Genomic DNA, 55,840 nt, shown 5'->3' with positions numbered 1-55,840 from the left:
AGATCAAGGCCGAGGTCGGCGACCGGATCCAGATCGTCGGCGGCAACGTCGCGACCAGGGCGGGCGCCCTCGCGCTGGTCGACGCAGGCGCGGACGCGGTGAAGGTCGGCGTCGGTCCCGGCTCCATCTGCACCACCCGCGTGGTGGCCGGTGTCGGCGCGCCGCAGATCACCGCGATCCTGGAGGCCGTCGCCGCGTGCAAGCCGCACGGCGTTCCGGTGATCGCCGACGGCGGCATCCAGTTCTCCGGCGACATCGCCAAGGCGATCGCGGCGGGCGCGTCCACCGTGATGCTCGGCTCGCTGCTGGCCGGCACCGCCGAGTCGCCCGGTGAGCTGATCCTGGTGGGCGGCAAGCAGTTCAAGAGCTACCGCGGCATGGGTTCGCTCGGCGCGATGCAGGGACGCGGCCAGGCCAAGTCCTTCTCCAAGGACCGCTACTTCCAGGACGACGTGCTGGCCGAGGACAAGCTGGTGCCCGAGGGCATCGAGGGCCGGGTGCCGTTCCGTGGACCGGTCAACCAGGTCATCCATCAGCTCGTCGGCGGCCTGCGCGCGGCCATGGGCTACACCGGCTCGCAGTCCATCGCGCACCTGCAGGACGCGCAGTTCGTGCAGATCACCGCGGCGGGACTCAAGGAGAGCCACCCGCACGACATCACGATGACCGTCGAGGCCCCTAACTACACTGGTCGCGGCTAGCCGCTCGATGATCGTGTACGAGACCGCTTGGTCCGTGCATGATTGAGCGTGCCCACGGGTGTCTGGGTACGAACCGATGGTCGAGCAGAGTTGCGGGCCCCTGCGGTCCGTGCTCGGCCGCCCACAGGTAAACCACCGGAGGCGCGAGTTCTGCGAGCGCCGTTCGCGGCCCGTCGCGCGTCCGAGCTGTCGAAGCACATGCGCCGCAGGCGCGGGTCTCGACAACTCGGAGGCGCGACACCCGGGGGCCGCGAACACGCAGTGCCGCAGGCACTGCAAATTAGACAAGGAGTAGACACGTGCGCGACATGGTCGAGATCGGCATGGGCCGGACCGCCCGGCGTACCTACGAGCTGGACGATATCGACATCGTTCCCTCGCGCCGGACCCGCTCGTCGAAGCAGGTGTCGCTGTCCTGGCAGCTCGACGCCTACCGCTTCGAGATCCCGTTCCTCGCGCACCCGACCGACGCCCTGGTGTCGCCGGAGTTCGCCATCGAGCTCGGCAGGCTCGGCGGCCTCGGCGTGATCAACGGTGAGGGGCTGTGGGCCAGGCACGCCGACGTCGCCGCGAAGATCGACCAGCTGCTCGAGCTCGTCGGCAAGGGCGGCTACGAGCGCGCCGTCTCGCTGCTGCAGGAACTGCACGCCGCGCCGATGCAGCCGGAGCTGCTCGCCGCCGCCGTCGCTCAGGTCAAGGCGGCCGGGGTGACCGTCGCGGTGCGGGTCAGCCCGCAGAACGCCCGCGCGCTCACCCCCGCGCTGGTGCAGGCCGGCGTCGACCTGCTGGTCGTGCACGGCACCATCATCTCCGCCGAACACGTCGGCGACGGTGAGCCGCTGAACCTCAAGACCTTCATCGCCGAACTCGACGTGCCCGTGGTGGCCGGCGGGGTCAGCGACCACCGCACCGCGCTGCACCTGATGCGCACCGGCGCGGCCGGCGTCATCGTCGGCTACGGCTCGTTCCAGGGCGCGACCACCACCCGCGAGGTGCTCGGCATCGGCGTGCCGATGGCCACCGCGATCGCCGACGCCGCGGCCGCGCGCCGGGACTACCTCGACGAGACCGGCGGGCGCTACGTGCACGTCATCGCCGACGGCGACGTGGAGACCTCCGGCCAGCTGGCCAAGACCATCGCCTGCGGCGCGGACGCCGCGATGCTCGGCGTGCCGCTCGCCGTGGCCGCCGAGGCGCCCGGCCGCGGCTGGTACTGGCCGTCGGCCGCCGCGCACCCCTCGGTGCCGCGTGGCTCGCTGCTCGGCGTCGAATGGGAACTGGACGAGGGCAACGGCGATGTCGTGCGCCCCAGCCTCGAACAGGTCCTCTACGGCCCCTCCGACGACCCGTTCGGCTCGCTGAATCTGGTTGGCGGCCTCCGCCGTTCGATGGCCAAGGCCGGCTACTCCGACCTCAAGGAATTCCAGAAGGTCGGCCTCAGCGTCCGCGGTTGAGCCGCGGACGCCGCGTTCCGGGTCGTCACCGCAGGCCGGTGGTGGCGACCCAGAAACGTGGCAGCCGCTATTTCGGGCGGACGACTGCGCCGTAGAACCCGGCAGGATGGTTCCATCGGCCTTCACCCTGCTCGACGTGACCGCACGTGCTCTCGGAAACTATGCCGCCGACTGCGGCGGCTGTACCGTTCACCCAGCTGACGCAGGTCGGTCGGGCTGCGGTGACACAGACGTAGAGGGTGCCGCCCCCGTCCATCGGGAACGTCTGACGCGCCAGGCAGGCGTCTCCGTCCGCCTCCACCGCGGCAGCGCTACCCGCTCCGATGACGACTGCTCCGATGCTCGCCGCGGTTGCGGTGGCGACGGCTAGTGCGCGGAGTCCTCTGCGGACGATTGAACTGGTCATTCTCGGCTCCCCCCGAAATCGGGTGTGATCTGTGCGAATTCGAGGCCGGGTTCGGCACTCGAATATCTTGGACGGCACCGGCCCGAATCCGGTTCCGCGCCGGACGGATTCGGGCGCACGATGGCAGTCCCGTGCCGACTTGGCAGTGTCCGCGCGTGCCGGTGGCAGTTCGGTCAGCGCGCGGGTGAGGGTGTGATTCGTTCGCGGAGGAACTGGCGCATGGCGATGTTCACCGGTTCGGGGTGGGTCATGGTGACCGCGAGGCGGGCGCCGGGGATCTCGACGTAGCTGGCGCCGGTGATGCCCTGCGTCAGTTGCCGGGCGCGGTCGGGTGGGATGCCGCTGTCGGTGGCGTGGATCACCAAGGCGGGGCAGGTGATTTCGGGCAACCGCTCGAGTACCGAGTCCCGGCTGAGCAGGCAGCCCGCGGCGACCTCGATGCCGCGGCAGTCGCGCAGCAACCAGCGGGTGGTCCAGACGGTGCGGTGCCAGTTGTCGTCGCCGATCAGCCAGGACGCCAACTGGTTGGCCGCCTGCTGGCGCGAGCCGTCGTCGTACCACTCCTCCAGGAACTTCTGGGTGGCGTCGGATTGCTCGGCGGTCGGACCGTTCGCCTCGGTGCTGATCAGGATCAACGCCGACACCCGTTCCGGCGCGATGAGCGCGGTGCGCAGCGCGGTGAAGCCGCCCTGCGCGGTGCCGCCGACCACCGCGCGCTCGGCGCCGAGGTGATCGAGCACGGTCAAGGCGTCGCGGGCGGCGGTCCAATAGGTGAACGGCAGACCCTCGTCCCTGGTGCGGCCGTGACCGCGCGCGTCCCACGAGACGATCCGGAATTCCGGTGCCAGCGCGGCCATCTGCGCCGCGAACATCGTCCGGTCCATGAAGAATTCGTGTGCTAGCAGCACCACCGGGCCGCTCCCGCCGCTGTCCTCGTAGTGGATGTCGGCGTCGATCGCGCGGGCGAATGGCACGAGCACGAGGATAGCCAGCGGCACGGGGGCGGGTGGGGCGATTTGCTGGCTCGCCTTTTTGCTTGCTGGAGCTGGGCTCGGCGAAGGTGCTGTGCCGATGGTTCGCCTGTGTTGCCGCGTCACTAAACTGTGCGCGTGGCAGATACACAGAGACCGGTCCTCGTCGTCGACTTCGGCGCGCAATACGCACAGCTGATCGCCCGGCGGGTTCGTGAGTCGAGTGTGTTCTCGGAGGTGATTCCGCACACCACCACGGTCGAGGAGATCGCCGAGAAGCAGCCGCTCGCCGTGATCCTGTCCGGCGGCCCGTCCAGCGTGTATGCCGACGGCGCACCGCAATTGGACGCGCGGCTGTTCGATCTCGACATCCCCGTCTTCGGCATCTGCTACGGCTTCCAGGCGATGGCCCAGGCGCTCGGCGGCACCGTCACGCACACCGGCACCCGCGAGTACGGCCGCACCGAGCTCAACGTCGACGGTGGCGTGCTGCACGGCGGCCTGCCGACCATCCAGCCGGTCTGGATGAGCCACGGCGACGCGGTCACCGACGCACCCGAGGGCTTCGAGGTCACCGGCACCTCGGCCGGCGCACCGGTCGCCGCGTTCGAGCACCGGGCCCGGCGACTGGCCGGCGTGCAGTACCACCCGGAGGTCCTGCACTCGCCGCACGGGCAGCAGGTGCTCAGCCGGTTCCTGCACGAGATCGCCGGCATCCGCGCCACCTGGACCCCGGCCAATATCGCCGAGTCGCTGATCGCCGCGGTGCGCGAGCAGATCGGTGCCGGGCACGCGATCTGCGGGCTGTCCGGCGGGGTCGACTCCGCGGTCGCCGCCGCGCTGGTGCAGCGGGCCATCGGGGACAAGCTGACCTGTGTGTTCGTCGATCACGGCCTGTTGCGGGCGGGCGAGCGCGAGCAGGTGCAGCAGGACTTCGTCGCCGCGACCGGCGCCAAGCTGGTGACCGTCGACGCGGTGGACAAGTTCCTCGGCGAGCTGAAGGGCGTCACCGACCCGGAGGAGAAGCGCAAGATCATCGGCCGGGAGTTCATCCGGTCCTTCGAGGACGCGGTCTCCGAGGTCGTGATCGAGCAGGGAAACGAAGCGACGGCCGCGTCCGATGGTCGCTCCGCGGGCTCCGCTCCGAAGGTCGAGTTCCTGGTGCAGGGCACCCTGTACCCGGACGTGGTCGAATCCGGCGGCGGCAGCGGCACCGCGAACATCAAGAGCCACCACAATGTCGGCGGCCTGCCGGACGACCTGGAATTCGATCTGGTCGAGCCGCTGCGCCTGCTGTTCAAGGACGAGGTGCGCGCCGTCGGCCGCGAGCTCGGGCTGCCGGAGGAGATCGTCGGCCGCCAACCGTTCCCCGGCCCCGGCCTGGCCATCCGCATCGTCGGCGAGGTCACCGAGGACCGGCTGGTCACGCTGCGGCAGGCGGACGCCATCGCGCGCGAGGAGCTCACCGCGGCCGGGCTGGACAAGCAGATCTGGCAGTGCCCCGTGGTGCTGCTCGCGGACGTGCGCAGCGTCGGCGTGCAGGGCGACGGCCGCACCTACGGCCACCCGATCGTGCTGCGCCCGGTCTCCAGCGAGGACGCGATGACCGCGGACTGGACCCGGCTGCCCTACGAGGTGCTCGAGCGGATCTCCACCCGGATCACCAACGAGGTGACGGAGGTCAACCGGGTCGTGCTCGATGTGACCAGCAAGCCGCCGGGCACCATCGAGTGGGAGTGAATCCCCACTAGCGCAACAAGAATGGCCCCGTCCGCGGACGGGGCCATTCTTGTTCGCGAGGTCAGCGATGCCGGCGCGGGGACACCACCAGCACGATGCCGACGATGATCGCGGCCAGCACCACGATCCAGCCGATCGGGACCGCGCTGGTCGCTGGCCACGCCTCGGGGCCGACGAAGGCCCAGGCGCTCACACCGAGGGCGAGCAGTCCGATGATCAGCAGCGAGGCGGACGGGCCGCGCCGGCGCCCGGTGGTTTCGCTGGACTTGTCAGCCACGGTGCACCTCCGCGTTGCCGGCCCGGACATCGATATTCAGGTCGAGCACCGGAGCGCCGGGGGTGTTCGGTCCGGTGATTCCGTTGTCGCACTTGGCATCACCCATGGTCGCGTGGCAGTTGGCGCGCACGGTCAGGCTCGGGGGCACCAGCACCTGGAAGTCGCCCATCTGCACGTTCACATCCACGGTGCGGTTCGCGGTCAGGTTCAGCTGCCGCAGGTCCAGCTTGCCCGAACCCATCGACACCCGGTAACTCGGCTCGAGCTGACTGGCCGAGGTCGGCGTCCAGACGTGCTCACCCATCGCGCCGCGGTTGAAGTCGACCGGGCCGATCGCCGAGGCCAGCAGGACGAACCCGGCCAGCGGGGCGGTCAGCACCAGCAAGCCGTAGCCGCGCCGCAGGAACGCGCCGAGCAGCAGGCCGAGCCCGATGACCGCCAGCGCCACCGCCGCGATCCGGCCGGGCGTCATCCACTCGACGCCCGAGGCGGCCAGCGCACCCGCACCGGCGGCGGCGAGGATGGCCAGGCCGATCACCACCGGGGTCAGCCGCGAGCGCGGGCGCTTCGGCGGCGGCGCGACGACGGTGCGGACCGGGGTCGGTTCGGGCAGGTCCCAGGCCAGCGGCGCGACGCCGAGCGGATCCCAGGACGGCGGGGTCGGGCGGCCGATGGTGGCCGGGGTCGGCGGCTTCACCGCGGACGGGCCGCGCGGTGCCGGATCCTTGCTGAGCGACGGGGTGTCGACCGCGGTCGACGGACGCGGGTCGAGCACCTCGGTGGTGTTGTCGGCCTGGTCGAGCGAGACGGATTCGCTCGGTGCGTCGTCTGTGTCGTCCTTGTGCAGCTGCACGGTCGCCGCCTCGACCGGCGGCACCCGATCGGTCGATCCGGAATCCCGCTGTGCCGGTTCGGCACTCGGCGGTTCCGGCGTGTAGGTCTCCGGCAGTTTCGTGTACGGCGTGTACACGCTGGTCGGCGGCATGTACATGTCACCGGCGGGCCGCTGCGCGCCCTGCGGGAAGACCGCGCCGGGGTAGCCGGTGGCCATGATCCCGCTGTCGGCGACGAGCCCGCTGAACTCGCTCGTGGTGCCCGGCGGCGGTTCCGGATTGCGCAGGTGCAGCATCCACCAGCCCGCCAGCATCAGGACCATGCTGATCAGCCCCGAACCGCCGAGGCCGACGCCGACCGGGCCCATTGTGCTCACCGCGATGGCGAGCGCGACGATCAACACGATCGTTTTGGTCTGGGACTGGGAGCTGTGGCCCTTGCCGACCAGCGACTCGGCCGCCGACGACTCGTCACCGGCGGCGCTGAGCAGCAGCCAGGCCAGGAGATAGAGGACGACTCCGGACCCGCCGAAGATGGCCGACACCACGAAGGCCACCCGCACCAGCACCGGATCGACGTTGTAGCGCTGCGCGAACCCGGCCGCCACGCCAGCGATCGGCCCCTGCCGAGGCAACCGCGCCGGCCGTGTCCGCCAGATCTGCTGGAGCTGATCCCCGAAGCTCGTTTTCGTCATGGTTCCCATCCTGTGCTTGACCAGCACATCCGCACATCGGGGAGAACCCTGAAGATTCTCCTGATCCTTTTGGAGCCACCCGGTCAACGTAATCATCCCCCCTATGCGCAAGATCAGGGAGATTCCCGATGGCTAGCTGTCGCCGGGTCGTGCCACTATCGAGAGCATGTACCCGTCTGCGCCCTCGTTCGACACTCGAGGGTTCGATGCCACGCGGGGGTTCGAGACCGCCCGCGGCTTCGGTCCCGCGCCGGTGTTGAACCAGGAGCAGCCGCCGTACGCGCGGATGGTGCGGCGCTCGGGCGGCCGGATCGTCGGCGGGGTGGCCGGCGGGCTCGCCGACCACCTCGGGGTCGACGTATTCAAGGTGCGGATCGCGTTCGTGCTGCTGTCCGCGTTCGGGGCGGGCATCGTCACCTACGGGTTGCTGTGGATCTTCACCCCCGGCGGCACGGATGTGGCGAAGGCGTCCGGCTCCGAGCGGCGGCAGGCGATCGGGCTCGCGTTGCTCGGCATCGGCCTGGCCGTCGGGGTGTCGTGGCTGTTCAGCGGGACCGCCGCGAGCGTGATCGCCCCCATCATCGTGGTCGCCATCGGCGCGGCGCTGGTGTGGCGGGAGTACGACGCCGACGGCCCGCGGTCGCTGCTCGGCCTGCCCGCGCGCCCGTCGGTGGTGACCTGGGCGCGCATCGTCGCCGGCGGCACGCTGATCGTGGCCGGGCTGGGCGTGGTGGTGCTGGCCAGGATCGACCTGAGTTCGCTCGGCTCGGCGCTGATCGCGGTGGCGGTCACGCTGGTCGGCGCGGGACTGCTGACGGTTCCGCTGTGGTTGCGCATGATGCGGGCGCTGAACGCGGAACGTTCCGCGCGCATCCGCAACGAGGAACGCGAGGAAATCGCTTCGCACCTGCACGATTCGGTGCTGCAGACGCTGGCCCTGATCCAGCGCCAGGCCGAGGACCCGCAGGAGGTGCTGCGGCTGGCCCGCAGCCAGGAGCGCGAACTGCGCAAGTGGCTGTTCGAGGATTCCGGTCCGGCCCAGTCGAGTCTGGCCGCCGCGCTGCGCACCATCGCGGGCGAGGTGGAGGACCAGCACGGGGTGAAGGTGACCCCGGTGACCGTCGGCGACGTGTCGATGGACCTCGGCGAGACCGGGGCAGGCCTGCCGAAGGAACACTTCACCGCGCTGCTCGGGGCCAGCCGGGAGGCGCTGGTCAATGCCGCCAAGCACGCGGGTGTGCCGGAGATCGACCTGTTCGCCGAGACCGAGCCGCACCAGGTGAGCATCTTCGTGCGCGACCGCGGCGCCGGTTTCGACACCGGCGCGGTGCCGCCGGACCGGCAGGGCCTGGCGAAATCCATCCGCGGCCGGATCGAACGCCGCGGCGGTCAGGTGGAGATCCTGTCCACCCCCGGTCGCGGCACCGAGGTGCGAATCACCATGCCGCGCACCGATTCCGGTGGTCAGGACGGTGCGGAGCCGGCGGATTCCGCTGCGCCCCATGCCGCGCAGGTGCCGAGCGGCGACGAGGTTCCGGCAACGTGACCCTCCGGCAGCGTGGGGCGGCTTGTGCGGGTAGTTGATAGACCAAGCCGGGCAGCCGATTTCGTCCGGACATGGGTAACTTATGGGGTACGGGCCGCCCTGGCCCGTACATCACCGCCAGCCGCCACCGTTGCCGACGCGGCACCTAGGTCTGGCCTGAATACGCGGAGAGGCGGATGAGTGTGGCCGTGCGGGTCTTTCTGGTTGACGATCACGCAGTGTTCCGGTCGGGTGTGCGGGCGGAGTTGAGCCGGGAGACCGATATGGAGGTCGTCGGTGAGGCCGGTGGCGTGGCCGAGGCGATCGCGGGGATCAAGGCGACGAATCCCGATGTCGTGCTGCTCGACGTGCACATGCCCGATGGCGGCGGCGTCGCGGTGCTGGCCGGCATCGAGGCGGGCCCGGTGTGCCTGGCGCTGAGCGTGTCCGATGCCGCCGAGGACGTGATCGCGGTGATCCGGGCCGGGGCCAGAGGCTATGTGACCAAGACGATTTCGGGCGCCGAGCTGGCCGACGGCATTCGCCGGGTGGCCGGCGGCGACGCGGTGTTCAGCCCGCGGCTGGCCGGGTTCGTGCTCGACTCGTTCACCGGCAAGTCACCGGTGCCCGAGCCGCCGCTCGATCCGGAACTGGACTCGCTGACCCCGCGCGAACTCGAGGTGCTGCGCCTGCTCGCCCGCGGCTACACCTACCGCGAAATCGCCGAAAACCTGTTCATCTCGGTGAAAACCGTGGAGACCCACGCCTCCAACGTGCTGCGCAAGACTCAGCAGTCCAACCGCAACGCGCTCACCCGGTGGGCGCACCGCCGCCGAATCGACTGAGCCGGTTCACATCACCGCGATGATGATCGCGATGATGATGATCAGTCCGATCAGCAGGCCTACGGCGATCGCCAGCGGCGCGTTGCTCGCCTGCGGCGGCTTGCTCCGCTGCGGAGCGGGCGCCGCCGCGGCGCCCGCGGGCGCGCGCTGGGGTCGTCGAGGCAGCGGGGTCGAGTGCGGACTGCGCAGGCCGGAGGCCGAATTGCGGGCCGCCCACGCGGGAATCGTGCCGTCCTCGGTGCGCACCGGCGCGCCGAGGATGTACGGCCCGGTCCCTGGACCGAAGGCCGCGGTGAGGATTTCGTCCCTGGCCTCGGCCATGGTCGGCCGCCGCTGCGGCGCCGGCTCGAGCATGTGTAGCAGCGCCTCGGTCAGCATGCCGCTGCGGGTCGGCGGGATGATCTGCGCCATCGCCGCGCGGTGCACCAGCACGTCGCTGTCCTCGTCGAGACCGAACGGCGGCTGCCCCTCGATCGCGGTGTACAGCGTGGCGCCGAGGGAGAACACGTCGCTCGCCTTGGTCGGCTGCGCGCCGCGGGCCACCTCCGGCGGCAGGTAGGCGGGGGTGCCGGTGATCACGCCGTCGGGTTCGTCGGAGTGCTCGCCCGCGCCGCGCGAGATGCCGAAGTCGCTGAGCTTGGCCATGCCGACGATCGGACCGCGGTCGGCCACCAGGATATTGCCGGGCTTGATGTCGCGATGGGTGATGCCCGCGGCGTGCGCGGCGGCCAGCGCGTCGGCGACCTGCGCGCCGATCTGGGCCACCTCGATCGGCGGCAGCGTGTCCACCAGCGCGAGCGCCTTGGCCACGCTGCGCGAGGGCAGATGCTCCATCACCAGCCAGGGCTCGCCCGCCTCCAGCACCACGTCGTAGACGGCGATCGCGTGCTCGTGCGAGAGCTTGGCCGCGACCCGGCCCTCGTGCATGATCTGGCTGCGGATCTCGTTGGCTTCCGCCTCGTCCAGCCCGGCGGTCGAGATGACCTGCTTGATCGCGACATCGCGATCCAGCAGGCGGTCGTGCGCGAGCCACACCGCGCCCATGCCACCGCCACCCAGCTTCGACTGCAGCCGGTAGCGGCCGGCGACCAGATAGTCGGGGCCGACAATGGGACGAGCGCGTTCGGTCACGGTGCGAGGGTAGCGGAAAACAGGGTGGGCTACGGGGTTTGCTGACACGAACGGTTGCCGTTTCGGCGCGACTCTGCTCTGTCGCTCCGTCCGTTCAGCCCGCCGCGGCGGTATGCCGGACCGGTGGCGCGGTCGGTCGTGTTCGTCACTGTGACAGCGGTTGTCCTGCCTACCTGCCGGGATAACGACTGCGCACAGACCGGGCGTCGGTTTACAACGGCATCGTTTCGAAATCGCGGTGCGGGGAGTGGGCACTTGACGGAACCCGGGGGTCGGTTTCTACTGAGCAGATATCGAACGTATATTCGATACAGATCGATAGCTGAACCGGTGCTCGCCTCGGGTCCATCGTGGGAAGTAGGTGGTAGGGATGGGTTCGGATGCGGAACCGCAGGAGGGCGCACAACCGTATGCCCGGCCTCGCGAAGTAGCCCGGGAGAGCCCACCGACGCTGGCTGAGCTGCGCAGAAGAATGGCGGCCATCCCCGGTCGCGGGGAGGCCGCGGCCGAGCGCATTCCGCTGGAAGCCGAGCTGCGGTGGGAATCGCTCGCGGTGCCGCCCGCGCTCGCTGGGCTGTTGCCCAGCGGCGGGCTGGCCAAGGGTTCCGTCGTGTCCTATACGGGTGCGCGTTCGCTGCTGGCCGGCCTGCTCGCCGCGGTGACCGAGGACGGCGGGCATGCCGCGGTGGTCGGCGTGCCCCGGCTCGGCCTGCTCGCCGCGGTGGAGATGGGCGCCCAACTGGAGCGATTGGCGGTGATTCCCGATCCGGGCCCGGACCCGGTGGAAGTGGCCGCCGTGTTGCTCGACGGGCTCGACCTGGTCGTGCTCGGCCTCGGCGGCGCCGCCGTCGCGCCCGCCCGCACCCGGGTGATCGCCGCCCGCGCCCGCAACAAGGGCGCCACCCTCGTGGTCACCGACGGCCGCTGGCCCGGTGCCGCCCTGCAACTCGACGCCCGCATCGCCGGATACGCGGGGCTCGGTCACGGCCGCGGCAGGCTGCGTTCGCTCGGCCTCGAGGTCGAGGTGCGCGGCAAGGCGGGGCCGCCCCGTCGCGGGCGGTTGGACCTGCGCTCGAACGCCGGTCGCGTCGAATGGGCCCGGCCCGAGGCCGTGACCCGGACCGTCGCGCCGGTTGATGCCAGCGAGGCGGCGTCGTGACGGCGTTTGTCTTGCGCTGCGGGGAAACCGGTCTCGTTGTCGGCCACGCTGGAAGGCATGTCCCGCCCGGACGGGCCGGGCAGTGGTGGCCGCGGATAGATCGCGCGGCACCGTGATTCGGCCTGACTGTTCGAGCCGGCATGGGTGTGCGCCGCGGGGTCCGGCCGCTGCGCCGCCCAGGCCGCCGATCGGCTTGCGGCCCAGCCGGTCCGCGGCGATGTCGGAGATCGGGACTACGGTCGCTCCCGGCGGTGCCGAGATATGCGGTATGGCACCGTGATTCCGCCCGGCCGAGAGAAAGGCGCGGCGCGGGTATTGGCGCTGTGGTGCCCGGATTGGCCCGCGGTCGCGGCCGCCGCGGTGGCGCGGCTGCCCCCGACCCAGCCGGTGGCGGTGCTCTTCGCCAATCGGGTGATCGCGTGCTCGGCGATCGCGCGGGGCGACGGGGTGCGGCGCGGGTTGAAGCGGCGGGAGGCGCAGGCGCGGTGCCCGGATCTGTTTCTCGCGCAAGCGGATCCGGACCGGGACGCGCGACTGTTCGAGCCGGTGGTCGCGGCCGTCGACGCGACGGTGCCCGGAGTCGAGGTGTTGCGGCCGGGGCTGCTGGTGCTCGGGGCGCGCGGCGCCGCACGGTTTTTCGGGTCCGAGGAGGCGGCGGCCGAGCAACTGGTCGACGCGGCGGCCGCCGCCGGGGTGGAGGCGCAGATCGGTATCGCCGACGAGCTGTCCACGGCGGTCATCGCGGCCCGGCGCGGCGCGATCGTGCCCGCCGGGGCCGGCGCGAAATTTCTCGCGCCGATGCCGGTGCGCGAGCTCGCGGTCGAACCGAGCCTGGCCGCGCCGGAGCGCGCCGACCTGGTGGATCTGCTGCACCGCTTGGGTTTACGCCGGATCGGCGATTTCGCCGCGCTGACCCCGGGGGAGGTCGCCTCGCGGTTCGGCGCCGACGCCGTGCTCGCGCATCGCTGTGCGCGGGCGCAACCCGAGCGTCCGCCCTCCGCGCAGCCGCCGCCCAGAGACCTGACCGTGGAGTACCGCTGCGACCCGCCGATCGAGCGGGTGGATGCCGCCGCCTTCGCCGGTCGCATGCTCGCCGCCGAACTGCACGCCGTGCTGTCGAACGCCGGGCTGGCCTGCACCCGATTATCGATCTTCGCGGAAACCGAGGCGGGGGAGGAGCTTTCCCGGATCTGGCGGTGCGCGGAACCGCTGACCCCCGAGGACACCGCCGACCGGGTGCGCTGGCAACTGGACGGCTGGCTGACCCGGCGCGACCGGCCCACCGCGCCGGTCACCCTGCTGCGCCTGGAACCCGTGGAGGTGGTGGCGGCCGGCGCGCTACAGCTCGGACTGTGGGGCGGCGTCGGCGAGCAGGACGAACGGGCCCGGCGCGCGCTGGTCCGGGTGCAGGGCCTGCTCGGCGGTGAAGCGGTGCGGGTCGGCGTGCTCAGCGGCGGACGCGGGCCCGCCGAGCGGATCACCCTGGTCGCGCTGGGCGACGAACCCGTGCCCGCCGCCGACCCCGCCCTGCCGTGGCCGGGCCGCCTGCCCGAACCCGCGCCCGCGCTGCTGCTGCTCAGCCTTCCGCTGGTCCATCTGGAAGCGGTGGACGGCGCGCCGATCCAGGTCACCGAGCGATCCCTGTTCAGCGCCGACCCGTCGCTCCTGCGCTGGGGCAGCAGGCAGTGGCGGCTGACCGGCTGGGCCGGTCCATGGCCGGTGGACGAACGCTGGTGGGTGCCGGCGTCGGCCGAGAACGGTGACTCCCCAACCGCTTTCACCGCTCGTGCGCAGGTCCAGCTCGACGGCGAACCCGCCGACGTCCGGGTGCTGCTGCTCGTCTATCACGACGCGACCTGGCGTGCGGAAGGACTTTACGACTGAGGCCGCGACCACACCGTCGCCATCGTGAACGGTTGCCCGCGTAGCTCTTTCCACTTCGGCTTGGCGGTGAGCCAGGTGTCGTCGATGAGCGTCTCGGTGAGCTCGCTGAGCACCCAGCCCGCGTCCAGCGCCGCCGTCACGTGCTCGCTGAGCAGGTGCAGGTTCGTGCTGATCGCCACCGGCTCGCCGCCCTGCGGCGTGTAGTGCGTCGGCATTCCGGTGGTCATCATGAACTGCGGGTGGAAGCTGACCAGGACACAGCGGGCGCCGGGCGCGGCCAGCCGCCAGACCTCGGCGTAGAACGGCGCCAGCTCGGGGAGGTGCTCGTCGATCAACGACGCGATCACCAGATCGTAAGCGCCGCCGTCGAGTCCGGTGTCGCGCACGTCCGCCTGGGTGAGCGTGGTGTGTGCTCCGCGGGCCGCGGCCCTGGTCAGCATGCCCGCGCTCAGGTCGACCCCGTCGATCTGCGAAACCCCTTGTGCGCGTAGCCAAGCCCCGGTCCGCCCGGTCCCGCAGCCCAGGTCGGCGGCCCGCCGTACCCGGGTCCACTCCGGCCGCCGCAGCCGGGCCAGCAGCGCGAGATCCATCTCGTCCATGACGGTCTGCTCGTACGTCGGCGCCCATCCGTCGTATCCGGTGGCGACATCGACGGTGGGATAGTTTCGGCGGTCGTAGTCCGCGAATGACGGCATGCGCGGAGTATTTCGCGGTGTGATCGGAATCGCCAGCGGATTTCTTCCCCGGTGGGCGGTTGACCTGCGCTGTGGTGCTCGGCTCAGGTGATCCCTGCAACAAGTTCCAGGCCGGTGGCCGGCAACACCAGTATTCTCGAAGATCGTGGATCTCACGGTGACCAGACTCGACCTCGGTGACGTGCGGATCGCCTACCGGGACTCCGGGGCGACCGCGGGTTCCGGCGTGCCCGTGGTCCTGGTGCACGGCATGGGCGGGGACGGGCACACCTGGGATCGGTTCGCCCGCGAACTGGTGCAGGCCGGTCGCCGGGTCATCATCCCCGATCTGCGCGGGCACGGCCGCAGCGCGCACACCGAGTCGTATCGGTTCGACGAATTCGGCGCCGACGTGCGGAAGCTGTGCGAAAGCCTGGAACTGGCCGAGGTGGATCTGGTCGGTCATTCGCTCGGCGGCTACGCGGTCTCCTGCGTCGCGCAGGAGCGCCCGGAACTGGTCCGTCGCCTGGTCATCGAGGAGTGCCCGCTGCCGTTGCAGTCCGGCGCCGAGGAACTGCGGCTGACCCGCCGTTTCCCGACCGTGCCCGAGCTCTGGCACGCCACCAGCAGCCTGGCCAGGCATCCGCGCGCAGTGCTCGCCTTCGACCGGTCCATGACCAGGACCGCGCTGGAACAGTTCCGCAAGCCGAACCCGGAGTGGTGGGACCGGCTGCCCGATATCACCGCGCGCACGCTGGTGCTGCGCGGCGGCCCCGGTGGCATGGTCGACCCGGCCAAGCTCGAGCTCGTGCGCGCCGCCATCCCGGACTGCGCGGTCACCGCCTTCGCCAGCGGCCACAGCATCCATCGCGACCGCTATCGCGCGTTCGCGGCCGTCGTGCACCCCTTCCTCGCGGCGTGAGCGACTTCCCGCGTACGGCCGAGCCGAGCGCGCCCGCGGTTGCGTTCGACGGACTGCCCTGTTCGACCGCCGCGGCGGAGATTCCGCTGCCCGGCACCGCCACCCGGGTGACCGGCTGGCTGTGCGTCGAACACCCCGGGGCGTGGGGGCGTGACGTGCTCGGCGACGCGGTGCTCGGCCCGGAACTCACGCCCGAGCTGGCCGCCCGCACCGCCGCCGCGCACGTGCGCCCGACCCTGATCCGCCGTCCCGGTCGCAACGAATTCACCGGCACCCGAACGGTTCTGCTCGCCAGCTCGCGGCCCGAGGGCTCCTGGTGTGAACGCTTCGAGATCACCGATCTGCATCAGCTGCTCGATCTCGATCTGGACTTGCTGAACGGTCCACCGCCGGGAATCGGTGTGCCCGTACACGATCCGCTGGTGCTAGTGTGTGCCCACGGCAAACGCGACCAGTGCTGCGCCCGGCTCGGCCGCCCCATCGCCGCCGAGCTGGCCGCGAAATACCCTGGGCAAGTGTGGGAGTGCTCGCACACCGGCGGCCACCGCTTCGCCCCCGCCCTGGTCCTGCTGCCCTCCGGGCTCACCTACGGCCGCCTCGACGCCGCCACCGCCGCGGAGATGGTCGAAGCCGCCCGCCGCGGCGAGGTCTCGCTGACCGGCCTGCGCGGCCGCAGCTGCTACCCACCCCTCGAACAACTAGCGGAAGTCGCCGTCCGCGAACAGATCTCCGCCACCACCGACGCCCTCACCGTCACCCCCGACCCGGCACCCCCGGCCGACCCCACCTCCGCCGCCGCCCTCGTCACCCACCGCGACGGCCGCCGCTGGCGAGTAACCGCCCACCCCCTCACCTTCCCACCCCGCCAAGCCACCTGCGGCGCCACCCCCAAACCCACAACCGCCCTAGCCGCCCACACCATCGAACAACTACCCCCCAACTGACCCCCCCAATCGAAACCCCCACTCGCCCAACCCAACACCCCCCCATCCGCCGCCACCCACAGACGTGAGCGGAACACCACCGAGAAGCCACTCGGTCAACGCCATCGCCAGGACCCGCTCAGCAGCACCGCCGGACGCGAGTGAGACACCACTGATGGATTACTCGGCCGATGCCGCAACCTTGCCCCGTTCGATACCGAGGCAGGAGGCGAGTGGGACATCACCGAGGAGCCACTCGGTCAATGGCGCCGCCAAGTCCCGTTCGATCGCATCGATAGGCGCGAGCGGGACATCACCGAGGGATTACTCGGCTGATGCCGCAGCTTTGTCCCGGTCGATACCGAGGTGCGAGGTAAGTGGGACACCGTTGAGGAGTTGCTCGGTCGGTGGCGCTGCCGTGTCCCGTTCGGTGTCGAGGTACGCGGCGAGTGGGGCATCGCCGAGGAGTTACTCGCCAAGTCCCGTTCGGTGGCATCGGCAGGCGCGAGCGGGGCATCACTGAGGAGTTACTCGGCTGATGTCGCAGCCTTGTCCCGTTCGATACGGAGGTGCGGGGTGAGTGGGATATCACCGGGGAGCCACTCGGTCGATAGCGCAGCCATGTCCCCTTCGGCGCCGTCGGTAGACATGAGTGGGACGCCGTTGAGGAGTTATTCGGTCGGTGGCGCTGTCACGTCCCGTTTGGTGTCGAGGTACGCGGCGAGTGGGGTATCGCCGAGGAGTTGTTCGGCCGGTCCCGTTCGGTGGCATCGGCAGGTGTGAGCGGGACATCACCGAGGGGTTACTCGGCCGATGGTGCAGCTATGTCCCCTTCGGCGCCATTGGTAGACGTGAGGGGGACGCCACTGAGGAGCTACTCGGTCGATGGCGTCGCCAAGTCCCGTTCGGTGGCATCGACGGGCGCGAGTGGGTCTCTACTGAGGGATTACTCCGTCGATGCCGCAACCATGTCCCGTTCGGTACCAGGGTTCGGGGTGTGTGGGGCATCGGCGAGGACTTGTTCGGCCGATGCCACTGCCTTGTCCCGGTCCGCGCCATCGGTAGGCGTGAGCGGGACATCAACGAGGGGTTGCTTGGTGGATGGCGCGGCTGTGTCCCGTTTGGCACCGGGGTGTTTGGCGAGTGGGACATCATCGAGAGGTTGCTTGGTGGATGGCGCGGCTGTGTCCCGTTTGGCACCGGGGTGTTTGGCGAGTGGGGCACCATCGAGGGGGATTGCTCGGTTGATGGTGCAGCCTTTGCCTGTTCGGTGTCGGGGGTTGAGGCGAGTGGGGTATCGCTCGCGGGGGTGGCCGTTGTGGCGGGCTTACCAGTGGGTGCCGGGGACCCAGCGGGCTGCGCGGCGGAGGGCGGTGCCGGTGGCTCGGCGGGCGGCCGAGCGGGGGCGTGGGTTGTGTTCGGGGACAGCGGGTTCCGCGTCTTGTTCGGTGTCTTCCACCAGTTCGCCCTTGGCGGCGGGGGAGTCCGGGAGGGCGCGGTAGTAGCGGTGCAGGATGCGGTCGCGGAACTTGGGGGTGAGCAGGGCGCCGTATTCGGCGAAGGTGCCGATCGGCACGTCGATGCGCTTGGGGCGCTCGGTCAGGGCGCGCACGATCGTCGCGGCCGCCCACTCGGGGGATTCGGCGGGCTGGCCCTGGTTGCCGCTGGGGGTGATCATCGGGGTGCGCACCAGCGGCATGTGGATGGTGGTGAAGGTGACGCCGTCGGCCATGGTCTCGACCGAGGCCACCTCGGCGAACTTGTCCAGGGCCGCCTTGCTGGCCAGGTAGGCGGCGAAGCGCGGGGTCGCCACCTGCACGCCCGCGCTGCTGATGTTGACGATGTGGCCGAACTTGCGTTCGCGCATCTGCGGCAGCAAGGCCAGCGTCATGCGCAGTGCGCCGAAGTAGTTGACCGCCATGGTGCGTTCGAAGTCGTGCAGCCGGTCGGTGGAGCGGTGGATGGCGCGGCGGATGGACCGGCCCGCGTTGTTCACCAGCATGTCGACGTGGCCGTGCTCGTCCAGGATGGTCTTCACCGCGTGGTCGACCGAGTCGGAATCGGTGACGTCACACTGGTATCCGTACGCGCTGCCGCCCGCCGCCTTGATCTCCTCGACCACGGCCGCGAGCTCGTCGGCCCGGCGCGCGAGCAGGAACACGGTGGCGCCCTTGCCCGCAACGGCGATGGCCGCCGCCTTGCCGATGCCGGAGGAAGCGCCGGTGATCAGGACATGCCGCCCGGAGATGTCACGGTTGCGACGGCCGCGCCGGTTCTCGGGCAGGCCGGCGTCAGCGGATGCTGCACTCATCGCTGCTCCTTTGCAGGGGTTGGTGGGCATGAACTTACTCTGAAGTAAGTTTACCCGCCAAGTGGAATGCGTCACTTTTCGGGGCTGGGGTCGAGGTGGTGAACACGGGCCGAACAACCTCTCGAAATCCATCGAACATATGTGCGATACTCTGCGCATGGCGGACGATCGGATGGCGGAAATCTTTGCCGCGGTGCGGCTCGGTGGTGGGGACCAAGCGGCGGCGCGACAGGCGCTGGAGAAGTTGTGGGACGAGATCGGTGAGGGCGGTGATCCCTTGCACCGCTGCGTGATTGCGCATCACCTCGCCGACCTACAGGACACGCCGGCCGCCGCGCTGCTCTGGGATCGCCGCGCGCTGGCCGCGGTGTTCGGCCCCGGCATCCCGCTGGACGAGGGCCTGCGCAGCTTCCTGCCGTCGCTGTATCTCAACCTGGCCGACAGCCACCGCCGCGTCGGCGACTTCGAGGCCGCCCGCATGCAGCTGGCCATCGCCCGCGGCCACCTCGACGTCCTCGCCAACGACGCCTACGGCGCCCTGATCCGCGCGGGGCTCGACCAGGTCGACGCCGCGCTCGCCGAGGGCTCCACGGCGCCGCTGCCGACCAGCTGACCCGTCCGGAGGAGGTGACCCGCGGTGGGCTGGAGCAACGGGCCGCCTACCTGGTCGGAACTGGAGCGGGTGCTGTCCGGCCGGCCCGGCCGGACCAACCCCGAGGCCGGGTACCCCGGCGACGGCGGCGACAGCCCGGCCTGGTCCCGCAAGCGCGGGGACTATCTGGCCGAGCCCGCACCGCCCGCCGCCGGACCGACGGTGCCGTACGCGGAACTGCACGCGCACTCGGCCTACAGCTTCCTCGACGGCGCGAGCCAGCCCGAGGAGCTGGTGGAGGAGGCGGTGCGGCTCGGCCTGGAGGCGATCGCGCTCACCGATCACGACGGCTTCTACGGCACCGTGCGCTTCGCGGAGGCGGCCAGGGAGCTGGGCATGCCGACGGTCTTCGGATCCGAGCTGTCGCTGGGCACCGCGCGGGCCGGAGCGCCGGATTCCATGCCGCGCACCGGATCTCCCGATCCCGCCGGACCGCACCTGCTGGTGCTGGCCCGCGGGCAAGAGGGCTACCGCCGGCTGTCCAGGGAGATCTCGGCCGCGCACCTGGCGGCGGGGGAGAAGGGCATCCTGCGCTACGACCTCGACGTGCTCACCGCGGCCGCCGAGGGGCAGTGGCAGATCCTCACCGGCTGCCGGAAGGGTCATCTGCGGCAAGCGCTCGCGGACGATTTACAGTCGGGCAGTACCCGTCTGGTGCGCTCCGAGGCCGCGCTGCGCGACCTGACCGAACGGTTCGGCGATGACCGGGTGAGCGTGGAGCTGACCCACCACGGCATCCCGGAGGACGACGAGCGCAACGCCCAGCTCATCGCCCTGGCCGATCGCCTCGGTCTGCCCGTGATCGCCACCACCGGAGCGCATTTCGCCGCCCCGGCGCAGCGCCGCCGGGCCATGGCGCTCGCCGCGATCCGGGCCAGGCAGAGCCTGGACGAGATCGCGGGCTGGCTGGCCCCGGCCGGCGGCGCGCACCTGCGCTCCGGTGCGGAGATGGCGCGGCTGTTCGCCGACTGCCCGCAGGCGGTGCGCAACGCGGCCACGCTGGCCCGCGAATGCGCCTTCGACCTGAAACTGATCGCGCCGAACCTGCCGCCGTTCGAGGTGCCCGCCGGCCACGACGAGAAGTCCTGGCTGCGCGAACTCACCTATCGCGGCGCCGCCGTCCGTTACGGTCCGCCGGAACGAAACCCGCAGGCATACAAGCAGATCGAGCACGAACTCGCGGTGATCGACGAGCTGGACTTCCCCGGCTACTTCCTGGTGGTGCACGACATCATCACCTTCTGCAAGGACCGCGACATCCTCTGTCAGGGCCGGGGCTCGGCGGCCAACTCGGCCGTCTGTTACGCGATCGGCATCACCAACGTCGACCCGGTCACCAACAACCTGCTGTTCGAACGCTTCCTCTCGCCGGAACGCGACGGCCCGCCCGATATCGACGTCGACATCGAATCCGACCGCCGCGAGGAAGCCATCCAGCACGTCTACACCAGGTACGGCCGCGCGTACGCCGCTCAGGTCGCCAATGTGATCACCTATCGCGGCAAGTCCGCGGTCCGCGATGCCGCACGCGCACTGGGCTTTTCGCCGGGTCAGCAGGACGCGTGGAGCAAACAGGTGAGCCGGTGGAACGGCGTCGGCGGGGAGACCGGCACCGACATCCCCACCGAGGTGCTGGAGCTGGCCGCCGAAATCGAAGGACTGCCAAGGCATCTCGGCATCCACTCCGGCGGCATGGTGATCTGCGACCGCCCCATCGCCGACGTCTGCCCGGTGGAATGGGCGCGCATGCCCGGCCGCAGCGTGTTGCAGTGGGACAAGGACGATTGCGCCGCCATCGATCTGGTGAAGTTCGACCTGCTCGGCCTCGGCATGCTCTCCGCGCTGCACTACATGATCGACCTGGTGCGCGAGCACACCGGCGAGATCGTCGAGCTGCACAAGCTCGATCTGCGGGAAGCCGCCGTCTACGACATGCTCTGCCGCGCCGACTCGGTGGGCGTGTTCCAGGTGGAGTCGCGGGCGCAGATGGCCACGCTGCCCCGGCTGCGGCCGCGCGAGTTCTACGACCTGGTGGTGGAGGTGGCGCTGATCCGGCCCGGCCCGATCCAGGGCGGTTCGGTGCACCCCTACATCCGGCGGCGCAACGGCAGCGAGGAGGTGACCTACGACCATCCGGCGCTGGAGAATTCGCTGTCCCGCACGCTCGGCGTTCCGCTGTTCCAGGAGCAGCTCATGCAGATGGCCGTCGACATCGCCGGTTTCACCGCCACCGAGGCCGACCAGCTGCGCCGAGCGATGGGCTCCAAACGTTCCCCGGAACGCATGGAGGGGCTGAAAGACCGTCTCTACCAAGGCATGCGCGACCTGCACGGCATCACCGGCGAGGTCGCCGACCGCATCTACGAGAAGCTCTACGCGTTCGCGAATTTCGGCTTCCCGGAAAGCCATTCGCAGAGCTTCGCGTCGATCGTGTTCTACTCGTCGTGGTTCAAGCTGCATCATCCCGCCGCCTTCTGCGCCGGTCTGCTGCGTGCGCAACCGATGGGCTTCTACTCCCCGCAATCGCTGGTCGCCGACGCGCGCAGGCACGGGGTCCTGGTGCACGGCCCCGACATCAACGCCAGCCGCGCCGAGCCCACCCTCGAGCACGCGGGCACCCAGGTGCGCCTCGGCCTGGCCGCGATCCGGCACATCGGCACCGACCTCGCCGAAAGGATCGTCGCCGCCCGCGATCAGTGCCCGTACACCTCCTTCCTCGACCTGACCGGACGCGTGGAACTCACCGTCGCCCAAGCGGAATCGCTCGCCACCGCGGGCGCGCTCGGCGGTCTGGGCAGCACCCGCAGGGCGGCGTTGTGGGCGGCCGGCGCCGCCGCGGGCGAACGCCAGGATCGACTGCCCGGCACCGGCGCCGCCACCACCGCCCCCGTGCTGCCCGGCATGAGCGACCTCGAGCTGGCCGCCGCCGACGTCTGGGCCACCGGCGTCTCCCCGGGCAGCTATCCCACCGAGTTCCTGCGCCCGCGGCTCGACGCACTCGGCGTGATCCCGGCCGCCGGGCTGCTCGCCGTGCGCGACGGGTCGCGAGTCCTGGTGGGCGGGGCGGTGACGCACCGCCAACGCCCGGCCACGGCCGCGGGCGTCACCTTCATCAACCTCGAAGACGAGACCGGCATGGTGAACGTCGTCTGCTCGGTCGGCCTGTGGGCCCGCTTCCGCCGCCTGGCGCAGAGCGCTCCCGCCCTGCTCATCCGCGGTCGCGTGCAGAACGCCGAGGGGGCGGTCAGTGTCGTCGCCGAACATCTGCAACGGATGGATCTGCGCGTGGAGTCGAAGTCGCGCGACTTCCGCTGAGTCGCCGAACAACTCGGTTTTCACCGGACGGTTGTCATCGTACGATTGAAGGTTCTGCCCAGCGCGGGTCCGTTCGACACATCGGGGAGCTACCATGCCTGCGCCGTCAACCGCCGGCTCGCCTCAGCGTGCCCGCACCCGCTCGACCGGCTACCTGGCGGTGGGGGTGACGCTGATGCTCGCCGTGCCCACGGTATTGCTCAGTGTGGCAATCATTCTCACCCTCGGTGCGTGGGCGGGAATCTGGCTGGCGATCACCGCCGCGGTGGTGTGGGTGTTCTTCGGGATAATCCTCTTCGACATGGCCTGGTTCACCCCGAGCCGCGAGCGATTCGCCAAGACCTTCAAGTTCCGCCGCCCGATCCCGCCCGAAGACGAACGCCTCGCCGCCGCCTGGACGAAGGTCACCAGCGCGCCCGGCCTGGACGGCTGGCCGTACTCGCTCTGGGTGGAGGAATCCGCCGAGCCGAACGCCTACGCCGTGCCGAGTCGCATTGTCGCGGTGACGAGTTCGGCGCTCGCCGGGCTCAAACCGCGGCACCTCGAAGCGGTGCTCGCGCACGAACTCGGACACCACATCAACGTCGACCCCCGGGTGCGACTGCTCGACACCTGGCTGGCGCTGCCCGGCCGCGTCATGTGGGCGCTGTGCCGAAAGGCCGGGCGGATAGCCGGCCTCTTCGGTCCGCTCGCGCTGTACGTCCGCTTGGTGGTGGCGGTCGGGTCGCTGCCGGCCGTGGCCGTCGTGCTGACGCCGATCGTGGGGCTCGCCGCCGCGCTGGTGATCGTTGCCCTGCTGGTCGTGGAGCCGCTGACCAGGAGCGCACAGCAGCGGCGCGACGAATTCGCCGCCGACCGGGTCTCGGTCGACCTCGGTTACGGCCGCGCGCTGGCCGCCGCCCTGCGCCGCTGGGACGACCGGCCGCTGCCCCCGCTGATCGCGCTGCGGGTCAGTCTCTACGGGACGCATCCGCCCCTGGCCGCACGGATCCGGAAGATAAAACTCCGGCTCCGCGAATGACCTGGCCGCCCACACTTTTAGAGAAGTGTTAGAAGCCATCTAGAGAACGGTTATGTCGGGCCGTTCGCGCAGTTGGAGGGGCTACTGTGCGAAATATGCGGAAGCTTGCTGTGCTGTGCATCGGTCTGCTCGGTCTGACGTTGCTCGTCGGCTGTGGCAGCAACAACGACAATGCCAAGCGGGTCCCGCCGTCACCGGGACGGCCCGAGACCTACGCCACCGTGGAGCCCGCCCCAGCGGCGACGCCACCGGGGTTGCGTGATCAAGGGCCGGCGCGCAAGGACAACAACACCGGCAGCGGTGAAACCGTCACCGCGCGTAAGGAAGTCGTCACCGGCAGCGTCGAGATGACGGCGGGCAAGCCGATCGACGCGGCGAGCCGGATCGCCGACCGGGTGCGCGAGGCCGGCGGCCGGGTGGACAGCCGGACCGAACAGCCCGGCACCGACGACAACGATCCCAGCGCCACGCTCACCGTCCGGGTGCCCGCGGACAAGACCGACGCGTTCATCGACGGGCTCGGCGGCCTCGGCCGGATCACCCGGGTGCACACCAACCGCGACGACGTGACCATGCAGTGGGAAGACCTGGACGCCAGGATCAAGGCGCTGCAGGCCTCCGTCGACCGGCTGCGCGGGCTCATCGCCGGCGCGACCAACACCGCCGACCTGCTCAACGCCGAGCAGGCGCTGTCCAGCCGCCAGGGCGAGCTCGACAGTCTCACCGCGCAGAAGAAGCACCTCGACGATGAGGTCTCGCTGTCCACCCTCACGATCGACATCACCACCGCGACGACCAAGGCGCAGGAGGAGCGCGCCGACAACTTCTGGGAGGGCATCGTCACCGGCTGGAACTCGCTGGTGGACTGGCTGAAGGACGCGGTCGTGTTCACCGGCAAGGCGCTGCCGTGGCTCGGCTTCCTGGTGGTGCTGGCCGCCGTGATCTGGGGCGTCGTGCGCGCGGTGCTGCGGCGCGGCAAGCGTGATCGGGCAGAATCGGCACCGGCGGGTCCGCGGCCCGCACCCGCGGAAAGCGCAGCGGCCGCGCCGGTTACGGCACCCGCGGGCAGCGCGGCGACAGGAGAGCGGAGTGCCGGAGACGGTCCGGGCGATCATAAAACCGAACAGCCGTAAGGGCCCGCTCGTCGAGACCCTCGACGACGGCACCCTCCAGCTGTACGTGCGCGCCCCCGCCGTCGAAGGCAAGGCCAACCGGGCCGCCATCGAACTGCTCGCCGAACACTACGGAGTCCCGAAGAGCGCCGTCCGCCTGTCGGCCGGCGCTACTTCGCGCCACAAACGCTTCGCCATCGATCGCTGAACGACCTGTGCGGCAGGCGTTCTCACACTCCGCCGGGAAAGCCGAGCTGCCGCCATGCCTCGTAGGTCGCGACCGCCGCGGCGTTCGACAGATTCATCGACCGCCGCCCCGGCAGCATCGGAATGCGCAGCTGCGCGGTGACCTGCGGATCCTCGAGCACCGCCGCGGGCAACCCCGTCGGCTCGGTGCCGAACAGCAGCACGTCACCTTCGCGGTACTCCACCTCCGCGTAGCTCGTCGTCGCCTGCGTGGTGAACGCGAACACCCGCTCCGGCCGCACCGCCGCCCACGCCGCCGCGAGATCCTTGTGCACCGTCACCGACGCCAGGTCGTGGTAATCCAGCCCGGCCCGGCGCAGCTTCGCCTCCGAGAGATCGAACCCCAACGGCTCGACCAAGTGCAGCTCACACCCGGTCCCAGCGACCAGTCGGATCGCATTTCCGGTATTCCCGGGAATCGCGGGCTCATGAAACATCAGTCGGAACACGGCAGACAGTCAATCAGGCGCGGGCGCGCTCGCCGCGCGGGCCCATTGCTCCCCGCTGTTGCCGTCAGTTCGACGAGCGTTCGGGGAGGGCGCACATGCCGCCCTCGGCCATGCCGGTCGGGCGCACGCCGAGGCCCTGGTTGAGCCGGGCGCGTTGGTTTTCCCAGGCGATGGCCGAGGCCAGTTCGGCGAGTTGCGCTTTCGACAGGTGGGTCAGCAGGTCGGCGCGCAGATCGTCGAGACCGATGGCCGGAGTGGCGGTCATCGCCTCGGCGAAGGCGATGACCAGCTTTTCCAGTTCGGTGTAGGCGGTGCTGGTCCGGTAGCGCGGGAGGTCGGCGAGCTGCTGTTCGGTGAGACCGGAGGATTGGGCCAGAGCCGAGCCGATGTCGAGGCAGAATTCGCAGTTCACCAGACCCGCGGTCTTCAGTTCGGCCAGCTCTTTGAGCTTCGGGTCCAGCCGGTTGCTGAACAGCAGTGCGGTCTCGAACACGCCGGTGCCGACCAAGATCTGCGGCCGGCGCACCAACCAGCCGACCAGATCTGATCTGTGCCGCTTGGCTTTTCGCATCGCCGTCAGGTAGTGCCGGATTCGGGTCAAGGCTCTCATTACCCACCTCCTAGATCGGACAAATCGACTCTACCTACAAACTACGAGTTGTAGTAGGGGCGGCGGTAGGTGGCGTCTGTAAGAATCGGGGGGTGACCGAAGCCGACACGTCCACCGCGGGCCAGCGGGCAGGCGGCAACCTGGGCTCCCAGTTCCTGCGCAGCCACCTGCCGATGGTGCTCGTGACGCTGGTCATCGCGGTGGCGATCGTGTTCGTGGCGCAGGATCGATGGCGTCGCGGCGCGCTGTTCTTCGGCGGAGCCACCTTGCTGGCCGCGGCATTCCGCCTGTGCCTGCCCACCGCCCGGGTCGGCCTCCTCGCCGTCCGCAGCAAGCCCTTCGACGTCGGCGCCCTCACCCTGCTCGGCTCCGCCATCGTCTTCATCGCCGCCACCATCAACACCCTCGGCATCGGCTAGCCGCACACCTTCCGACTTCCCGCACACCGAATCGCCGGCGATTGCGTGTGCGGGAAATCAAGAGGTGTGCGGCGGTGGCGAAAGTGTCCGTGGTGGCGGGGATTTCGCGGTGGGGAGGTCAATTCGGTGAATCGTCCGGCGCACCCCTCGATGCGGCGGGCGAAGCCCGAAACTCAGGCCGGCTCGGCGACCAGTGCCGCGCGTCCGGATCGACTGCCGTGCAGGGCGCGGGCCTCGGCCGGGGTGACCGTCGTCGGCCGGGCCGGCGGCGCGGCGTTGATGTGCTCCTTCAGGATCTGCCCCGCCATCGGCGCGATGAACGGCGCGGCGACCAGCAGCCCGAACGAGTTGAACCGGCTGAAGCCCCAGACCAGCACCTTGGCGGGCAGCCGGACCGCGAGATCGATGATGCCCCAGCGATCGAACCGCCCGAGCTTGCGCATCCACTTCGGCAGGGTCGCCACCGAGGCGAGCGAAAGCAGCCTGCTGCCAACGTAATACGACAGACCCGCACCGTTGCGCGGCGAGGTCCACAGCAGATGGTGCATGCCCTCCTCGGCTCGCTCGGAGGTGCACAGGCGGGGCCGCACCCGCTCGAAGTACGCGCGCACCTCTTCGCGCGAGCGTGGCACATCCTCGGGCTTGCAGGTCTGCAACTCGGCGGCGATCGCGCACTCCTGCCAGAATCGCGTCTCCTCCGCCGGCGTCAAGCCGGGGCCGAACACCTCGTAGGCCTTGAGCACCGAATGCCAACCGGTGATGTGGATCCACAGCTGGGTGTCCGGGCTGTTCGCGCTGTAGCGGTTTCCGCTGATCGGTTCGATGCCGGTCATCGGCGCGTGGATCTGCATCAGGTGCTCGGCCGCCTGAATGGCGGTGCGCCCGTCGGCGATCGCGGCGATCAGGAAGTAGGAGAACGTGTGATCGAGGCGTTTGCGTGGATCGCTGTAGATGCCGCGCGAGTCGGCGACGGCCGCGGTGAGGAACGGGTCGAAGTGCTCGAGCACGACGGCGCGCTGGAAGCCGATGACCGCGGTCGGCGCGGTCCAGACCTTCCAGCTGGGCGAATCAGGACCGAAGAACCCGTAGTCGTCCCGGCGCAGGGTGGTCGGATCGAAGTGCATCACGTGCTCCTTTGCGGTGATCGCCCCGGCACCCGGGGGTGAATACAACGCAACCGTAGCAATTGCTCGCATTGAATACAACGGTTGCGTAGCATTTGTGTCCGGACGGATTCGGGATCGAGCCGCAATGCTGTCAGGATGGACCGCATGGAGGTGGAGGGGCAGTGACCACATCGCGCGCCGCGGCGGACCGGCCGCGCCGGCGCTATGCGCCACGCCTGCCGCCGGAGCAGCGCCGGGCCCAGCTGCTCGACGCCGCCTTCGCGGTGCTGAGCCGGGTGGAACTGCACGAGCTGAGCATGGAGGCGGTCGCGCAGGCCGCGGGCGTCGGCAAGCCGGTGCTCTACACCGTGTTCAAGACCCGCGCGGAACTCGTTGCGGCACTGCTGGAACGCGAGCGCGAGCGCGGCCTCGAGCAGGTCGCCGAGACCCTGCCGACCGACCTGATGGGCGCCGACCCGGTGGTCGCGGCCTCGGCCACGGTGGAGGCGTTCGTCGGTGTGGCACTGGAGAATCCGACCCGCTGGCGGCTGATCCTGGCCGGACCGGGCAACGCACCCGACGAATACCGGGAGGCGCTGCGCAATTCGCGCGCGGGCATCTTCGATCAGGCCGAAGCGCTGGTCCGCATCGGCACCGCGCTCGAACCCCGATGGGCCGGAGTGGATTCCGCGCTGCTCACCAACTCGCTGCTCCAGGTCGCCGAGATGCTCGGCCGGCTGGCGGTCAGCGAGCCCGACGAATACCCGCGCGAACGGCTCGAGGGCTTCGTCCACGCGATCGTCGGCCTACTGGTCGGCGCGCCACCGAAAGACGCAGGCGCATAACGTTTCCGAGCGCCCGAGCCGAATTCAGCCGTTGGGCCGACGGTGCTGCTGGGCCAGCCGCATCGTTTCGGTCAGCAGCTTCGACACCGCGGCGGCCTCGGTGAGAAACCCGTCGTGCCCGTCCCGCGAGTGCACGACCTCCAGCCCGTCGCACCCCGGCAGTCCTTCGGCGAGTTCCTGCTGCGTGCGCAGCGGATACAGCCGATCGGAGTCGACCCCGCCGACCACGCACGGCACCGGCGTGGCGGCCAGCGCCGCCCGCACCCCGCCGCGCCCACGGCCGATGTCATGCCGGTTCATCGCCTCGGTCAGCAGCACGTAGGTGCCGGGATCGAAGCGCCCGCACAGCTTGTCGGCCTGATGGTCCAGGTAGCTCTGCACCGCGTACCGGCCGCCGCGCCACGGATCCTCGGCGCCCTGCGCGCCGTTCTCGAACCGGTGATCCAGCTCGTCCTCGGTGCGGTAGGTCAGGTGCGCGATCCGCCGGGCGATGCCCATGCCGGTCATCGGCGCGCGGTCGGTGTCGTGATAGTCGCCGCCCTGCCAGTCCGGGTCGGCCTTGATCGCCGCGATCTGGGTGGTCTGGGTGCCGATCTGGTCGGCGGTGGCACGCGCGCCGACGGCCAGCACCAGCGCGGAGCCGACCCGGTCCGGCGCGCCGACCATCCACTCCAGCACCCGCATGCCGCCCATCGACCCGCCGACCACGGCGGCCAGCCGCTCGATGCCGAGCCGGTCCAGCAGGGCCGCCTCGGCCGCCACCTGGTCGCGGATGGAGATCTCCGGAAACCGCGAGCCCCAAGGCTTTCCGTCCGGCGCCAGGGTCGACGGTCCGGTGCTGCCCTGGCAGCCGCCGAGCACGTTCGTCGCGATCACACACCACTCGTCGGTGTCGAGCGGACAGCCTGGCCCGACCATCCCGTCCCACCAGCCGGGCAGCGGGTGGATGTCGTCGGGGTGGCCGACCACATGCGAGTCGCCGGTCAGCGCGTGCTCGACCAGCACCACGTTGTCCAGCGTGGGGGACAGCTCGCCCCAGCGCTGCACGGCGAGGTGCACCTGCGGGATGACCGCGCCGCTCTCCAGCTTGACGTCGCCGATGGCGATGATGCCGAGCCGCCCGTCCGGGGGTGGCAGGGCCACCCCGGACGAACGGGCGAAACTCGGTTCGGTACTGGAGGTCACGTCGCCGCCGCCGCGAAACCGGCACGCAGATCGCTCAGGATGTCCTCGATTCCCTCGATGCCCACCGCCAAGCGGACCAGACCCGGAGTGACGCCGGCGAGCAGTTGCTCTTCGGGTGTCAGCTGTGAGTGTGTGGTCGACGCGGGGTGAATCACGAGGGAGCGCACATCTCCGATGTTAGCCACATGGCTGTGCAGGGCTAATCCGTCCACGAACTTCTTGCCCGCATCGACACCGCCGCGCAGCTCGAAGGCGACGATCGCGCCCGGCCCCTTCGGCGCCAGCTGCTGCGCGCGCTCGTACCACGGCGAATCCGGCAGGCCGGCGTAGATCACCTTGGTGACGTCCGGCTGCTCGGTCAGGAATTCGGCCACCGCCTTGGCGTTGGCCACGTGCCGCTCGACCCGCAGGCTCAGCGTCTCGATGCCCTGGCTGATCAGGAACGCGTTGAACGGCGAGATGGCCGAACCGAGGTCGCGCAGCAACTGCACGCGCGCCTTGAGTGCGAAGGCGGGCGCGCCGAGATCGGCGAACACCGCGCCGTGGTAGCTCGGGTCCGGTGTGGTGAAGCCGGGGAAGCGGGGCAGGCCCTGCGCGTCGGTCACCGTCCAGTCGAAGTTGCCGCCGTCGACGATCACCCCGGCCACCGCCGAGCCGTGCCCGCCGAGGTACTTGGTCGCCGAGTGCACGACGATGTCGGCGCCGTGCGCCAGCGGCTGGATCAGGTACGGGGTGGCCACCGTGTTGTCCACGATGAGCGGCAGCCCGGCGTCGTGCGCGATCGCGGAGATGCCGGGGATGTCGAAGATCGCGCTGCTCGGGTTGGCGATGGTCTCGCCGTAGAACGCCTTGGTGTTCGGGCGGATCGCGGCCCGCCACTGATCCAGGTCGTCGGGATCGTCGACGAAGGACACCTCGATGCCGAGCTTGGGCAACGAGTAGTGGAAGAGGTTGTAGGTGCCGCCGTAGAGGTGCGGGCTGGACACGATGTGGTCGCCCGCGGACGCCAGGTTCAGGATCGCGAAGGTCTCCGCGGCCTGACCGGAGGCCAGCAGCAGGGCCGCGACACCGCCCTCGAGCGCGGCGACGCGCTGCTCGACCACGTCCTGGGTGGGGTTCATGATCCGGGTGTAGATGTTGCCCGGCTCGGCGAGCCCGAACAGCGCTGCGGCGTGGTCGGTGTCGCGGAAGGCGTACGAGGTGGTCTGGTAGATGGGCAGGGCCCGGGCGCCGGTGGCGCCGTCGGGGGCCTGCCCCGCGTGCACCTGCTTGGTCTCGAAGGACCACTGCGCGGTGGGATCGACGTCGGCCGCGGGCACGGTGGAATCACTCATGAGCTTTGCTCCAAAGAAAAGGGTTGTTCGCCAGAACTACGGGGGTTATCGGGATTTGGGCGAAGTACAACAACACATTTCGGGAACCTCCTGAAAGCGCGCTTGCTCTCGACCTTCGAGAGCCCGGTCATCACCCGGAGCACCCCACCGCTGCTGGAGGGTTGCCGTCCAGCAAGCCGGGGCTTCGCGCTGGCACTCATGACCTCAGGGAATCATAACCGGCCGCCCCGCAGCGGCCGAAACCTATCCGCGAACTCAGCCGGAAGTGCTGGTCCGCGCGCCGCCGCAGACCCGGATGAACTCGTCGTACGCCGCGCAGAACGAGTTGCGCCCCGCGGTCGCGGCATCGTGCAGATCGTCGTGGTCGAACATGCTCTCGCCGCACTCCATCGCGAGGTGACCGATGAGCTGCCAGGTGCCGAGGATCAGCCGCACCGGCAGCGCGCAGGGCGTGGTGCCGAGTCGTTCGGCGACCACCGCGGCGATGGCGATGTTCTTGTTGTCCGCGTGCTCGATGCTGCGCGCGCTGACCGCGGGGCTGCTGCGCACGATCCGCTGCATCTGCTGGAACTGCCGGAACGAGACCGGCCCGCCGCCGGGTTCGCTGACGGCTCGGTCGATCACCCGCAGGAACGCCGTACGTAGCGATTCCAGCTCGTTGCCGCCGGCCGGTAGTTCGCGCAGCGTCTGCGCCACGGCCTGGCCGAAGTCCTGCACCGGCCCGAGCACGATGTCCTCTTTGCTGTCGAAGTACCGGTTGATCGTGCGCGGCGAGACGTCCGCGGCGTTGGCGATCTGCTCGACCGTCGTCGCGTCGAAACCCTGTGTGTCGCACAGGTTCAGCCCGACCTCGATGATCCGCAACCGGGTCTGCTGCTTCTTGCGTTCGCGCAGGCCGGGATGGGCGTTCGCGGGGGTCTCCGCTGCGGCAGTCGTGCCCGTCGGCGTCGGTGACTCGAGCATGTTCCCACCTTATCGCAACCCAGAGTTTTCGTGTCTTTAACCGCCAAATGTCGTACTGCGACATTTTGCTCTTGACGCCAAATGTCGCTTACTGACAGGATAGCCACCGAGTTCGAACGAAGAGGAGATGACCGTGACCGACACTGCGCAAGCGGTAGAAGTTCCCCAGAAACAAGGCAGTTCGGCACGCTGGTTCGCCCTCGGCGTGATCGCATTGGCCCAGCTCATGGTGGTGCTGGACGCCACCATCGTGACCATCTCGCTGCCCTTCGCGCAGCAGGACCTCGGCATCAGCGACGGCAACAAGCAGTGGATGCTGACCGCTTACACGCTGATCTTCGGCGGCCTGCTGCTGCTCGGCGGCCGGCTGGCCGACTACCTCGGCCGACGGCGGATGTTCATCGTCGGCTTGGTCGGTTTCGCCGCCGCGTCGGCACTTGCCGGGCTCGCGCAGAACGGCGCGGAGATGTTCGCCGGACGCGCGCTGCAGGGTGCGTTCGCGGCCCTGCTCGCCCCCGCGGCGTTGTCGCTGTTGTCGGTGACCTTCACCGAGGCGCGCGAACGAGCCACCGCGTTCGGCGTGTTCGCCGGCATCTCCGCCGGTGGCGCCGCGCTCGGCCTGATCGCCGGCGGCGCGCTCACCGAGTACGCCTCCTGGCGCTGGTGCCTGCTGGTGAACACCCCGATCGCGCTGCTCGCCCTGGTCGGCGCGCTGGCCTGGGTGGTCAGGGACGTGCCTGCCCCGCGCACCGGCGGCTACGACGTGCCCGGCGCGGTCACCGTGACGCTCGGCCTGATCTCGATCGTCTACGGCTTCAGCCGCGCGGCCGAGGACGGCTGGCTGGCCGGCAGCACCCTGGGCCTGCTCATCGCCGGTGCCGCGCTGCTGATCGCCTTCGTGATGATCGAACGGCGCTCGGCCAATCCGCTGCTGCCGCTGCACATTCCGGGTGAGATCAACCGTGGCGGCGCGTTCCTCGCGGCGTTGCTCGTGCCGATCGCCATGTTCGCGATGTTCCTGTTCCTGAGCTACTACTTCCAGATCACCCTCGGCTACTCCTCGCTCAAGGCCGGCTTCGCGTTCCTGCCCTTCCCGGCCGGCATCGCGATCTCCGCGGGTATCACCAGCGCGCTGCTGCCGAAGCTCGGCCCGCGTCCGCTGATGGTGGCCGGCGCCGTGCTCGGCGTGCTCGGCCTGCTGTGGCTGGCCCAGCTCGGCTTCGGCGACAGCTACGCCACCAGCGTGCTGCCCGCGCAGGTGCTGATCGCGCTCGGCATGGGTCCGCTGTTCGTCGGCATGCAGACCGTCGCACTGCACCAGGTCGAGGAGGCGGACTCCGGCGTGGCCAGCGCGCTGCTGAACGCGGCGCAACAGGTCGGCGGCGCGGTCGGCACGGCCCTGCTGACCACCATCTCGGTGCAGACCGCCAAGTCCTACGCGGAGAGCCACGCGACGATCGACAACCTGATCGCCCGCGCCTCGATCCACAGTTACGACGTGGCGTTCTACGTCGGCGCCGGATTCTTCCTCGCCGCCGTTCCGGTCATCGCGTTCATGATCCGGGACCGGCCGGAGAACCTGATCGAAGGTTCCGAGGACGGGGCGCGCCCGGTCCACGTCGGCGTCTGAGAATTTCCCGCACCATCCCTCGGTCCGCGTATCGCCAGCTCGGCGATGCGCGGACCGAGGTCGTCGGGTGTGACGAGCGACGAATTGCGGAATGACCTACCAGTCAGTAAGTTCGTGGGGTTCTCACTCGGGGGGCTGCCAGCACACCACGATCATCGGCAGCAGTACGCTTGTCTTGTTTGCACCACACGTCTCGCGGACAACGCGGGGCATATACGTTGTCTGTTGGAACAGCTGGGGTCCGCTCACAAGCGTGTTCACCTGGCCGTGCAATGAGGGCACCATCCTAGGAGGACACGAAGATCCATGTCCAAAATCAAGGTTGAAGGTACCGTCGTCGAACTCGACGGCGACGAGATGACCCGGATCATCTGGCAGTTCATCAAGGACAAGCTGATCCACCCGTATCTCGATGTGAATCTCGAGTACTACGACCTGGGCATCGAATACCGGGACAAGACGGACGATCAGGTCACCGTCGACGCGGCCGAGGCGATCAAGCGCCACGGCGTCGGCGTCAAGTGCGCCACCATCACCCCGGACGAGGCGCGCGTCGAGGAATTCGGTCTCAAGAAGATGTGGCGGTCGCCCAACGGCACCATCCGCAACATTCTCGGCGGCACCATTTTCCGTGCGCCGATCATCATCTCCAACGTTCCGCGCCTGGTGCCGGGCTGGACCAAGCCGATCATCATCGGCCGTCACGCCTTCGGCGACCAGTACCGCGCCACCGACTTCAAGGTGTATCAGGCCGGCTCGGTCACCATCACCTTCACGCCGGAGGACGGCAGCGAGCCGATCCAGCACGAGGTCGTGAAGATGCCGGAAGACGGCGGCGTCGTCATGGGCATGTACAACTTCAAGGCTTCGATCATCGATTTCGCGCGGGCCTCGTTCAATTACGGCCTGCAGCAGAACTACCCGGTGTATCTGTCCACGAAGAACACCATCCTCAAGGCCTACGACGGCATGTTCAAGGACACCTTCCAGGAGGTGTTCGATGCCGAGTTCAAGACCCAGTTCGACGCGGCGGGCCTGACCTACGAGCACCGCCTGATCGACGACATGGTCGCCTCCTCCATGAAGTGGGAGGGCGGCTACGTCTGGGCCTGTAAGAACTACGACGGTGACGTGCAGTCCGACACCGTGGCGCAGGGCTTCGGCTCGCTCGGCCTGATGACGTCGGTGCTGCTGACCCCGGACGGCAAGACCTGTGAGGCGGAGGCCGCGCACGGCACCGTCACCCGGCACTACCGCCAGCATCAGCAGGGCAAGCCGACCTCCACCAACCCGATCGCGTCGATCTTCGCCTGGACGCGCGGGCTCGAGCACCGCGGCAAGCTGGACAACACCCCCGAGGTCATCGGCTTCGCCCAGACCCTCGAGGATGTCGTCATCAAGACCGTCGAGGGCGGTCAGATGACCAAGGACCTCGCGTCGCTCGTCGGTGGCGATCAGGGCTACCTGAGCACCGAGGAATTCCTCGGCGCGCTCGACGCCAACCTGGCCCGCGCCCTGCGCTGACCAGCGAATATCCCGGCGCTGGACGTTACTCCGGCGCCGGGGGATGACCTTACGGGCACCCGCACCACGTCGTGGTACGGGTGCCCGGACTGTTTTTCCGGTCAGGCCGGGACCGGGGTGTCGCGCAGCACCGGCACGGCGCGGGTGAAGTTGTCCGCGCCGAAGCCGTGTGCCACGCCGGTCTCGAGCAGTCGCTGCATCGGGTCGAGCAGGTCGGTGGGCACGCCTTGCCCGCGGCTCACGCCGCGGATCGTCTCCAGCACCGCGCCCATCTCCGCGATGCTCGCGAAGGTCGGCGCGAACTCGCCCGCGTCGAGTTCGGCGGCCAGGGTGGGCAGGACGTCGAGCAGCGCGCGCAGCCACGGCACCAGGAACTCGGTGGTGAGCCGGTGTGCCGTGGTCGGTTCGCCGCCGAGCATCGCCGTCGCCTGGAAGAAGCCGCCGAACATGCCGTACATGCCTGCGAGCACCGCCATGTCGTGCAGTGCCGCCAGTCCGGCGTCGGCGCCGAGGTAGCTCGCGGCACCCAATTCCGCGATCGTCGCGCGGTGCTCGTCGGCCGCCTCCGCCGACCCGCTGTACGGAATCAGCGCGCCGGGTGTGCCCAGGGTCGCGGGCATGCCGAGGATCGCGCCGTCCAGGAATCGTCCGCCGCGTGCGGCGATCCACGTCGCGAGGGCGCGGGCGTCGGCGGGACGACCGGTCGAGACGTTCAGCACCGTGCGCCCGGCCACCGCGTCGGGGACCGTGCCGAGCAGGGCCGCCACGCCCGCGGTATCGATGTGCGAGGCGACGATCAGCTCGCCGCCCGCGAGTGCGGCGGTGAGGGATTCGGCGCGTTCGGCGCCGAGCTCGTCCAGATGCGGTGCCCGCCCCGGCGTCCGATTCCACACCGTCGTCGGGTAGCCGGCCCGCAGATAGCGCTCGGCGATCGCCGAACCCATCCGCCCGAGCCCGAGCACCGTCACCCGCGCGGGGGTGTGATCGCTGGTCATGCGTTCCTCCGTAGATCCGTGAGTTCGTCGGGTGGGCGCCCGGTGCTCAGTTTTCGCGGGCCGGACGGATCGCGCGAGTGGCGGGACCGACGAGCGGCGAACGGTTCCCGCCATATCCTGGCGGGCATGACCGGCCATACCGTCGCCATCGCCGTCACACCCGGTGTGCTGCATCCCTGGGACCTCTACGAACTCGGCGTGGTCGGCGCGGTTTTCGGCACACCCCAGCCGGATATCGCCGATCCCTGGTACGACCTGCGGATCTGCTCGGTGCTCCCGGAGGTCGGCGAATCCGCCATCGGGCACGGCGCGTTCCTGCGCGCCGAGCACGGCGTGGCCGAATTGGTCTCGGCCGACACCGTTTTCGTGCCGTCGATCGCCTACGACTGCGCCACCGACGATCGCCCGGTGCCGCCGGAGCTGCTCGACGCCCTGGTCGAGGCGCATCGGCGCGGCGCGCGGATGGTCGCGCTGTGCAACGGCGCCTTCGTGCTGGGCGCGGCGGGCCTGCTGAACGGACGACGGGTCACCGCGCACTGGGAGCACGCTGCGGTGCTGGCGCGCCGGTTTCCCGCCGTCGAGGTGGACGAGTCCACGCTCTACGTGGACGACGACGACATCCTCACCAGCTCCGGAATGACCGCCGCGCTGGATCTCTCGCTGCACCTGGTCCGCCGCGACTTCGGCGCCGCCGCGGCGAACCGGCTGGCCAGGCGGCTGGTGGCGCCGCCGAACCGGACCGGCGGCCAGGCCCAGTTCGTCGATCTGTCCGTCGCCGCGCGCGCCGAGGCGGATCTGGCCCCGGCGCTGGAATGGGCCCGCGCGCACCTCGACGAGCCGCTCACCGTCGAGCTGCTCGCCGCGCGCGCCACCATGAGTCCGCGCACCTTCCACCGGCGGCTGCGGCAGTCGATCGGCTCGACGCCGAAGCAGTGGCTGCTGACCCAGCGCCTGGCCCGCGCGCAATCCCTGCTGGAGTCCACCGATTTCGGCATCGATCGGATCAGCCGGATGTGCGGCCTCGGCACCGCCGCCAACCTGCGCAGGCACTTCGCCGCGGTCGTCGGGGTCACGCCGGTCGAATACCGGCGCACCTTCGAACAACGCTCCGCGTGAATTTCCCGGCGCGGTAAGCGAATCCGGGGCCGGGAGACGCTGCCCACATCCGGTCGCCCGGGTGTCCGAGCCGGCGTGGTGTACCCAATTGTTTCCAAATGGAATTTGCCAGGTCGCGCGGCCTGGGTGTCCCTAATGTGCGGTTTTACATTCTGACCTGCACGTTTTCTTTACGGCATGGTGTTTCAACTCACGTTTACTCGGGAAGCGAAACCACACCGAGAAGCGTTTCATGGATACGTGACCACACCCCTCGCCACCCAGGCCCCCGCACGCCCCGAGGCCGCGCGGACGACGTGGCATGTGCCTGCCATGCTCGCGCTGGCGCTCGGCGGGTTCGGTATCGGCACAACAGAATTCGTCACCATGGGTTTGCTGCCGGACATCGCGCGCGCCATGCGGGTATCCGAGCCGACCGCGGGGCACGCGGTGTCGGCGTACGCGCTCGGCGTCGTGATCGGCGCGCCGGTCATCGCCGCCGTGTTCGCCCGGGCCTCCCGCAAGAAGTTGCTCATCGCCTTGATGACGGCGTTCACCCTGGGCAACGTGGCGACCGTGCTCGCCCCGACCTTCCACACCCTGGTGCTCGCCCGGTTCGTCTCCGGCCTGCCGCACGGCGCCTACTTCGGCGTTGCCTCGCTGGCCGCCGCCACCCTCGCGCCGGTGGGGCAGCGCGCCAAAGCGGTTGCCGCGGTTATGCTCGGATTGAGCGCCGCCAATGTTGTCGGCGTTCCCGCAGCCACCTGGCTCGGCCAGCATCTGGGCTGGCGCGACGCGTACGTGGTGGTCGCGGTGATCGGGCTGGCGACGGTGGCGGCGCTGATCCGCTTCGTGCCGGAGCTCACCGGCATCACCATGACCAATCCGGTGACCGAACTCGGCGCCCTGCGCCGTCCCCAGGTGCTGCTGACCCTGCTGGTCGGCGCGATCGGCTTCGGCGGCATGTTCGCCGTCTACACCTACATCACCACGACGCTCACCGGTGTGGCGGGCATGTCCGCCGGACTGGTGCCGATCGTGCTGATGCTGTTCGGCGTCGGCATGGTGGTCGGCAACATCGTCGGCGGCGTGCTCGCCGACCGGGGCGTGGATCGGGCGATCTACGCCTCGATGATCGGCATGGCCGTCATCCTCGCGGTCTTCGTTGCCGCGGCGCACAATCCGTACACCGCCGCGATCGGCGCGTTCCTGGTCGGCGCGACCGGCGCCTCGCTGGCGCCCGGGTTGCAGACCCGGCTGATGGACGTGGCGCACGAGGCGCAGACCCTCGCCGCCGCGCTCAACCACGCCGCGCTGAACATCGCCAACGCCGGCGGCGCGTGGCTCGGCGGCGCCGTGATCGCCGCCGGACTCGGTTACACCGCGCCCGCCGTGGTCGGGGCCGGCCTCGCCGTGGTCGGCGTGCTGCTGTTCGCGATCACGGTCGCCGTGGCCCGGCGCGACGCCCGCCTCGTCGCGGCGGCGGCACTGGTCGCCTGACCCGGCGCCGCGGCAACATACAGAGCTGTATGTAAGTGTAGAATCGCCGGATGGCCAGGATCGAAGTGGCGAAGCCGCAGCGCCGCACCCAGGAACAGCGCAGCACCGAGATGCGCACCCGGCTGCTCGACGCGACCGTCGACTGTCTGGTCGAATACGGCTACGCGGGCACCACCACGCCGCGGGTCGCCGAACGCGCCGGCGTCACCCGTGGCGCCCAGGTACACCACTTCGGCTCCAAGACCGATCTGGTCGTGGCCGCGATCAGCCACCTGGCCCAACTGCGCGCCGAGACCGCGATGCGCGAGATGGCGAGGGTGGAGCGCGGCGACGATCCGGTCGCCGCCGCGCTGGAATTCCTGTGGGAGCTGCATCAGGGTCCGCTGTTCATCGCGACCGTCGAACTGTGGGTGGCCGGCCGCACCGACCCGGTGCTGGCCGCCGCGATGGAGAAGGTCGAGCCGTTCGTCAACAACGCCGTCCTGATGGCCGTCGCCCGTTTCGTCCCGGACGAGATCCGCCGCAAAGAGGCCCGCGACTTCATCTACACCGCGATGGACGCGCTGCGCGGCATCCTCATCTCCAACTTCGTCGACCCGGACAACGAACGCGCCCGGCGTCGGTGGCGCCGCGCCACCGCCCACCTGCGCAATATCGCCGAGGCGGCCCTCGCCGACGTGCGCGCTACCGAATGACCGAGCGGGACACGGCGGCGGCGTTCGCCTCCGTCACGTCCCGCTCGCGGGTCAGTGCTGCCGGGGGAGTAGGTGGTCGCCGGCCTTGTCGGTGGAGAGGGCGAGCGAGCTGATGTACTGGATCTCGCCCGCCGGGCCGGGGACCGCCGAGGCGATCATGTCCGGGCGTTCGAATTCCAGGCCGGTGACGTGGCAGGTCAGCGTCTCGCCGGACGGGTTGCCGTGTTCGTCGAACATCGGCAGGTCGATGCCGTCGTCGGTGCGCCGCAGGTAGTACTTGCCCTTGGTGGCGATCGCGGTGAGCGGGGTGGCGACGAACGCGACCACCAGCGCGACGATCGGCGAGTACGGCTTCAGCAGCTCGCCGAAGACCCCGAAGAACGTCATGATCGACAGCACCGCCGAGAGCCCGAATCCGACCAGCCCGACCGGATTGAAGTCGTAGAGCATGCCGCGGCGGAACTCCGGCCGCTTCGGCGAGATCTTCAGCAGGTACTTGTTGACCGCGATATCCGTGGCGACGGTGACGATCCAGGCGATGCCGCAGTTGGCGTAGAAGCCGAGGATGTTGTTGAGGAAGTCGAACATGTTGGCTTCCATCAGGATCAGCGCGATCACCAGGTTCACCGCGAGGAAGATCAGCCGGCCAGGGTAGCTCTTGGTCACCCGGGTGTAGGAGTTGGTCCAGGCCAGCGACCCCGAATACGCGTTGGTGACATTGATCTTGATCTGGCTGATCACCACGAGCACCACGGCCAGCGTCATGGCCAGCCAGCCCGGCACCATGTCCCGGTAGATCTCCAGGAACTGATGCACCGGCTGATTCGCGATGCCCTGCGCGGCAGGCAGATTCGCGATCAGATAGACCGCGAGGAACAGTCCGACCACCTGCTTGAGCGCGCCGAACACCACCCAGCCCGGACCGGCGAGCAGCATCCAGCCCCACCACTTGCGCGCGTTCTCCGGCGTGCGCGGCGGCATGAAACGCAGGTAGTCGATCTGCTCGGCGATCTGCGCGATCAGCGACAGGCACACGCCCGCGGCCAGCAGCGTGCCGGAAACGCTTACCCCGGAACCGTTCTCGCCGCCGTAGGCGAAGAACGACGAGACCGAGTCGGGGTGACGCACCAGCAGGAACCCGAACGGCAGCACCATCAGCAGCAGCCACAGCGGAGTCGTCCAGACCTGAAGCTTGGCCAGCGTGTTCATGCCATAGATGACCAGCGGGAAGATGAGCAGCGTCGAGGCCAGATAACCGAGCCACAGCGGTACGCCGAGGCCGAGTTCCAGCCCCTGGGCCATGATCGACCCCTCCAGCGCGAAGAAGATGAAGGTGAACGAGGCGAAAACCACATTCGTGAGCACCGAGCCGAAATAACCGAATCCGCTACCGCGCGTGATCAAGTCGAGATCGAGGTTGTAGCGCGCCGCGTAATAGGCGAGCGGAAATCCGGTGACCATGATGACGATCGCGAAGAAACCGATGCCGAGCAGCGCGTTCCCGGTGCCGTGCGCGATGCCGATATTCGCGCCGATGGCGAAGTCGGCCAGGTAGGCGATGCCGCCGAGGGCGGAGATGCCGACGACGGCCGGGCTCCATTTCCGGTAGCTGCGTGGCGCGAAGCGCAGCGTGTAGTCCTCGAGTGTTTCCTTCGCTGCGGCGATCCCGTCGGAATTCGACGACCGGGTATCGAGCTCGACCACGTTTACTCCTCATCCCCGCACCGTTAACTGCAACCATTCGACGGTCGTACACGGTTGTGGACGGGGAATTTCCGAACGATTACGCGGCTGTTACGGCATCGGCGGCGGTGAGGCGCGTCACAGCACTGGCGTCGGCAACGGGGTGCGGCCCGGAAAACCGCTGCGTACCACCCTGGGCTGGCGATACATACACCTTCACCTGTATGTCTCCGGAGTGGTGCTACCACCTGGTAATTCAGTGCGCGCAACCGGTGGCCACGGTGACACCCTTGCGTACTTACATACATCTCTGTATGTTTGTTTCCAGCTGGATCCGGATGGATCGGTTCACCGCTGCCCGCCTGCGGGCGGCGCAGGCACAACGTGAGGGAGTTCGATGGCGAACAAGGTCTACGTCGTCGGCGTCGGCATGACGAAGTTCGAGAAGCCGGGCCGCCGCAAGAACGAAGACGGCACCGATTGGGACTACCCGGATATGGCTCGCGAGTCCGGGACCAAGGCGCTCGCCGACGCGGGCATCGCCTACGACCTGGTCGAGCAGGCCTACGTCGGCTATGTGTACGGCGAATCCACCTCCGGCCAGCGCGCGGTCTACGAGCTCGGCATGACCGGCATTCCGGTGGTCAACGTCAACAACAACTGTTCCACCGGCTCGACCGCGCTCTACCTTGCGGCACAGGCGATTCGGGGCGGGCTGGCCGAGTGCACGCTGGCCCTCGGCTTCGAGAAGATGCAGCCCGGCTCGCTCGGCTCCACCTGGGACGACCGCGAACAGCCGATGGCCAGGCACATCATGGCGCTCGCCGAGATCTCCGAGGTGCTGTTCCCGGTGGCGCCGTGGATGTTCGGCGCGGCGGGCCGTGAGCACATGAAGCAGTACGGCACCACCGCCGAACACTTCGCCAAGATCGGCTACAAGAACCACAAGCACTCGGTGAACAACCCGTACTCGCAGTTCCAGGACGAGTATTCGATGGACGACATCCTCGGCGCGCGGATGATCTACGACCCGCTCACCAAGTTGCAGTGCTCGCCCACCTCCGACGGTTCCGGCGCGGTGATCCTGGCCAGCGAGGCGTTCGTGGACAAGCACGATCTGGCCGCGCAGGCGGTGGAGATCGTCGGACAGGCGATGACCACCGACTACAAGTCCACCTTCGACGAGACCGCCAAGAACCTGGTCGGCTACGACATGACCGTGCAGGCGGCGCGCAAGGTCTACGAGCAGGCCGGGCTCGGCGCCGAGGACTTCCAGGTCATCGAGCTGCACGACTGCTTCTCGGCGAACGAGCTGCTGACCTACGAGGCGCTCGGCCTCTGCGGTCCCGGCGAGGCCGGAAAGCTGATCGACGAGAACCTGACCACCTACGGCGGCAAGTGGGTGGTGAACCCGTCCGGTGGCCTCATCTCCAAGGGGCATCCGCTCGGCGCGACGGGTCTGGCGCAGTGCTCCGAACTCACCTGGCAGCTGCGCGGCACCGCGGACAAGCGTCAGGTCGACGACGTCACCGCCTGCCTGCAGCACAACATCGGCCTCGGCGGCGCCGCGGTCGTGACCGCCTACCGGCGCGCCGACCGATAACTCGCTGACCGCTCAACTCGCACAACGAATTTCGACGAGGAGTCATCTCAATGGGACACATCGAAGCCACCAAGGACGTCAACGCCACCCCCGAGGCGCTCTGGACGGTCGTCTCCGACCCGAACACCTGGGAGAAGTGGTTCACCATCCACGAGCGCTTCATGGAGGAGCCGCCCGCCGTGCTGACCGAGGGCGCCAAGCTGGTCGCCAAGATCGTCATGCTCGGCATGGCGAACAAGCTGGAGTGGACCGTGGTCTCGGTCGAGCAGCCGACCAAGCTCACCCTCGGCGGCACCGGAATGGCCGGGGTGAAGACCGAATTCACCTTCGACATCCAGCCCAAGGGCGACGGCGGCAGCACCATCCTGGTCTCCGGTGACTTCGAGGGCGCGCTGATCAAGGGCGCGCTCGGCAAGGCGGTCGAGAAGGACGGCCTCAAGCAGCTGGACAAGTCGTTGGAGCAGCTCGACGCGCTGGCTTCGGCATGAGTTCGGAGACAACTGCCGCCCGGCTCGTCGAGTTCGACGATGCCGGGCTCGAAACCTGGTGTGACGACGAGCGTTTCGAGGTGACCGCCGAGCGGATCGGCGAATACGCCGCGGCCACCAACGATCCGATCGAGGCGCACCTCGCGGGCAAGGTCGCGTCACCGGTCTTCGCGATCGTCCCCGTCTTCGAGGCGATGATGATGCCGGTGATCGAGGTCGCGCCGATGGACATCTTCGGCCGGGTCGTGCACGGCGAGCAGGACTTCCACTTCCACCGGGCCATCCAGCCCGGCGACCGGCTGGTCTCGCGGGCCAAGGCGACCGGCTACACCAGCAGGCCCAACGGCACGGCCATCACCATCCTCATCGAATGCCGCACCGAGGCAGGGGAACTGGTCAATGAGCAGTATCTGACCGCGTTCTTCCGCAATATCGACGCGGGCAAGACGGTCGGCGCCGCGGCGCCCGCGCACAAGTTCGACGAGAACCTGCGCGCGCAGCCGCCGGCGGCGGTCGTCCGGCAGCACGTGGACGACGACCAAACCTTCAGGTACTCACCGGCTTCCGGCGATCCGGTGCCGCTGCACCTGGACGATCAGGTGGCCAAGGACGCCGGGCTGCCGGGCATCATCGCGCACGGGCTGTGCACCATGGCGTTCGCGTCCTGGGCGGTGCTCACCGAGGTCGGCGGGTCGGATGTGCACCGGCTCAGGCGATTCGCGGTGCGCTTCGCCAAGATGGTCTTTCCCGGTGACGATCTGGAGACCCGCATCTGGAAGGTCGGCTCCGCCGACGGCGTCACCACCTACGCCTTCGAGACCGTGCGCGGCGAGGACGTGGTGCTCAGCGACGGGCTGGCCGAGATCGCCGAGTGACCGCGCGCCGGGACGGTTCCGCCGTCCCGGCGAACGTGGTTGTCCGGTCGCACTATTCAGCACAGACTTCAGGAAGAGGAGACATCGATGGGTGCACTCGAAGGTCGAGTAGCCATCATCACCGGCGCCGGTCGCGGCATCGGTCGCGAGCACGCCCTGCTGTTCGCCCGCGAGGGCGCGGCCGTCGTCGTGAACGACCTCGGCGGCAGCAACGAGGGCGAGGGCACCGACACCACGCCCGCCCAGGAGGTGGCGAACGAGATCGTCGCCGCCGGTGGCACCGCGATCGCCAACACCGCGAACATCGCCACCTGGGGCGGCGCGAAGAACGTGGTCGACCAGGCGATTTCCGAGCTCGGCGGCCTCGACATCGTGGTCAACAACGCGGGCATCCTGCGCGACGCGTTCATCGCGGGCCTGGACGAGGCGCAGTGGGACGCGGTGATCGCCGTGCACCTCAAGGGCCACGCCGCCGTGCTGCACCACGCCGCCGCCTACTGGAAAGACCAGAGCAAGGCCGGCAATCAGCCGAACGCCGCGGTGATCAACACCGCGTCCGCTTCGGGCACCACCGTGCCGAACGCGGGCCAGGCCAACTACGGCGCGGCCAAGGCGGGGATCGCCGCGCTCACCCTGGTCGCCGCCGACGAACTCGCCCGCTACGGCGTGCGGGTCAACGCCATCGCGCCGATCGCGCGCACCCGGCTCACCCTGGCCACGCCCGGCATGGGCGCCATGATGGCGGCCGAGGCCGACGAGGTCGAAGACGGCGGATTCGACGCGTTCAGCCCCGCCAACATCTCGCCGCTGGTGGCCTATCTCGCCTCGGACAAGTGCCCGATCACCGGCAAGGTGTTCGCGGTGCAGGGCGGCGCCATCTCCGAGCTGGCCGGTTGGCACGATGTGAAGACGATCGAGACCGACGGACCGTGGCTGATCGACGACATCTCCGCTCGGCTGCCCTGAGCTCGCCGCAACCCTAAGGAGAACAACGATGTTCGAATGGTCCGAGACCGATGTCTTGATCCGCGATGCCGTGCGGACGTTCATCGACAAGGAGATCCGGCCCAACCTGGACGCGCTCGACAGTGGCGAGTTGTCGCCGTATCCGATCATCCGGAAGCTGTTCAGCGAGTTCGGGATCGACGCCATGGGCGGCGAGGCGGTGGAGAAGCTGCTCGCGAAGCAGCGCGCCAAAGAAGCGGCGATCGCCGCCGGCGAGCCGCTGCCGGAGAAGAAGAAGGAAAAGTCCTCCGGCGGTAGCCCGTTCGCCGGGCAGGAATCGCTGATGGCGGTGGTGGTCGGCGAACTGTCCGGTGTCTGCATGGGTTTGGTCACCGCGCTGGGCGTCAGCATCGGGCTCGGCGCGACCACCATCATGTCCCGCGGCACGCTGGCGCAGAAGGAACGCTGGCTGGCCGACATCGTGACCATGAAAAAGGTTGCGGCGTGGGCGATCACCGAGCCCGACTCCGGTTCCGACGCGTTCGGCGGCATGAAGACCTACGTCCGCCGCGACGGCGACGACTACCTGCTCAACGGCCAGAAGACGTTCATCACCAATGGCCCGTTCGCCGACGTGATGATCGTCTACGCCAAGGTCGACGAGGGCGACGGCGGCGACAAGCGCGAGCGCAAGGTGCTCACCTTCGTCCTGGACAAGGGCATGGAGGGGCTCACCCAGGGCAAGCCGTTCAAGAAGATGGGCCTGCACGCCTCGCCCACCGGTGAGCTGTTCTTCGACAACGTCCGGCTCGGCAAGGACCGCCTGCTCGGCGAGACCGAGGAGCACCGGGGCGGTGACGGCCGGGAGAGCGCGCGGTCCAGCTTCACCGCCGAGCGCGTCGGCGTGGCCTTCATGGCGCTGGGCATCATCAACGAATGTCACCGGCTCTGCCTGGATTACGCGAAGAGCCGCAAGCTCTGGGGCCAGGAGATCGGCCGCTTCCAGCTCGTCCAGCTCAAGCTGGCCAAGATGGAGATCGCCAGGATCAACGTGCAGAACATGGTGTTCAACACGCTGGAGCGCGGTCGCGCGGGTAAGCCGCCGACGCTCGCCGAGGCGTCGGCGATGAAGCTCTACGCGTCCGAGGCGGCCACCGAGGTCGCCATGGAGGCGGTGCAGCTGTTCGGCGGCAACGGCTACATGACCGAGTACCGGGTCGAACAGCTCGCGCGCGACGCCAAGTCGCTGATGATCTACGCGGGCAGCAACGAGATCCAGGTGACCCACATCGCCAAGGGTCTGCTGGCCTGACCGTGCCACGGTCCCGGGTGCGCTACCCACGGCGTGCGCGCCCGGGATCGGCTGTCGCGCAGTCGAAACGCCGTTGGTCCTGCGCACCGCGCTGGTGCGTGCTCGATGAGGAGCAACCCGGCCGATGATCACCGAAACCACCGCGCGCTACGCCGGCGTCAACACGCGGGTCCTCTCCGTCGCCGGTTCCGGTACGCCGATCCTGCTGTTGCACGGTTACGCCGATAGCGCGGATACCTGGCGCGGTGTGCTCACCGCGCTGGCGGCCGCGGGCCGTGCGGCCTTCGCCGTCGATCTTCCGGGTTTCGGCCTGGCGGACCGGCGCCGGCCCGGCCCGATGACTCCGCAGTTCGACGGCTTCGTCGACGCGATCATCGCCGAGCGCGGCCCGCTGACCCTGGTCGGCAATTCGCTCGGTGCCGCCACCGCACTGCATGCCGCCGCCCGGCACCCGGACGGCGAGGTCACCGCGGTGGTCTGCCTCGACGAGCCGCTGCTGGCCCGCCATTGGCTGGCCCGCGTCGGTCGCCTGCGCGAGTACCGGATGTTCTTTCGCCTGGTCGGCCGCCTGCCCATTCCGGCCGCGCTGGTGCGCTGGGGTGTGCGCCGCGCCGTAGCGCTGTTCGTCTACGGGCCCGGCGTCGTCGCCGATCCCGAATTCCTCATCACCGCAACACGTTCGGTGCCCGACATGGCCGCGGTGGCCGCCCGCGGTCAGGATGCGACCCGCTACGCCCGTGAACACCCGTCCGGGCATGTCGATCTCGTCGTGCGCTGCCCGGTCCTCGTCGTGCACGGCACCGCGGACCGCATCATCCCGCTCTCCGCCGCCCGCGCGCTGCACGCCATGCTGCCCGGCAGCGAGTTCGTCGCTCTACCCGGAGTCGGACACTGCCCGCAATTGGACGTCCCCAACGAGGTCTGCCAACTGGTTCTCGGCTTTCCCCGAACCGGCCGCAAGCAGCCCGAAGTAGCGTCCTGAGCCTCGTGCCTCGTCCGGCTCGATCAGGGCGGCAGACCTGATGCTCGCAATACATCGCCCCGCAGGCCGATGTATTGCGAGTGTCGCCCAGGTTGAGTTGAACCGGGAGCAGGAAGCGCCCGCGTCCCGAGCGTCGGCTAGTCCTCGCCCTCGCCCGCGAGCGGCGTTGGCTGCCCCTTCCGCAGCAGATCGACCACCACATCCAACGTCTGCGCGTTCTGCCGCACCACCACCGTCAACTCGCCCATCTGCTCCTCCAGCCTGGACACCCGAGCCGGCAACTCCACAAGCTGATCCACGTGATCGGTCAGATAATCCACCCGGCCCGTCAGATGATCCACCCGCCCGGTCAGCCGATTCACCTGCCCGGTGAGATCGTTCATATGCCCGGTGAGATCGTCCACATGGCCGGTGAGATCGTTCATATGCCCGGTCAGGTCGTTCACGTGCCCGGTGAGGATGTTGACCTGCCCGGCGAGCCCGTCCACCCGCTCCGGCAGCGGCGCAAGCAGTTCGACTTGCTCAGTCAGGTAATTCACCTGCCCCGCAAGCTCATCCACCCGTGCTGGCAGCGGTGCCAGGCGATCCATCTGCTCGGCAAGCTGGTCTACTCGTGCCGGTAGCGGTGCCAGGCGATCCATCTGCTCGGCAAGCTGGTCTACTCGTGCTGGTAGCGGTGCCAGGCGATCCATTTGCTCGGCAAGCTGGTCTACTCGTGCTGGTAGCGGTGCCAGGCGATCCATTTGCTCGGCAAGCTTGTCCACGCGTGCTGGTAGCGGTGCCAGGTGGCTGATGTGTTCTGTCAGTTCGTTTACTTGTGGTGCCATGCGGCCCATTTGGTGTGTGAGCTCGTCTACGCGTGCTGGCAGTGGTGCCAGGTGGCTGATGTGTTCTGTCAGTTCGTTTACTTGTGGTGCCATGCGGCCCATTTGGTGTGTGAGCTCGTCTACGCGTGCTGGTAGCGGTGCCAGGTGGCTGATGTGTTCTGTCAGTTCGTTCAGTTGTGGTGCCATGCGGCCCATTTGGTGTGTGAGCTCGTCTACGCGGGCTGGTAGCGGTGCCAGGTGGCTCATTTGTTCCGCCAGCTCGCCCGTCTGGGGCATCAGCTGGCCTACCTGCGTCGACACCTCTCCGAGTAGCGATTCCACGCGGTCCAGGCGATGTCCGTGCTGGCGGTGGGCAGCGAGGAGCACGCCGAATTGTCGGCCGGAGGTGCGGCACAACCGCCGGAGTCGTAGCTCGGTGTCGCGGACCACGCCGTCGGTTTCCTTGGCCTCGCGGCGCATGGTGCTGTTCAGTTCGTACAGGCCGTTGACGTCGCCGCGGAGTTGATGCACAACGCGGTCGGTTTGTGTGCTCCCCATGCCTCGGAACAGTAGGCGCGGACGCGCGCCGGATCGAGACCTTTCCGCGATCTGGGGATAACTTCCTGACCTGTGGAAATCCTTTGTCTCACACCGCGCGAAGCCGGTTGCGGCTGGCGTACACGTGCTCGGCGATGAGGGTCGCGATGCGGTCCGGCGCCTCCAGCATCGGGACGTGCCCGACCCCGTGCACGACGATGCGGTCGGCGGACTCGGGGAGCTCCTTCAGATAGCGGCGGGCGTACACGCGATTCGGGATGATCCGGTCGTATTCGGACAGCAGCAGCCGGACCGGCGTCCGCAGCGTGGACAGGTCCTCCTGCCCTGGCCCGCGCAGACTGCTGACCAGGAACGGCAGCATGGACGGGCAGTGCAGGGCGGCCATGACGGCGGCCGCGGAGTCGCGCCGGGAGACCGCGGCCGCGTTCTTGCTCAGCCACACCAGGGCGAACCGCTGCGCGATCGGGTTGTTGATCGCGAAACCGCCCAGCCGCTTACCGATTTCGACGATCGGCACCAGCGACAGAAACTTCAGGTTGATCCGCAGCTGGGTGAACGACGGTGCGTGCCAGCCACCGGCCGGCGCGACGAGGGTCAGCGTGCGGGCCCGCCCACGCCGGGCGAGCTCGACCCCGACCCAGCCGCCGAGGGAATTGCCCGCGATGTGGCAGGTGCGCCAGCCGAGTTCGTCGAGTTGATCCTCGATGCGATCGGCCAGGGTGTGCACGTCGACCGACCAGCCGTCCGCGCGTTCGCCACCCCAGTGCCCGGCGAAGGCCGGCGCGTACACTTCACACTGGCTGGCCAGCCGCGTCGCGGTCTGCGCCCAGCAGTGCGGCGACATCATGAAGCCGTGCAGCAGGAGCAGCGGGTCACCGGAACCCAGGTGCAATGCCTTGACCGCCTTGGGGAGCTCCGGTTTTGTCTTGGTGGGGACCGGCGTCCGCGCGGTGCTTGTGGCGTTGGCGGACTTGGCGGTGTCAGACGGCATCGTCATCACCCTTTCCTGGACGGCGGTGTCCGAGGGAATTCATCTGACCAGCATTGTACGGTCGTGCGGTGGCCTACATCATTTCGACTGTGAACGTAAATGGCGTCCGCGCGGCCGCGGGCAAAGGCATGCTGGCCTGGCTCGCCGCGACGGAGGCCGACATCGTCTGTGTCCAGGAGACCAGGGCCACCGACGAGCAGACCAGAGCGGCGCTGGCGCCCGCGTTGGCCGAGGGCTGGTGGCTGGCGCAGGCCGAGCCGGAGTCCAAGGGCAGGGCCGGCGTCGCGATCCTGTCCAGGCGGGAACCGGACGCGGTTCGAATCGGCTTCGGCAGCAGCGAGTTCGGCGCGTCCGGCCGCTACCTCGAGGCCGACTTCGGTGACGTCACGGTCGCCAGTGTGTACGTGCACTCCGGGGAGGAAGGCACCCCGCGACAGGACGAAAAGTACCGCTACATGGCCGAACTCGGCGCCTACCTGACTGCCCGCACCGGCGATTTCGTGGTCGGCGGCGACTGGAACATCGCGCACACCGAGCTCGACCTGAAGAACTGGAAGGGCAATCTGAAGTCGGCCGGATTCCTCCCGGAGGAGCGCGCCTGGATCGACGAACTGCTCGCCGCGGGCTACGTCGACGTGGTGCGCCAACTGCATCCGGCGGTCCCCGGACCGTACAGCTGGTGGTCGTACCGCGGCCGCGCCTTCGACAACGACACCGGCTGGCGCATCGACTACCAGCTCGCCCGCGGCGACCTCGCGGCGCGCGCCAAACAGGCCGTGGTGGAACGCGCCGCCGCCTACGACCAGCGCTGGTCCGACCACGCGCCGGTCACGGTGCAGTACCGATGAACCTGTCGCCGAAGGCGATTCGCACGATCGCCGGGCTGGGCGCGGTGGCGGTCGCGCTGGTCGTGGTCGCGGTGCTCGGACTGCGCGGTGGTGGCGGCGATACCGTCGCGACCGGCACCACCGCGCGCGCCACCAGCAGTGCGGCGGTCCCCGGCGCGCCAAGGGCCTCGGAGCCCGCCGCGCCGACCAGCCGCGCACCGGGCGTGCCCGCCAAGGCCTACGACACCCTGCGCGAGATCGACGCGGGCCGCTGGCCCGATTCGGCGAACGCGCCCGGCACCAAGGGCGGTGACCGCTGGATGAATCGCGCGGGCACGCTGGCCGCCAAAGACGGTGCGGGCAAACCGATCACCTACCAGGAATGGGACGTCAATCCCAAGCAGCGTGGCCGATCCAGGGACGCCGAGCGCATCGTCACCGGCAGCGATGGGTCGGCCTGGTACACCGGGGACCACTACGAGACCTTCACAAGGATGCGCTGATGTCCAAGGTAATTCCGTTGTCGCAGTTCCTGGCTCGACCGGTCGAGACCGAATCGCGCGGCGCCGCGCCCGCGCTCGGTGCGGCCGTCGTCGACGCGGCCGAGCTGAGCGGCGTGCGCTATCGCGTGCCGCCCGGCTATCTGGTGCGCGAACTGCGCGGCACCAAGATGCGCACAGTCGGGCGGTTGTTCGACGAGACCGCCTCGGCGCTGCAGTTCCCGTACTACTTCGGCGAGAACAAGGACGCCTTCGACGAATGCCTGCGTGACCTGGACGATTTCGTCGGCGAGGCCACAGGATACGTTGTCGTGGTCCGGGATTCGGTCCATCTGCTGGCCGAGGAACCGGCCGAACGGGACTGGTTCGCCGAGGCGATGCGGGACTGCGCCGACTATTGGTCGCGCCGGGGAATTCCGTTCCGCGTTGTCCTGCAAGGGGAATCGGCCGGGTTGCACGACATCACGCTGGAACTGTGAACCGGCTCAGGCCAGGCGGCGCGCCAAATCCTCACCGAGCAAGACGAATACGTCGGTGGTGTGCTCGATCAGCTCGTCGCGGGTGAGCGGCAGTTCGCCCTGTAGCCACGCGGTCAGCGTCTGCACCAGTCCGCCGACCAGATAGTTGGCCCGGAAGTCGATGGCCGGATCGGAGTCCGGGTCATCGATCCCGTAGAAATCGACCCCCTCGGCGGCGACCATCCGCGCGAACACCCGCACCGTTTCCGTTGTGCGCGCCCGCAATTCCGGCGTCGCCAGCCCGGCGACCAGCGTGACCTTCGCCTTGCGCGGGTCGTCCGTGAGCAGGTGGATACCCGCCGTGATCGCGGCCCGTGCCGTTGCGCGCGAATCCTTCGGCGCGGCACCGACCGCCGCCACGATCGCGACCGCCAGTTCCTCGGCGATCGTGTCGACGAGCGCGGTCAGCACGGCATCGCGACTGTCGAAGCTCTCGTAGTAGTACCGCTCGTTGAGCCCCGCCTGGGCGCACAGCCCGGAGACCGTCAGCTTGGCCAACCCTTGCGTGCCGATGATCTCCAGTGCCGCGTCGAGCAACGCCGCTCGCCGCTGCGCCCGCCGCTGCGCCGCGGTGATCCCGCCATATGTCCGCTGGGTCGGCCCATCCGTCGCCCGACCGCCGCCCCTCACGGAATCGCTTCGCGATGCAGTCACGATTCGATTCTGTCACGCTCAATTCTGGCAGAGGCTATTGCCAGATTGTCGAATCTGGCGGATGCTGTTGCCAGATGCTCTCGATGAGGAGGCAGCAATGTCCGAGCCCGGCTATTTCAGCGATCACTCCATGGCCAGGCGGGTGATGAGCAAGCGGGCCGTCGGCCTGACCTACGGCCAGCGCGCCCTGGTCGTCGGCGCGGTCCACCCGCTGCTCTACGTCGGCACCGCGGAGAACACCGAGCACCGGATGACGCCGTACACCCGGCTCGCGCTCACCGGCCATCTCTTCGAGGCCGTGTTCCTCGGCAGCAAGGCGGAGGCGGATCGCGCGCTCGCCTTCACCACGAACAAGCACGCCAAGGTGCGTGGCGCCCTGCCGGAGGACGCCGGGCCGCACCACCCGGCGGGCACCGGCTACTCCGCGCTCGACCCGCACCTGATGTACATGACGATGGCGTTCACCTTCGACTCCGCCGAGGTGATGTACGACCTGCTGGTCCGCACCATGACCGACGGCGAGCGCGAGGGCCTGTACCAGGACTACGTGCGCTGGGCCGAGCTGTTCGGCATGCCCGCGGACGCGGCTCCGGGTAGCTACCCGGAGTTCCGCGAATCCTTCGACGCCTATCTCGCCTCCGACGAGCTGTTCCTCACCGACGAGGCCCGGCTGGTCGGCTCCTATCTGGCCGGACAGCGCGTGCCGTATCCGCAGCGGATGCCGATGCAGCAGGTCACCTCCGCGTTCTTCCTGCTGGTGCAGGGCAGCCTGCCGGCACGGATCCGGCAGCTGTACGGCATGCGCTGGGGACTCGCCGATCAGGTCGCGTATCGGGCGCTCGCGCAGGCCGTGCGCACCGCGCATGTGACGACGCCGCTGGTACCGCCGGTATTGCGGGGCACCCTGGCCGGGCCGAGCGCGCCGGTCTACAAGCTCGTCTCGCGGCGCGAGCACCAGCTGGTCACCAGGGGACGGCCGAGTATGCCCGGGGTCGACCCACGCAACTGGGTGGAGCGAAATCTCGCTTGAACGGCATGGAAAGATCGGGGTATGTCCGTTCCTGCAGAAGCCCCGGCCGCTGAACGCAAGCAGCGCGTCCTTTCCGGGATCCAGCCCACCGGCACCTCGTTCCATCTCGGCAACTACCTTGGGGCGCTGCAGTACTGGGTGACCATGCAGGACGACTACGACGCGCTGTACTTCATCCCGAACCTGCACGCGATCACCGTGCCGCAGGACCCGAAGGCGCTGAAGGCGCAGACCAAGGCCGCCGCCGCGCAGTTGCTCGCGCTCGGCATCGATCCGAAGAAGTCGACGCTGTTCGTGCAGAGCCAGGTGCCCGAGCACGCCGAGCTGGCCTGGGTGCTCAGCTGCATCACCGGCTTCGGCGAGGCCAGCCGGATGACCCAGTTCAAGGACAAGTCGGTCAAGCAGGGCTCGGACAACGCGTCGGTCGGGCTGTTCACCTATCCGGTGCTGATGGCCTCGGACATCCTGCTCTACCGCCCGCACCAGGTGCCGGTCGGCGAGGACCAGCGTCAGCATCTGGAGCTGACCCGAAATCTGGCGCAGCGCTTCAACACCCGGTTCAAGAAGACCTTCGTGGTGCCCGAGGCGCACATCGAGAAGGGCACCGCCAAGATCTACGACCTGCAGGATCCGACCTCGAAGATGAGCAAGTCGGCGTCCAGCGACGCGGGCCTGATCAACCTGCTCGACGATCCGAAGATCACCGCCAAGCGGGTCCGTTCCGCGGTGACCGACACCGAGCGGGAGATCCGCTACGACCCGGAGCAGAAGCCGGGCGTGAGCAACCTGCTGGTGATCCTGAGCTCGCTGTCCGGCAGCCCGATCGTCACGCTGGAAAAGGACTACGCGGGCAAGGGCTACGGCGACCTGAAGTCCGATGTGGCCGACGCGCTGGTCGAATTTGTCACGCCTTTGCAGGCGAAGGTGCGAGAGTACTTGTCGGATCAGGGCGAACTCGACCGTATCCTCGCCGCCGGTGCCGAGCGTGCGCGAGAGATCGCCGGCAACACCCTCGCACAGGTTTACGACCGAGTGGGCCTTCTGGCCCGCTGACGGCCGGCACCTGCGAGATCTCTCCTGAAGGGGCGAACGGTGCAGGTGATCGACAACATCAAGGCCGGGATCGAACGACGGATCCAGGCGCTGCCGTGGCTGGACCATCTGGTGCGCGCGGGCGGGCGGTATCAGCGTCAGCGCGGCGACTACTACGCGGCGGGCATCACGTATTTCACCGTGCTGTCGCTGTTTCCGCTGCTGATGGTCGCCTTCGCGATCGCGGGTTTCGTGCTGTCCAGCAATCCGGACCTGCTCGGCGAGGTGCAGACCAAGATCGTCGACAACATTCCCGGCTCGCTCGGTGAGCAGCTCAACGAGCTGATCGACAAGGCGATCGAGTCGCGCGGCACGGTCGGCGTCATCGGCCTGCTCGCCGGGATCTGGTCCGGGCTCGGCTGGATGGCCAACCTGCGGGCGGCGCTGACCGAGCAGTGGGAGCAGAAGAGCGAGGACCAGAACTGGTTCATGGCCAAGCTGTCCGACCTCGGCGCGCTGCTCGGTCTCGGCCTGGCCTTCGTCGTCTCCCTCGGGCTTTCCGCGCTGGCGTCCAGCACCCTCGGCGCCCGGCTGCTGATCAGCCTCGGCCTGTCGCACCTGCCCGGCGCCCGGCTGCTGCTGGCGCTGGTGTCGATCCTGCTCGGCTTTCTCGCCTCCTGGGCGGTCTTCGCCTGGATCATCGCCCGGCTGCCCCGCGAACCGGTCACCCTGGCCAGCGCGGCCAAGGCGGCCGCCCTGGCCGCGCTGGTCTTCGAGGTGTTCAAGTTCGTCGCCTCGATCTACCTGCAGAAGGTGCTGAGCAGTCCGGCGGGCGCCGCCTTCGGTTCGATCATCGGTCTGATGGTCTTCAGCTACGTCACCTACCGGATCGTCCTGTTCGCCACCGCCTGGGCCGCCACCGCCTCCGACAACGAGCCCGAGGCCGAAATCCCCGCGCCCCCCGCCGCCATCATCGCCCCGCGCACCTCAGCCCGCGAACTCTCCGTCGGCGCGGGAGCCACCTTCTTCGGCGCAGGAGCCCTTGCGGCCCTTGCGCTTTCGACCCTGCGCCGACCGCGCGGCCGGTGAGTGCGAGCTTTCCTCCGGCGCGGGCAGCGGCCGCAGCCATCCTCGATCGTGTCGCCAGTGACTCACTGTTGTCCTCTCCGACATAGGAATTCGTGCAGTTCACGTCGAACTGACACGTGCCATATCGCGCCGTCGCACGGCAGGCAGGGAGTAATCGTCGACGTAATCCGGACCGGCGCCACCCCAGTTGCCGAGCGGTAGATACGCATGGAGCAGCCACCCCGCCAGCAGACGGCCGAAGGACGGGTACTCGCCGTCCTGGAGTCGAACGACCGCGCCGATCCGCTCGATGCCGGGCACCCCGATGTCCACGCCGGGAATTCCAGCCAAGTCAACGCACCCCCTCGCCTGCGGCGACCGCATCCGGTCGACGGAAATCGCCTACACAAGCCATAGACGCAGCGCCGCGCGGAACGGTTCCATGGCCGTGGGGATCGCATGGCGAGAAGGTGCGAGGTCGAACTCGGCGCCGGTGTGCCTGCCGAACGAGGTCGGCTACCGCCGCCGGTTCAGCCGCCGCGCGCCGAGCAGCAGGGCGAGGATCAGGATGACTCCGCCGACGATCCAGACGGTGCGGTTGTCGCCGTGCCCGTCCTCCGCCAGCGGACGCGAGTCCATGTCCTTCGGCGGCGGGGAGGCAAGGGCGGCACCGGGTTTCGACTGCTTGCGATCGGGCTCGGGGAGTTTCCCGACGGACGCGCCGCGGGGGAGGGCGAAGCCGTAGTCGAGGAGCCGGGCCGCCTGGTCGGACGGGCGCAGCGGCCGCACGTCGGCCTTGAGCAGGGTGACCGAGAGGCGAC

The 55,840-nt window shown here is 69.1% G+C and carries 52 protein-coding genes and 1 riboswitch (2 of these 53 only partly in view); of the genes, 33 read left to right on the top strand and 19 right to left on the bottom strand.

Annotation, left to right across the window (positions count from 1 at the left end; genetic code table 11):
* Positions 1 to 701, top strand: partial view of an IMP dehydrogenase gene (gene guaB, locus ACFQ9K_RS39845; RefSeq protein WP_378718098.1) — the 3' portion only. It extends 844 nt beyond the left edge of the window; the window shows 701 of its 1,545 coding nt (coding positions 845–1,545); its start codon lies off the left edge, out of view; the stop codon is at positions 699 to 701.
* A gap of 299 nt (positions 702 to 1,000) precedes the next feature.
* A complete protein-coding gene (locus tag ACFQ9K_RS39840) occupies positions 1,001 to 2,155 on the top strand; it encodes a GuaB3 family IMP dehydrogenase-related protein (protein WP_150404219.1) in 1,155 nt (384 codons plus the stop codon).
* Between the two features lie 579 nt (positions 2,156 to 2,734).
* Here the strand turns inward: ACFQ9K_RS39840 and ACFQ9K_RS39835 are convergent.
* A complete protein-coding gene (locus tag ACFQ9K_RS39835; protein WP_378714755.1) occupies positions 2,735 to 3,535 on the bottom strand; it encodes an alpha/beta fold hydrolase in 801 nt (266 codons plus the stop codon).
* Between the two features lie 135 nt (positions 3,536 to 3,670).
* Between ACFQ9K_RS39835 and guaA the strand changes: the two genes are divergently transcribed.
* On the top strand, positions 3,671 to 5,272 hold the full coding sequence (gene guaA / locus ACFQ9K_RS39830; RefSeq protein ID WP_378714757.1) for a glutamine-hydrolyzing GMP synthase: 1,602 nt from the start codon (positions 3,671 to 3,673) through the stop codon (positions 5,270 to 5,272).
* 61 nt (positions 5,273 to 5,333) lie between these two features.
* On the opposite strand, the gene ACFQ9K_RS39825 is transcribed toward guaA, so the two are convergent.
* Together ACFQ9K_RS39825 and ACFQ9K_RS39820 are read right to left on the bottom strand one after the other, a co-directional pair.
* A complete protein-coding gene (locus ACFQ9K_RS39825; RefSeq protein ID WP_378714759.1) occupies positions 5,334 to 5,549 on the bottom strand; it encodes a hypothetical protein in 216 nt (71 codons plus the stop codon).
* On the bottom strand, positions 5,542 to 7,086 hold the full coding sequence (locus tag ACFQ9K_RS39820) for a PspC domain-containing protein (RefSeq protein WP_378714912.1): 1,545 nt from the start codon (positions 7,084 to 7,086) through the stop codon (positions 5,542 to 5,544). The genes ACFQ9K_RS39825 and ACFQ9K_RS39820 overlap by 8 nt, the downstream gene beginning before the upstream one ends.
* A 157-nt stretch (positions 7,087 to 7,243) precedes the next feature.
* Here ACFQ9K_RS39820 and ACFQ9K_RS39815 point away from each other — a divergent pair, with 157 nt between their 5' ends.
* Positions 7,244 to 8,623 carry a PspC domain-containing protein gene (locus ACFQ9K_RS39815; RefSeq protein ID WP_378714760.1) on the top strand — a complete coding sequence of 460 codons (1,380 nt, stop codon included), beginning with the start codon at positions 7,244 to 7,246 and terminating at the stop codon, positions 8,621 to 8,623.
* Between the two features lie 176 nt (positions 8,624 to 8,799).
* Positions 8,800 to 9,447, top strand: a complete 648-nt coding sequence (locus tag ACFQ9K_RS39810) for a response regulator (protein ID WP_378714762.1) — start codon at positions 8,800 to 8,802, stop codon at positions 9,445 to 9,447.
* Positions 9,448 to 9,453: 6 nt separating this feature from the next.
* Here the strand turns inward: ACFQ9K_RS39810 and ACFQ9K_RS39805 are convergent, their stop codons facing one another.
* On the bottom strand, positions 9,454 to 10,578 hold the full coding sequence (locus ACFQ9K_RS39805) for a serine/threonine-protein kinase (protein ID WP_378714764.1): 1,125 nt from the start codon (positions 10,576 to 10,578) through the stop codon (positions 9,454 to 9,456).
* 370 nt (positions 10,579 to 10,948) lie between these two features.
* Here ACFQ9K_RS39805 and ACFQ9K_RS39800 point away from each other — a divergent pair, with 370 nt between their 5' ends.
* Both ACFQ9K_RS39800 and ACFQ9K_RS39795 read left to right on the top strand, forming a co-directional pair.
* Entirely contained in the window at positions 10,949 to 11,737 is a 789-nt protein-coding gene (locus tag ACFQ9K_RS39800) for a hypothetical protein (protein ID WP_378714765.1), read from the top strand.
* Between the two features lie 261 nt (positions 11,738 to 11,998).
* The gene (locus ACFQ9K_RS39795) at positions 11,999 to 13,621 is read left to right on the top strand and encodes a DNA polymerase Y family protein (protein WP_378714767.1); all 1,623 of its coding nucleotides are present in this window, start codon (positions 11,999 to 12,001) and stop codon (positions 13,619 to 13,621) included.
* Here ACFQ9K_RS39795 and ACFQ9K_RS39790 read toward each other — a convergent pair.
* Positions 13,612 to 14,316 (bottom strand): class I SAM-dependent DNA methyltransferase, encoded by a 705-nt coding sequence (locus tag ACFQ9K_RS39790; protein WP_378714768.1) that lies wholly within the window; start codon positions 14,314 to 14,316, stop codon positions 13,612 to 13,614. The genes ACFQ9K_RS39795 and ACFQ9K_RS39790 overlap by 10 nt on opposite strands.
* 145 nt (positions 14,317 to 14,461) lie before the next feature.
* Here ACFQ9K_RS39790 and ACFQ9K_RS39785 point away from each other — a divergent pair, with 145 nt between their 5' ends.
* Entirely contained in the window at positions 14,462 to 15,217 is a 756-nt protein-coding gene (locus ACFQ9K_RS39785) for an alpha/beta fold hydrolase (RefSeq protein ID WP_378714770.1), read from the top strand.
* A 53-nt stretch (positions 15,218 to 15,270) separates the two neighbouring features.
* Entirely contained in the window at positions 15,271 to 16,161 is an 891-nt protein-coding gene (locus ACFQ9K_RS39780) for a sucrase ferredoxin (RefSeq protein WP_378714914.1), read from the top strand.
* 1,306 nt (positions 16,162 to 17,467) lie between these two features.
* Here ACFQ9K_RS39780 and ACFQ9K_RS39775 read toward each other — a convergent pair.
* On the bottom strand, positions 17,468 to 18,451 hold the full coding sequence (locus ACFQ9K_RS39775; RefSeq protein WP_378714771.1) for an SDR family NAD(P)-dependent oxidoreductase: 984 nt from the start codon (positions 18,449 to 18,451) through the stop codon (positions 17,468 to 17,470).
* A gap of 157 nt (positions 18,452 to 18,608) precedes the next feature.
* On the opposite strand from ACFQ9K_RS39775, the gene ACFQ9K_RS39770 reads away from it, so the two are divergent.
* The 5 genes from ACFQ9K_RS39770 to ACFQ9K_RS39750 all read left to right on the top strand — a co-directional run bounded on the left by ACFQ9K_RS39770 (position 18,609) and on the right by ACFQ9K_RS39750 (position 24,759).
* Positions 18,609 to 19,064, top strand: a complete 456-nt coding sequence (locus ACFQ9K_RS39770) for a hypothetical protein (protein ID WP_378714773.1) — start codon at positions 18,609 to 18,611, stop codon at positions 19,062 to 19,064.
* A gap of 24 nt (positions 19,065 to 19,088) precedes the next feature.
* Positions 19,089 to 22,418, top strand: coding sequence for an error-prone DNA polymerase (locus ACFQ9K_RS39765; protein WP_378714774.1), 3,330 nt, complete (start codon positions 19,089 to 19,091; stop codon positions 22,416 to 22,418).
* 94 nt (positions 22,419 to 22,512) lie between these two features.
* Positions 22,513 to 23,439, top strand: coding sequence for a M48 family metalloprotease (locus tag ACFQ9K_RS39760; protein ID WP_378714776.1), 927 nt, complete (start codon positions 22,513 to 22,515; stop codon positions 23,437 to 23,439).
* Positions 23,440 to 23,534: 95 nt separating this feature from the next.
* Positions 23,535 to 24,572 carry a DUF4349 domain-containing protein gene (locus tag ACFQ9K_RS39755; RefSeq protein WP_378714778.1) on the top strand — a complete coding sequence of 346 codons (1,038 nt, stop codon included), beginning with the start codon at positions 23,535 to 23,537 and terminating at the stop codon, positions 24,570 to 24,572.
* Positions 24,529 to 24,759: a DUF167 domain-containing protein gene (locus tag ACFQ9K_RS39750; protein ID WP_378714779.1), complete on the top strand. Its 231-nt coding sequence runs from the start codon at positions 24,529 to 24,531 to the stop codon at positions 24,757 to 24,759. Before ACFQ9K_RS39755 ends, ACFQ9K_RS39750 begins: the two co-directional genes overlap by 44 nt.
* Positions 24,760 to 24,781: 22 nt before the next feature.
* On the opposite strand, the gene ACFQ9K_RS39745 is transcribed toward ACFQ9K_RS39750, so the two are convergent.
* Both ACFQ9K_RS39745 and ACFQ9K_RS39740 read right to left on the bottom strand, forming a co-directional pair.
* Entirely contained in the window at positions 24,782 to 25,246 is a 465-nt protein-coding gene (locus ACFQ9K_RS39745) for a tRNA (cytidine(34)-2'-O)-methyltransferase (RefSeq protein ID WP_378714781.1), read from the bottom strand.
* Between the two features lie 64 nt (positions 25,247 to 25,310).
* Positions 25,311 to 25,856: a carboxymuconolactone decarboxylase family protein gene (locus ACFQ9K_RS39740; RefSeq protein WP_378714783.1), complete on the bottom strand. Its 546-nt coding sequence runs from the start codon at positions 25,854 to 25,856 to the stop codon at positions 25,311 to 25,313.
* A gap of 173 nt (positions 25,857 to 26,029) precedes the next feature.
* Here ACFQ9K_RS39740 and ACFQ9K_RS39735 point away from each other — a divergent pair, with 173 nt between their 5' ends.
* Entirely contained in the window at positions 26,030 to 26,275 is a 246-nt protein-coding gene (locus tag ACFQ9K_RS39735; protein ID WP_378714916.1) for a DUF3017 domain-containing protein, read from the top strand.
* A 173-nt stretch (positions 26,276 to 26,448) separates the two neighbouring features.
* Here the strand turns inward: ACFQ9K_RS39735 and ACFQ9K_RS39730 are convergent, their stop codons facing one another.
* Positions 26,449 to 27,399: an oxygenase MpaB family protein gene (locus ACFQ9K_RS39730; protein WP_378714784.1), complete on the bottom strand. Its 951-nt coding sequence runs from the start codon at positions 27,397 to 27,399 to the stop codon at positions 26,449 to 26,451.
* A 164-nt stretch (positions 27,400 to 27,563) separates the two neighbouring features.
* Here ACFQ9K_RS39730 and ACFQ9K_RS39725 point away from each other — a divergent pair, with 164 nt between their 5' ends.
* On the top strand, positions 27,564 to 28,226 hold the full coding sequence (locus ACFQ9K_RS39725; RefSeq protein WP_378714786.1) for a TetR/AcrR family transcriptional regulator: 663 nt from the start codon (positions 27,564 to 27,566) through the stop codon (positions 28,224 to 28,226).
* Positions 28,227 to 28,250: 24 nt separating this feature from the next.
* Here the strand turns inward: ACFQ9K_RS39725 and ACFQ9K_RS39720 are convergent, their stop codons facing one another.
* From ACFQ9K_RS39720 to ACFQ9K_RS39710, 3 genes are all read right to left on the bottom strand, one after another.
* Positions 28,251 to 29,369: a homoserine O-acetyltransferase gene (locus ACFQ9K_RS39720; protein WP_378714918.1), complete on the bottom strand. Its 1,119-nt coding sequence runs from the start codon at positions 29,367 to 29,369 to the stop codon at positions 28,251 to 28,253.
* 38 nt (positions 29,370 to 29,407) lie between these two features.
* Positions 29,408 to 30,745, bottom strand: a complete 1,338-nt coding sequence (locus tag ACFQ9K_RS39715; protein ID WP_378714788.1) for a bifunctional o-acetylhomoserine/o-acetylserine sulfhydrylase — start codon at positions 30,743 to 30,745, stop codon at positions 29,408 to 29,410.
* A gap of 93 nt (positions 30,746 to 30,838) precedes the next feature.
* A riboswitch (SAM riboswitch) is annotated at positions 30,839 to 30,949 on the bottom strand.
* 51 nt (positions 30,950 to 31,000) lie between these two features.
* Entirely contained in the window at positions 31,001 to 31,708 is a 708-nt protein-coding gene (locus tag ACFQ9K_RS39710) for a TetR/AcrR family transcriptional regulator (RefSeq protein ID WP_378714790.1), read from the bottom strand.
* A 127-nt stretch (positions 31,709 to 31,835) separates the two neighbouring features.
* Between ACFQ9K_RS39710 and ACFQ9K_RS39705 the strand changes: the two genes are divergently transcribed.
* Entirely contained in the window at positions 31,836 to 33,338 is a 1,503-nt protein-coding gene (locus ACFQ9K_RS39705; protein ID WP_378714791.1) for an MFS transporter, read from the top strand.
* Positions 33,339 to 33,644: 306 nt separating this feature from the next.
* A complete protein-coding gene (locus ACFQ9K_RS39700; RefSeq protein WP_357386468.1) occupies positions 33,645 to 34,862 on the top strand; it encodes an NADP-dependent isocitrate dehydrogenase in 1,218 nt (405 codons plus the stop codon).
* Between the two features lie 101 nt (positions 34,863 to 34,963).
* Here the strand turns inward: ACFQ9K_RS39700 and ACFQ9K_RS39695 are convergent, their stop codons facing one another.
* Positions 34,964 to 35,857, bottom strand: coding sequence for an NAD(P)-dependent oxidoreductase (locus ACFQ9K_RS39695; protein ID WP_378714793.1), 894 nt, complete (start codon positions 35,855 to 35,857; stop codon positions 34,964 to 34,966).
* 126 nt (positions 35,858 to 35,983) lie between these two features.
* Here ACFQ9K_RS39695 and ACFQ9K_RS39690 point away from each other — a divergent pair, with 126 nt between their 5' ends.
* From ACFQ9K_RS39690 to ACFQ9K_RS39680, 3 genes are all read left to right on the top strand, one after another.
* Complete coding sequence (locus tag ACFQ9K_RS39690; protein ID WP_378714795.1) at positions 35,984 to 36,973, top strand: GlxA family transcriptional regulator; 990 nt, start codon at positions 35,984 to 35,986, stop codon at positions 36,971 to 36,973.
* A gap of 312 nt (positions 36,974 to 37,285) precedes the next feature.
* Positions 37,286 to 38,452, top strand: a complete 1,167-nt coding sequence (locus tag ACFQ9K_RS39685) for an MFS transporter (protein ID WP_378714920.1) — start codon at positions 37,286 to 37,288, stop codon at positions 38,450 to 38,452.
* Positions 38,453 to 38,502: 50 nt separating this feature from the next.
* Positions 38,503 to 39,147, top strand: a complete 645-nt coding sequence (locus tag ACFQ9K_RS39680; protein WP_378714797.1) for a TetR/AcrR family transcriptional regulator — start codon at positions 38,503 to 38,505, stop codon at positions 39,145 to 39,147.
* A gap of 51 nt (positions 39,148 to 39,198) precedes the next feature.
* On the opposite strand, the gene ACFQ9K_RS39675 is transcribed toward ACFQ9K_RS39680, so the two are convergent.
* Positions 39,199 to 40,851, bottom strand: coding sequence for a purine-cytosine permease family protein (locus tag ACFQ9K_RS39675; protein ID WP_378714799.1), 1,653 nt, complete (start codon positions 40,849 to 40,851; stop codon positions 39,199 to 39,201).
* A 376-nt stretch (positions 40,852 to 41,227) separates the two neighbouring features.
* On the opposite strand from ACFQ9K_RS39675, the gene ACFQ9K_RS39670 reads away from it, so the two are divergent.
* The 6 genes from ACFQ9K_RS39670 to ACFQ9K_RS39645 all read left to right on the top strand — a co-directional run bounded on the left by ACFQ9K_RS39670 (position 41,228) and on the right by ACFQ9K_RS39645 (position 47,035).
* Positions 41,228 to 42,433 carry a lipid-transfer protein gene (locus tag ACFQ9K_RS39670; RefSeq protein ID WP_378714801.1) on the top strand — a complete coding sequence of 402 codons (1,206 nt, stop codon included), beginning with the start codon at positions 41,228 to 41,230 and terminating at the stop codon, positions 42,431 to 42,433.
* A gap of 50 nt (positions 42,434 to 42,483) precedes the next feature.
* Complete coding sequence (locus ACFQ9K_RS39665; RefSeq protein WP_150404245.1) at positions 42,484 to 42,921, top strand: SRPBCC family protein; 438 nt, start codon at positions 42,484 to 42,486, stop codon at positions 42,919 to 42,921.
* Positions 42,918 to 43,796 carry a MaoC/PaaZ C-terminal domain-containing protein gene (locus ACFQ9K_RS39660; RefSeq protein WP_378714803.1) on the top strand — a complete coding sequence of 293 codons (879 nt, stop codon included), beginning with the start codon at positions 42,918 to 42,920 and terminating at the stop codon, positions 43,794 to 43,796. The genes ACFQ9K_RS39665 and ACFQ9K_RS39660 overlap by 4 nt, the downstream gene beginning before the upstream one ends.
* Before the next feature lie 87 nt (positions 43,797 to 43,883).
* Positions 43,884 to 44,762, top strand: coding sequence for an SDR family oxidoreductase (locus ACFQ9K_RS39655; RefSeq protein WP_378714805.1), 879 nt, complete (start codon positions 43,884 to 43,886; stop codon positions 44,760 to 44,762).
* A 28-nt stretch (positions 44,763 to 44,790) separates the two neighbouring features.
* Entirely contained in the window at positions 44,791 to 46,053 is a 1,263-nt protein-coding gene (locus ACFQ9K_RS39650; protein ID WP_378714807.1) for an acyl-CoA dehydrogenase family protein, read from the top strand.
* Between the two features lie 124 nt (positions 46,054 to 46,177).
* Positions 46,178 to 47,035, top strand: a complete 858-nt coding sequence (locus ACFQ9K_RS39645; protein ID WP_378714809.1) for an alpha/beta fold hydrolase — start codon at positions 46,178 to 46,180, stop codon at positions 47,033 to 47,035.
* A gap of 137 nt (positions 47,036 to 47,172) precedes the next feature.
* Here ACFQ9K_RS39645 and ACFQ9K_RS39640 read toward each other — a convergent pair whose 3' ends face one another.
* Together ACFQ9K_RS39640 and ACFQ9K_RS39635 are read right to left on the bottom strand one after the other, a co-directional pair.
* The gene (locus ACFQ9K_RS39640) at positions 47,173 to 48,399 is read right to left on the bottom strand and encodes a hypothetical protein (RefSeq protein WP_378714810.1); all 1,227 of its coding nucleotides are present in this window, start codon (positions 48,397 to 48,399) and stop codon (positions 47,173 to 47,175) included.
* Positions 48,400 to 48,487: 88 nt separating this feature from the next.
* On the bottom strand, positions 48,488 to 49,396 hold the full coding sequence (locus ACFQ9K_RS39635; RefSeq protein ID WP_378714812.1) for an alpha/beta fold hydrolase: 909 nt from the start codon (positions 49,394 to 49,396) through the stop codon (positions 48,488 to 48,490).
* 122 nt (positions 49,397 to 49,518) lie between these two features.
* On the opposite strand from ACFQ9K_RS39635, the gene ACFQ9K_RS39630 reads away from it, so the two are divergent.
* The 3 genes from ACFQ9K_RS39630 to ACFQ9K_RS39620 are packed head-to-tail and all read left to right on the top strand — an operon-like array spanning position 49,519 to position 51,196.
* On the top strand, positions 49,519 to 50,238 hold the full coding sequence (locus ACFQ9K_RS39630; protein WP_378714922.1) for an exodeoxyribonuclease III: 720 nt from the start codon (positions 49,519 to 49,521) through the stop codon (positions 50,236 to 50,238).
* A complete protein-coding gene (locus tag ACFQ9K_RS39625; RefSeq protein ID WP_378714813.1) occupies positions 50,235 to 50,720 on the top strand; it encodes a ribonuclease domain-containing protein in 486 nt (161 codons plus the stop codon). The genes ACFQ9K_RS39630 and ACFQ9K_RS39625 overlap by 4 nt, the downstream gene beginning before the upstream one ends.
* The gene (locus ACFQ9K_RS39620; protein WP_378714815.1) at positions 50,720 to 51,196 is read left to right on the top strand and encodes a barstar family protein; all 477 of its coding nucleotides are present in this window, start codon (positions 50,720 to 50,722) and stop codon (positions 51,194 to 51,196) included. The genes ACFQ9K_RS39625 and ACFQ9K_RS39620 overlap by 1 nt, the downstream gene beginning before the upstream one ends.
* 6 nt (positions 51,197 to 51,202) lie before the next feature.
* On the opposite strand, the gene ACFQ9K_RS39615 is transcribed toward ACFQ9K_RS39620, so the two are convergent.
* Entirely contained in the window at positions 51,203 to 51,889 is a 687-nt protein-coding gene (locus ACFQ9K_RS39615; protein WP_378714817.1) for a TetR/AcrR family transcriptional regulator, read from the bottom strand.
* A gap of 97 nt (positions 51,890 to 51,986) precedes the next feature.
* Here ACFQ9K_RS39615 and ACFQ9K_RS39610 point away from each other — a divergent pair, with 97 nt between their 5' ends.
* From ACFQ9K_RS39610 to yhjD, 3 genes are read left to right on the top strand one after another with little or no spacing between them, the layout of a single operon-like run.
* Positions 51,987 to 52,919: an oxygenase MpaB family protein gene (locus ACFQ9K_RS39610; protein ID WP_378714819.1), complete on the top strand. Its 933-nt coding sequence runs from the start codon at positions 51,987 to 51,989 to the stop codon at positions 52,917 to 52,919.
* Positions 52,920 to 52,940: 21 nt separating this feature from the next.
* Entirely contained in the window at positions 52,941 to 53,972 is a 1,032-nt protein-coding gene (trpS, locus tag ACFQ9K_RS39605) for a tryptophan--tRNA ligase (protein WP_150404257.1), read from the top strand.
* A gap of 39 nt (positions 53,973 to 54,011) precedes the next feature.
* Entirely contained in the window at positions 54,012 to 55,040 is a 1,029-nt protein-coding gene (gene yhjD, locus ACFQ9K_RS39600) for an inner membrane protein YhjD (protein WP_378714821.1), read from the top strand.
* Positions 55,041 to 55,139: 99 nt separating this feature from the next.
* Here yhjD and ACFQ9K_RS39595 read toward each other — a convergent pair whose 3' ends face one another.
* Together ACFQ9K_RS39595 and ACFQ9K_RS39590 are read right to left on the bottom strand one after the other, a co-directional pair.
* Positions 55,140 to 55,370 (bottom strand): hypothetical protein, encoded by a 231-nt coding sequence (locus ACFQ9K_RS39595; RefSeq protein WP_378714822.1) that lies wholly within the window; start codon positions 55,368 to 55,370, stop codon positions 55,140 to 55,142.
* 165 nt (positions 55,371 to 55,535) lie between these two features.
* A protein-coding gene (locus tag ACFQ9K_RS39590; RefSeq protein WP_378714824.1) for a D-alanyl-D-alanine carboxypeptidase family protein crosses the window boundary here: on the bottom strand, positions 55,536 to 55,840 show its end. It continues 979 nt past the right edge of the window; the window shows 305 of its 1,284 coding nt (coding positions 980–1,284); its start codon lies off the right edge, out of view; the stop codon is at positions 55,536 to 55,538.

It is taken from the genome of Nocardia sp. NPDC056564 (genome assembly GCF_042793755.1).
Lineage (GTDB): Bacteria > Actinomycetota > Actinomycetes > Mycobacteriales > Mycobacteriaceae > Nocardia.
The sequence above is the reverse complement of the archived record's forward strand: the minus strand, read 5'-3'. Positions and strand labels throughout refer to the sequence as shown.

Excerpts from the sequence above, each read along its gene's own strand:
- ACFQ9K_RS39820 (WP_378714912.1), bottom strand. The coding sequence starts at position 7,086 with ATGGGAACCATGACGAAAACGAGCTTCGGGGATCAGCTCCAGCAGATC.
- ACFQ9K_RS39815 (WP_378714760.1), top strand. The coding sequence starts at position 7,244 with ATGTACCCGTCTGCGCCCTCGTTCGACACTCGAGGGTTCGATGCCACG.
- ACFQ9K_RS39810 (WP_378714762.1), top strand. The coding sequence starts at position 8,800 with ATGAGTGTGGCCGTGCGGGTCTTTCTGGTTGACGATCACGCAGTGTTC.
- ACFQ9K_RS39800 (WP_378714765.1), top strand. The coding sequence starts at position 10,949 with ATGGGTTCGGATGCGGAACCGCAGGAGGGCGCACAACCGTATGCCCGG.
- ACFQ9K_RS39795 (WP_378714767.1), top strand. The coding sequence starts at position 11,999 with ATGCGGTATGGCACCGTGATTCCGCCCGGCCGAGAGAAAGGCGCGGCG.
- ACFQ9K_RS39790 (WP_378714768.1), bottom strand. The coding sequence starts at position 14,316 with ATGCCGTCATTCGCGGACTACGACCGCCGAAACTATCCCACCGTCGAT.
- ACFQ9K_RS39775 (WP_378714771.1), bottom strand. The coding sequence starts at position 18,451 with ATGAGTGCAGCATCCGCTGACGCCGGCCTGCCCGAGAACCGGCGCGGC.
- ACFQ9K_RS39770 (WP_378714773.1), top strand. The coding sequence starts at position 18,609 with ATGGCGGACGATCGGATGGCGGAAATCTTTGCCGCGGTGCGGCTCGGT.
- ACFQ9K_RS39760 (WP_378714776.1), top strand. The coding sequence starts at position 22,513 with ATGCCTGCGCCGTCAACCGCCGGCTCGCCTCAGCGTGCCCGCACCCGC.
- ACFQ9K_RS39755 (WP_378714778.1), top strand. The coding sequence starts at position 23,535 with ATGCGGAAGCTTGCTGTGCTGTGCATCGGTCTGCTCGGTCTGACGTTG.
- ACFQ9K_RS39740 (WP_378714783.1), bottom strand. The coding sequence starts at position 25,856 with ATGAGAGCCTTGACCCGAATCCGGCACTACCTGACGGCGATGCGAAAA.
- ACFQ9K_RS39735 (WP_378714916.1), top strand. The coding sequence starts at position 26,030 with ATGGTGCTCGTGACGCTGGTCATCGCGGTGGCGATCGTGTTCGTGGCG.
- ACFQ9K_RS39730 (WP_378714784.1), bottom strand. The coding sequence starts at position 27,399 with ATGCACTTCGATCCGACCACCCTGCGCCGGGACGACTACGGGTTCTTC.
- ACFQ9K_RS39715 (WP_378714788.1), bottom strand. The coding sequence starts at position 30,745 with ATGAGTGATTCCACCGTGCCCGCGGCCGACGTCGATCCCACCGCGCAG.
- ACFQ9K_RS39710 (WP_378714790.1), bottom strand. The coding sequence starts at position 31,708 with ATGCTCGAGTCACCGACGCCGACGGGCACGACTGCCGCAGCGGAGACC.
- ACFQ9K_RS39705 (WP_378714791.1), top strand. The coding sequence starts at position 31,836 with ATGACCGTGACCGACACTGCGCAAGCGGTAGAAGTTCCCCAGAAACAA.
- ACFQ9K_RS39700 (WP_357386468.1), top strand. The coding sequence starts at position 33,645 with ATGTCCAAAATCAAGGTTGAAGGTACCGTCGTCGAACTCGACGGCGAC.
- ACFQ9K_RS39695 (WP_378714793.1), bottom strand. The coding sequence starts at position 35,857 with ATGACCAGCGATCACACCCCCGCGCGGGTGACGGTGCTCGGGCTCGGG.
- ACFQ9K_RS39690 (WP_378714795.1), top strand. The coding sequence starts at position 35,984 with ATGACCGGCCATACCGTCGCCATCGCCGTCACACCCGGTGTGCTGCAT.
- ACFQ9K_RS39685 (WP_378714920.1), top strand. The coding sequence starts at position 37,286 with ATGCTCGCGCTGGCGCTCGGCGGGTTCGGTATCGGCACAACAGAATTC.
- ACFQ9K_RS39680 (WP_378714797.1), top strand. The coding sequence starts at position 38,503 with ATGGCCAGGATCGAAGTGGCGAAGCCGCAGCGCCGCACCCAGGAACAG.
- ACFQ9K_RS39670 (WP_378714801.1), top strand. The coding sequence starts at position 41,228 with ATGGCGAACAAGGTCTACGTCGTCGGCGTCGGCATGACGAAGTTCGAG.
- ACFQ9K_RS39665 (WP_150404245.1), top strand. The coding sequence starts at position 42,484 with ATGGGACACATCGAAGCCACCAAGGACGTCAACGCCACCCCCGAGGCG.
- ACFQ9K_RS39660 (WP_378714803.1), top strand. The coding sequence starts at position 42,918 with ATGAGTTCGGAGACAACTGCCGCCCGGCTCGTCGAGTTCGACGATGCC.
- ACFQ9K_RS39655 (WP_378714805.1), top strand. The coding sequence starts at position 43,884 with ATGGGTGCACTCGAAGGTCGAGTAGCCATCATCACCGGCGCCGGTCGC.
- ACFQ9K_RS39650 (WP_378714807.1), top strand. The coding sequence starts at position 44,791 with ATGTTCGAATGGTCCGAGACCGATGTCTTGATCCGCGATGCCGTGCGG.
- ACFQ9K_RS39645 (WP_378714809.1), top strand. The coding sequence starts at position 46,178 with ATGATCACCGAAACCACCGCGCGCTACGCCGGCGTCAACACGCGGGTC.
- ACFQ9K_RS39640 (WP_378714810.1), bottom strand. The coding sequence starts at position 48,399 with ATGGGGAGCACACAAACCGACCGCGTTGTGCATCAACTCCGCGGCGAC.
- ACFQ9K_RS39635 (WP_378714812.1), bottom strand. The coding sequence starts at position 49,396 with ATGACGATGCCGTCTGACACCGCCAAGTCCGCCAACGCCACAAGCACC.
- ACFQ9K_RS39630 (WP_378714922.1), top strand. The coding sequence starts at position 49,519 with ATGCTGGCCTGGCTCGCCGCGACGGAGGCCGACATCGTCTGTGTCCAG.
- ACFQ9K_RS39625 (WP_378714813.1), top strand. The coding sequence starts at position 50,235 with ATGAACCTGTCGCCGAAGGCGATTCGCACGATCGCCGGGCTGGGCGCG.
- ACFQ9K_RS39620 (WP_378714815.1), top strand. The coding sequence starts at position 50,720 with ATGTCCAAGGTAATTCCGTTGTCGCAGTTCCTGGCTCGACCGGTCGAG.
- ACFQ9K_RS39610 (WP_378714819.1), top strand. The coding sequence starts at position 51,987 with ATGTCCGAGCCCGGCTATTTCAGCGATCACTCCATGGCCAGGCGGGTG.
- trpS (WP_150404257.1), top strand. The coding sequence starts at position 52,941 with ATGTCCGTTCCTGCAGAAGCCCCGGCCGCTGAACGCAAGCAGCGCGTC.